The sequence below is a fragment of the Micromonospora sp. WMMD1155 genome, assembly GCF_029581275.1.
Lineage (GTDB): Bacteria > Actinomycetota > Actinomycetes > Mycobacteriales > Micromonosporaceae > Micromonospora.
In genome coordinates this window covers 3,702,746-3,760,416 of record NZ_CP120742.1, presented here as the reverse complement: position 1 = coordinate 3,760,416, position 57,671 = coordinate 3,702,746, and the positions used below count along the sequence as shown (strand labels likewise).

The 57,671-nt window shown below is 72.2% G+C and carries 49 protein-coding genes and 2 tRNA genes (2 of these 51 running past the window's edge); 19 read left to right on the top strand and 32 right to left on the bottom strand.

Going from position 1 to position 57,671, the window contains the following annotated elements:
- On the top strand, positions 1–233 hold the 3' portion of the coding sequence (locus O7617_RS17235; RefSeq protein ID WP_282256810.1) for a DUF5709 domain-containing protein. The gene continues 340 nt to the left of window position 1, outside the view; only the last 233 of its 573 coding nucleotides appear in the window; its start codon lies beyond the left edge, outside the window; its stop codon occupies positions 231–233.
- Between the two features lie 32 nt (positions 234–265).
- Here O7617_RS17235 and O7617_RS17230 read toward each other — a convergent pair whose 3' ends face one another.
- Both O7617_RS17230 and O7617_RS17225 read right to left on the bottom strand, forming a co-directional pair.
- The gene (locus O7617_RS17230) at positions 266–919 is read right to left on the bottom strand and encodes a response regulator transcription factor (RefSeq protein ID WP_282264766.1); all 654 of its coding nucleotides are present in this window, start codon (positions 917–919) and stop codon (positions 266–268) included.
- Between the two features lie 14 nt (positions 920–933).
- Positions 934–2,070, bottom strand: coding sequence for a DUF5931 domain-containing protein (locus O7617_RS17225; protein ID WP_282256809.1), 1,137 nt, complete (start codon positions 2,068–2,070; stop codon positions 934–936).
- A 120-nt stretch (positions 2,071–2,190) separates the two neighbouring features.
- Between O7617_RS17225 and O7617_RS17220 the strand changes: the two genes are divergently transcribed.
- Entirely contained in the window at positions 2,191–2,646 is a 456-nt protein-coding gene (locus O7617_RS17220; protein WP_282256808.1) for an ATP-binding protein, read from the top strand.
- 20 nt (positions 2,647–2,666) lie between these two features.
- On the opposite strand, the gene O7617_RS17215 is transcribed toward O7617_RS17220, so the two are convergent.
- On the bottom strand, positions 2,667–3,605 hold the full coding sequence (locus tag O7617_RS17215) for a ribose-phosphate pyrophosphokinase (protein ID WP_282256807.1): 939 nt from the start codon (positions 3,603–3,605) through the stop codon (positions 2,667–2,669).
- A gap of 102 nt (positions 3,606–3,707) precedes the next feature.
- Here O7617_RS17215 and glpK point away from each other — a divergent pair, with 102 nt between their 5' ends.
- Entirely contained in the window at positions 3,708–5,192 is a 1,485-nt protein-coding gene (glpK, locus tag O7617_RS17210) for a glycerol kinase GlpK (protein WP_282256806.1), read from the top strand.
- A 14-nt stretch (positions 5,193–5,206) separates the two neighbouring features.
- On the opposite strand, the gene O7617_RS17205 is transcribed toward glpK, so the two are convergent.
- The gene (locus O7617_RS17205; protein WP_282256805.1) at positions 5,207–6,040 is read right to left on the bottom strand and encodes a phosphoribosylaminoimidazolesuccinocarboxamide synthase; all 834 of its coding nucleotides are present in this window, start codon (positions 6,038–6,040) and stop codon (positions 5,207–5,209) included.
- 139 nt (positions 6,041–6,179) lie between these two features.
- Here O7617_RS17205 and O7617_RS17200 point away from each other — a divergent pair, with 139 nt between their 5' ends.
- Positions 6,180–7,511, top strand: coding sequence for an extracellular solute-binding protein (locus tag O7617_RS17200; protein ID WP_282256804.1), 1,332 nt, complete (start codon positions 6,180–6,182; stop codon positions 7,509–7,511).
- Between the two features lie 43 nt (positions 7,512–7,554).
- On the opposite strand, the gene O7617_RS17195 is transcribed toward O7617_RS17200, so the two are convergent.
- On the bottom strand, positions 7,555–7,803 hold the full coding sequence (locus O7617_RS17195) for a hypothetical protein (protein WP_282256803.1): 249 nt from the start codon (positions 7,801–7,803) through the stop codon (positions 7,555–7,557).
- A gap of 144 nt (positions 7,804–7,947) precedes the next feature.
- Here O7617_RS17195 and O7617_RS17190 point away from each other — a divergent pair, with 144 nt between their 5' ends.
- Positions 7,948–11,718 (top strand): S8 family serine peptidase, encoded by a 3,771-nt coding sequence (locus O7617_RS17190; RefSeq protein WP_282256802.1) that lies wholly within the window; start codon positions 7,948–7,950, stop codon positions 11,716–11,718.
- Positions 11,719–11,828: 110 nt separating this feature from the next.
- Here the strand turns inward: O7617_RS17190 and O7617_RS17185 are convergent.
- The 6 genes from O7617_RS17185 to O7617_RS17160 form a co-directional block, all read right to left on the bottom strand.
- Positions 11,829–11,902, bottom strand: a tRNA-Met gene (locus O7617_RS17185).
- A gap of 123 nt (positions 11,903–12,025) precedes the next feature.
- Positions 12,026–12,099: transfer RNA gene (locus O7617_RS17180), tRNA-Met, on the bottom strand.
- 86 nt (positions 12,100–12,185) lie between these two features.
- The gene (locus O7617_RS17175) at positions 12,186–13,109 is read right to left on the bottom strand and encodes a hypothetical protein (RefSeq protein ID WP_282256801.1); all 924 of its coding nucleotides are present in this window, start codon (positions 13,107–13,109) and stop codon (positions 12,186–12,188) included.
- A gap of 10 nt (positions 13,110–13,119) precedes the next feature.
- Positions 13,120–13,629 carry a SigE family RNA polymerase sigma factor gene (locus O7617_RS17170; RefSeq protein WP_282256800.1) on the bottom strand — a complete coding sequence of 170 codons (510 nt, stop codon included), beginning with the start codon at positions 13,627–13,629 and terminating at the stop codon, positions 13,120–13,122.
- A gap of 185 nt (positions 13,630–13,814) precedes the next feature.
- On the bottom strand, positions 13,815–16,820 hold the full coding sequence (locus O7617_RS17165; RefSeq protein WP_282256799.1) for a UPF0182 family protein: 3,006 nt from the start codon (positions 16,818–16,820) through the stop codon (positions 13,815–13,817).
- A 96-nt stretch (positions 16,821–16,916) separates the two neighbouring features.
- A complete protein-coding gene (locus O7617_RS17160; RefSeq protein ID WP_282256798.1) occupies positions 16,917–17,930 on the bottom strand; it encodes a PDZ domain-containing protein in 1,014 nt (337 codons plus the stop codon).
- Between the two features lie 184 nt (positions 17,931–18,114).
- On the opposite strand from O7617_RS17160, the gene O7617_RS17155 reads away from it, so the two are divergent.
- Positions 18,115–19,338 (top strand): zinc-dependent metalloprotease, encoded by a 1,224-nt coding sequence (locus O7617_RS17155; RefSeq protein WP_282264765.1) that lies wholly within the window; start codon positions 18,115–18,117, stop codon positions 19,336–19,338.
- 272 nt (positions 19,339–19,610) lie between these two features.
- On the opposite strand, the gene O7617_RS17150 is transcribed toward O7617_RS17155, so the two are convergent.
- Together O7617_RS17150 and O7617_RS17145 are read right to left on the bottom strand one after the other, a co-directional pair.
- The gene (locus O7617_RS17150; protein ID WP_282256797.1) at positions 19,611–20,219 is read right to left on the bottom strand and encodes a hypothetical protein; all 609 of its coding nucleotides are present in this window, start codon (positions 20,217–20,219) and stop codon (positions 19,611–19,613) included.
- Positions 20,220–20,367: 148 nt separating this feature from the next.
- Complete coding sequence (locus tag O7617_RS17145; RefSeq protein WP_282256796.1) at positions 20,368–20,889, bottom strand: M48 family metallopeptidase; 522 nt, start codon at positions 20,887–20,889, stop codon at positions 20,368–20,370.
- Positions 20,890–21,403: 514 nt separating this feature from the next.
- Here O7617_RS17145 and O7617_RS17140 point away from each other — a divergent pair.
- The 3 genes from O7617_RS17140 to O7617_RS17130 all read left to right on the top strand — a co-directional run bounded on the left by O7617_RS17140 (position 21,404) and on the right by O7617_RS17130 (position 24,246).
- On the top strand, positions 21,404–21,574 hold the full coding sequence (locus O7617_RS17140) for a DUF5679 domain-containing protein (protein WP_167457767.1): 171 nt from the start codon (positions 21,404–21,406) through the stop codon (positions 21,572–21,574).
- 207 nt (positions 21,575–21,781) lie between these two features.
- Positions 21,782–22,903 (top strand): TOMM precursor leader peptide-binding protein, encoded by a 1,122-nt coding sequence (locus tag O7617_RS17135; RefSeq protein ID WP_282256795.1) that lies wholly within the window; start codon positions 21,782–21,784, stop codon positions 22,901–22,903.
- Positions 22,900–24,246, top strand: coding sequence for an AarF/ABC1/UbiB kinase family protein (locus tag O7617_RS17130; RefSeq protein WP_282256794.1), 1,347 nt, complete (start codon positions 22,900–22,902; stop codon positions 24,244–24,246). The genes O7617_RS17135 and O7617_RS17130 overlap by 4 nt, the downstream gene beginning before the upstream one ends.
- A gap of 293 nt (positions 24,247–24,539) precedes the next feature.
- Here O7617_RS17130 and O7617_RS17125 read toward each other — a convergent pair whose 3' ends face one another.
- The 3 genes from O7617_RS17125 to O7617_RS17115 form a co-directional block, all read right to left on the bottom strand.
- Entirely contained in the window at positions 24,540–24,905 is a 366-nt protein-coding gene (locus O7617_RS17125) for a WhiB family transcriptional regulator (protein ID WP_145779086.1), read from the bottom strand.
- Between the two features lie 129 nt (positions 24,906–25,034).
- The gene (locus O7617_RS17120) at positions 25,035–25,286 is read right to left on the bottom strand and encodes a hypothetical protein (protein WP_282256793.1); all 252 of its coding nucleotides are present in this window, start codon (positions 25,284–25,286) and stop codon (positions 25,035–25,037) included.
- 122 nt (positions 25,287–25,408) lie between these two features.
- Positions 25,409–27,574, bottom strand: a complete 2,166-nt coding sequence (locus O7617_RS17115; RefSeq protein ID WP_282256792.1) for an ATP-dependent DNA helicase UvrD2 — start codon at positions 27,572–27,574, stop codon at positions 25,409–25,411.
- Between the two features lie 92 nt (positions 27,575–27,666).
- Here O7617_RS17115 and O7617_RS17110 point away from each other — a divergent pair, with 92 nt between their 5' ends.
- Complete coding sequence (locus O7617_RS17110; RefSeq protein ID WP_282256791.1) at positions 27,667–27,909, top strand: mycoredoxin; 243 nt, start codon at positions 27,667–27,669, stop codon at positions 27,907–27,909.
- Between the two features lie 102 nt (positions 27,910–28,011).
- On the opposite strand, the gene O7617_RS17105 is transcribed toward O7617_RS17110, so the two are convergent.
- Positions 28,012–29,298 carry an MFS transporter gene (locus tag O7617_RS17105; protein WP_282256790.1) on the bottom strand — a complete coding sequence of 429 codons (1,287 nt, stop codon included), beginning with the start codon at positions 29,296–29,298 and terminating at the stop codon, positions 28,012–28,014.
- A 216-nt stretch (positions 29,299–29,514) separates the two neighbouring features.
- Between O7617_RS17105 and O7617_RS17100 the strand changes: the two genes are divergently transcribed.
- From O7617_RS17100 to O7617_RS17090, 3 genes are all read left to right on the top strand, one after another.
- Positions 29,515–30,495, top strand: coding sequence for a helix-turn-helix transcriptional regulator (locus O7617_RS17100; RefSeq protein WP_282256789.1), 981 nt, complete (start codon positions 29,515–29,517; stop codon positions 30,493–30,495).
- A gap of 74 nt (positions 30,496–30,569) precedes the next feature.
- Positions 30,570–30,809: a DUF397 domain-containing protein gene (locus O7617_RS17095; RefSeq protein WP_088987752.1), complete on the top strand. Its 240-nt coding sequence runs from the start codon at positions 30,570–30,572 to the stop codon at positions 30,807–30,809.
- Positions 30,810–31,022: 213 nt separating this feature from the next.
- Positions 31,023–31,298, top strand: coding sequence for a hypothetical protein (locus O7617_RS17090; protein WP_282256788.1), 276 nt, complete (start codon positions 31,023–31,025; stop codon positions 31,296–31,298).
- A gap of 125 nt (positions 31,299–31,423) precedes the next feature.
- Here O7617_RS17090 and nudC read toward each other — a convergent pair whose 3' ends face one another.
- The 4 genes from nudC to O7617_RS17070 all read right to left on the bottom strand — a co-directional run bounded on the left by nudC (position 31,424) and on the right by O7617_RS17070 (position 35,420).
- Positions 31,424–32,383: an NAD(+) diphosphatase gene (nudC, locus tag O7617_RS17085; protein WP_282256787.1), complete on the bottom strand. Its 960-nt coding sequence runs from the start codon at positions 32,381–32,383 to the stop codon at positions 31,424–31,426.
- Between the two features lie 76 nt (positions 32,384–32,459).
- The gene (locus tag O7617_RS17080; RefSeq protein ID WP_282256786.1) at positions 32,460–33,800 is read right to left on the bottom strand and encodes a pitrilysin family protein; all 1,341 of its coding nucleotides are present in this window, start codon (positions 33,798–33,800) and stop codon (positions 32,460–32,462) included.
- Positions 33,797–35,104: a pitrilysin family protein gene (locus O7617_RS17075; RefSeq protein WP_282256785.1), complete on the bottom strand. Its 1,308-nt coding sequence runs from the start codon at positions 35,102–35,104 to the stop codon at positions 33,797–33,799. Before O7617_RS17075 ends, O7617_RS17080 begins: the two co-directional genes overlap by 4 nt.
- Positions 35,105–35,114: 10 nt before the next feature.
- Positions 35,115–35,420 carry a hypothetical protein gene (locus O7617_RS17070; protein ID WP_282256784.1) on the bottom strand — a complete coding sequence of 102 codons (306 nt, stop codon included), beginning with the start codon at positions 35,418–35,420 and terminating at the stop codon, positions 35,115–35,117.
- Between the two features lie 125 nt (positions 35,421–35,545).
- Here O7617_RS17070 and O7617_RS17065 point away from each other — a divergent pair, with 125 nt between their 5' ends.
- From O7617_RS17065 to O7617_RS17050, 4 genes are read left to right on the top strand one after another with little or no spacing between them, the layout of a single operon-like run.
- Positions 35,546–36,613 (top strand): ABC transporter substrate-binding protein, encoded by a 1,068-nt coding sequence (locus tag O7617_RS17065; protein WP_282256783.1) that lies wholly within the window; start codon positions 35,546–35,548, stop codon positions 36,611–36,613.
- Positions 36,610–37,389 carry an ABC transporter ATP-binding protein gene (locus O7617_RS17060; RefSeq protein ID WP_282256782.1) on the top strand — a complete coding sequence of 260 codons (780 nt, stop codon included), beginning with the start codon at positions 36,610–36,612 and terminating at the stop codon, positions 37,387–37,389. The genes O7617_RS17065 and O7617_RS17060 overlap by 4 nt, the downstream gene beginning before the upstream one ends.
- Positions 37,379–38,263: an ABC transporter permease gene (locus O7617_RS17055; protein ID WP_282256781.1), complete on the top strand. Its 885-nt coding sequence runs from the start codon at positions 37,379–37,381 to the stop codon at positions 38,261–38,263. Before O7617_RS17060 ends, O7617_RS17055 begins: the two co-directional genes overlap by 11 nt.
- Before the next feature lie 3 nt (positions 38,264–38,266).
- On the top strand, positions 38,267–38,698 hold the full coding sequence (locus O7617_RS17050) for an Rrf2 family transcriptional regulator (protein WP_282256780.1): 432 nt from the start codon (positions 38,267–38,269) through the stop codon (positions 38,696–38,698).
- A gap of 106 nt (positions 38,699–38,804) precedes the next feature.
- Here O7617_RS17050 and O7617_RS17045 read toward each other — a convergent pair whose 3' ends face one another.
- From O7617_RS17045 to dapE, 8 genes are all read right to left on the bottom strand, one after another.
- A complete protein-coding gene (locus O7617_RS17045; RefSeq protein WP_179780875.1) occupies positions 38,805–39,005 on the bottom strand; it encodes a hypothetical protein in 201 nt (66 codons plus the stop codon).
- A gap of 250 nt (positions 39,006–39,255) precedes the next feature.
- Entirely contained in the window at positions 39,256–40,569 is a 1,314-nt protein-coding gene (locus tag O7617_RS17040; protein WP_282256779.1) for a DEAD/DEAH box helicase, read from the bottom strand.
- Positions 40,570–40,794: 225 nt separating this feature from the next.
- Positions 40,795–40,998, bottom strand: coding sequence for a cold-shock protein (locus O7617_RS17035; protein ID WP_067374184.1), 204 nt, complete (start codon positions 40,996–40,998; stop codon positions 40,795–40,797).
- A gap of 226 nt (positions 40,999–41,224) precedes the next feature.
- Entirely contained in the window at positions 41,225–44,689 is a 3,465-nt protein-coding gene (locus O7617_RS17030; RefSeq protein ID WP_282256778.1) for a UvrD-helicase domain-containing protein, read from the bottom strand.
- A 55-nt stretch (positions 44,690–44,744) separates the two neighbouring features.
- Entirely contained in the window at positions 44,745–48,260 is a 3,516-nt protein-coding gene (locus O7617_RS17025; RefSeq protein ID WP_282256777.1) for an ATP-dependent DNA helicase, read from the bottom strand.
- Between the two features lie 154 nt (positions 48,261–48,414).
- Positions 48,415–48,960 carry a TIGR00730 family Rossman fold protein gene (locus tag O7617_RS17020; RefSeq protein WP_282256776.1) on the bottom strand — a complete coding sequence of 182 codons (546 nt, stop codon included), beginning with the start codon at positions 48,958–48,960 and terminating at the stop codon, positions 48,415–48,417.
- The gene (locus O7617_RS17015; RefSeq protein WP_282256775.1) at positions 48,960–49,826 is read right to left on the bottom strand and encodes a TIGR00730 family Rossman fold protein; all 867 of its coding nucleotides are present in this window, start codon (positions 49,824–49,826) and stop codon (positions 48,960–48,962) included. The genes O7617_RS17020 and O7617_RS17015 overlap by 1 nt, the downstream gene beginning before the upstream one ends.
- Positions 49,827–50,189: 363 nt before the next feature.
- On the bottom strand, positions 50,190–51,263 hold the full coding sequence (dapE, locus tag O7617_RS17010) for a succinyl-diaminopimelate desuccinylase (RefSeq protein ID WP_282256774.1): 1,074 nt from the start codon (positions 51,261–51,263) through the stop codon (positions 50,190–50,192).
- A gap of 77 nt (positions 51,264–51,340) precedes the next feature.
- Here dapE and dapD point away from each other — a divergent pair, with 77 nt between their 5' ends.
- Positions 51,341–52,300, top strand: a complete 960-nt coding sequence (gene dapD, locus O7617_RS17005) for a 2,3,4,5-tetrahydropyridine-2,6-dicarboxylate N-succinyltransferase (RefSeq protein WP_282256773.1) — start codon at positions 51,341–51,343, stop codon at positions 52,298–52,300.
- A 51-nt stretch (positions 52,301–52,351) separates the two neighbouring features.
- On the opposite strand, the gene O7617_RS17000 is transcribed toward dapD, so the two are convergent.
- A complete protein-coding gene (locus O7617_RS17000; RefSeq protein ID WP_282256772.1) occupies positions 52,352–55,648 on the bottom strand; it encodes a S8 family serine peptidase in 3,297 nt (1,098 codons plus the stop codon).
- Between the two features lie 161 nt (positions 55,649–55,809).
- On the opposite strand from O7617_RS17000, the gene O7617_RS16995 reads away from it, so the two are divergent.
- On the top strand, positions 55,810–56,367 hold the full coding sequence (locus tag O7617_RS16995; protein WP_282256771.1) for a sugar O-acetyltransferase: 558 nt from the start codon (positions 55,810–55,812) through the stop codon (positions 56,365–56,367).
- A gap of 69 nt (positions 56,368–56,436) precedes the next feature.
- On the opposite strand, the gene O7617_RS16990 is transcribed toward O7617_RS16995, so the two are convergent.
- Both O7617_RS16990 and O7617_RS16985 read right to left on the bottom strand, forming a co-directional pair.
- Positions 56,437–57,084 carry a nucleoside/nucleotide kinase family protein gene (locus O7617_RS16990; RefSeq protein WP_282256770.1) on the bottom strand — a complete coding sequence of 216 codons (648 nt, stop codon included), beginning with the start codon at positions 57,082–57,084 and terminating at the stop codon, positions 56,437–56,439.
- Positions 57,084–57,671 carry the 3' portion of an SIMPL domain-containing protein gene (locus O7617_RS16985; RefSeq protein WP_282256769.1) on the bottom strand. 54 nt of this gene lie beyond the right edge of the window, so the window shows 588 of its 642 coding nt (coding positions 55–642); the start codon falls outside the window, past its right edge — the gene reads right to left on this strand; the stop codon is at positions 57,084–57,086. The genes O7617_RS16990 and O7617_RS16985 overlap by 1 nt, the downstream gene beginning before the upstream one ends.

The window sequence follows — 57,671 nt, the reverse complement described above, 5'->3', positions numbered from 1 at the left end:
ACGTGATCGACCCGGGGCCGACCTCGGACCCGAACTCGCCGGTCTCCCTCTACGACCACGGCCAGCTCGGCACGGTGGCCGACGCCACGGTCGGCCGGCTGGTGGAGCCGGACGAGGGGTCGCACACCGACCAGGAGACCGACTCGGTGGCGTACGACGCGGGCTCGGCCGGTGGCGGGGCGACCGCCGAGGAGTTGGCCATCCACGAGACGGAGCCGCCGCGCTCGGTCTGACGCCACCCGTCGAGCACGGACGCTCGTCCCGGTCAGTCGTCCAGGCCCCGTTCGATGGCGTAGCGGGTCAACTCGACCCGGTTGTGCAGTTGCAGCTTGCCCAGGGTGTTCTGCACGTGGTTCTGCACCGTGCGGTGCGACAGCCCGAGCCGCTGCGCGATCTGCTTGTACGACAACCCCTTCGCCACCAGCCGCAGCACCTCCGTCTCCCGGTCGGTGAGCCGGGGCGCGGCCGGCTGCGCGCCGCCGCTCGGGTCGGCCGCCTGCCCCGGGCCGGCGGCCAGCCGGCGGTACTCGCCGAGGACCAGTCCGGCGAGGCCGGGGGTGAAGACCGTGTCGCCGGCGGCGGTGCGGCGGACCGCGTCGAGGAATTCGGCGGGCGCCGTCGACTTCACCAGGTAGCCGGTGGCCCCCGCCTTGACGGCGTCCAGCACGCTCTGCTGTTCGCCGCTGGCACTGAGCATCAGCACCCGTACGTCGGGCAGGGCCGCCCGCAGACCCAGGATCACCTCCACGCCAGAGATGTCCGGTAGCTGCAGGTCGAGGACGACCACGTCGGGCCGGGCGGCGGCGGCCACCCGGACGGCCTGTCGTCCCTCGCCGCTGGTCGCCACCACCAGGAAGCCCGCCTCGGTGAGGTCGCGGGCGACGCCCTCGCGCCACATCGGATGGTCGTCGACCACCATCACCCGGGTCGGCGTCACCGCTGTGCCCTCGGCACCGTCAACTCGATCTCGGTACCGGCGTCGGGGCCGGACACGATCCGTACCGTCCCGCCCACGTCGGCAACCCGCCCCTGGATCGACTGGGTCACCCCGAGGCGGCCCTGCGCGGCGGCCTCGGCCAGCCGGCCGGCCGGGATACCCGGGCCCTCGTCCCGGATCGACACGGTCACCGTCGCCCCCTCGTCCTCGATCAACACCCAGGCCCGCCCACCGGCGTGCCGCCCCACGTTGTCCAGGGCCGCGCCGGTCGCGGCGGCCAGCTCACCGGCCACCCGCCGAGGCAGCGGCACCGGGGTGGCCGGCGCGGAGAGCGCCACCGCCGTCGAGGCGTACCGGCTGAGCAGGCTCCGCAGGTCCACCGCCGCGACCTCGACGCCGTCGGCGAGCGCGGCGGCCGGGTCGGCGCCGACGATCAGCGCCCGCAACGCGGCCTCCTGCTCCCCCGCCAGCCGGGCCAGTTCGCCGGCCTCGCCCGGCAGGTCCGCGCCCCGCCGCTGGACCAGCGCCAGCACCTGGAGTACCGAGTCGTGGATGTCCCGGGCCAGCCTCTCCCGCTCCCGGGTGGCGGCCTCCAACTCGACAGCGCGTTGCATCCGTTCCTCGGCGTCCGCCGCGAGCCGTGCCACGTGCCCCACCACCACCCCGGCGAGCAGCATCAGGATCACCCCGGTGAACGAGGACTGGCTGACCCGCTCCCGGGTGGCCAGGTCCGCACCGGCCACCAGCAACGCGGCGATCGTGCCCCGCCGACGCCCGCCGGAGACGGCCCAGGCCAGCACCGGGCCGGCCATCCAGGCGACACCCATGGTGGGTACGCCGCCGCCGAGCGCCGCCCGACCGACCACCCACGGGGTGGCCGACACGACGGCCAGTACCACGCCGAGGTCGGCCAGCAGCAGTGGCCAGCGCCGCCAGGCGGGCCGGGCGTACCCGACCGCGGTCACCCCGGTCCACGCCGCCATCAGCAGGATCAGGGCACCGACGGCGTACGGGTGGGCGTACCGGTCGACGTCGCGCACCGCGAGCAGGCAGACGTACGCCAGGGACGCCATCCGGAACACGGTGAGCGCACGCCACAGGGGCACCTCGAATCCACCCGGCGGCGACGGCATGGCGGTCAGGATGCCACAACCGGACCAGCCGCCCGGCGAGCAGCGAGTGCGGTTCGGGAAACCCTGACGTACGGTGGAAATGCCGCGAAGTACTCCGAGATCCGCCGCCGGGACGGGCCCATGACCAACGCAGATCCGCACGCACCGCGTACGGTTGTGCCCATCGAACCTGCCCTCCTGATCGCTGACGCCTTTGACCAGGCCCAGGTGACCGACATTCGACACTCGGTCACCTCCTGCGCGCATGCCTGCGGGCTGACCGGTCAACGGCTGGACGACTTCGTGCTCGCGATCAACGAGTTGATCACCAACGCGGTCCGGCACGGTGGCGGGCGCGGCTGGTTGCGACTCTGGCACGAGGCGGACGCGCTGGTCTGCGAGGTGGCCGACCACGGGCACGGGATCAGCCCGCAGCGGCTGGGCGACCGTAGTCGGCCGGCCCCGGACACCGCCGGTGGCTGGGGTCTGTGGCTGGCCCGCGAGCTGACCGACGCCATGGAGGTGGTCACCGGCACCGCCGGCACCACCGTCCGGGTCACCACGGGTCTGGTCAGCCCCGACCGCACCACGTACTGACCCCCGCGCCGCCGCGCGGCTCAGCCGAAGAGCGCGGAGACGGACTCCCCGTTGTGGATCCGACGCATGGCCTCGGCCAGGGCGGGCGCCACCGACAGGACCTGCAACTCCGGCACCCGCTTGGCGGCCGGAATGGGCACCGTGTTGGTGCAGACGATCTCCAGGACGCCGTCCTGCTCGCTGAGCCGACGCAGGGCGTCGTCGGAGAAGAGGCCGTGCGTGCACGCGAGCCGGATCGACCGGACCTTCAGGCCCCGCAGATGCTCCATCAACTCGATCACCGTGCTGCCCTTGGCGATCTCGTCGTCCAGCACGATCACGTCCCGGTCGGCCACCTCGCCGATCACCGCACTGATCTTGACCAGGTCGTCGCTGAACCGCTGCTTCGCCCCGGCCGCGACCGGCGTGCCGAGCAGCCGGGCGAAGGCCGCCGCCTCTTTGGCGTTGCCCAGGTCCGGTGAGACCACCACGGTGTTGCTCAGGTCGTAGCGCTGGAAGTGGGTGGCCAACTCGCGCAGCGCGTGCAGGTGATCAACGGGCACGCTGAAGAAACCGTGCACCTGCGGCGAGTGCAGGGTCATCGCGAGCACCCGGTCCGCCCCGGCCGACGTGAGCAGATCGGCGACCAGCCGGGCGCCGATCGAGATCCGCGGCGCGTCCTTCTTGTCCGACCGGGCGTACGCGTAGTGCGGCAGGACCACGGTGATCCGGCCGGCGGAGGCACCCCGCGCCGCGTCGATCATCAGCAGCAACTCGACCAGGTTCTCCTGCACCGGCGGCACCAGCGGCTGGATCAGGAAGACGTCCCGCTCGCGGCAGTTGGCCTGCAACTGCACTTCCAGGCAGTCGTTCGCGAACCGGGAGACCCGCACCGGATGCAGCGGCACCCCCAGGTGGGCGCAGATCTCGGCAGCCAGGTCGGGATGGGCGGTTCCACTGAAAACGGCGATGTCGCGCACGTTCGCACATCGTAGGCGACGCGGAGCGCGGCGGACCGCAGCGGGCCGAGACCGGACGTGACGCAGCTCGCACCATGCCGTCGGTCCGGGTACGGTGCTGCGGTGACCCCCCAGTACGTCGCCGCCATCGACCAGGGCACCACCTCCTCCCGGTGCATCGTCTTCGACCAGGCCGGGGAGATCGTCGCCGTGGCCCAGCGCGAACACCGGCAGATCTTCCCCCGGCCCGGCTGGGTGGAGCACGACGCCGAGGAGATCTGGGACAACGTCCAGCAGGTCGTCTCCGAGGCACTGCGTGCCGCCGGCACCGACGCGACCGGCCTGGCTGCCGTCGGCATCACCAACCAGCGGGAGACCACCGTCGTCTGGGACCGCTCCACCGGCCGACCGGTGGCCAACGCCATCGTCTGGCAGGACACCCGCACCGGGCCGCTGCTGCGCGAGCTGGCCTCGGCGTACGACGAGGAGCGTTTCCGGACCCGCACCGGCCTGCCGCCGGCCACCTACTTCGCCGGGCCGAAGCTGCGCTGGCTGCTGGACGAGGTCGACGGTCTGCGCGAGCGCGCCGAACGCGGCGAGGTCCTCTTCGGCACCATGGACAGCTGGCTGATCTGGAAGCTGACCGGCGAACACGTCACCGACGTGACGAACGCCAGCCGGACGATGCTGATGGACCTCGCCACCCTCGACTGGGCGCCGGACCTCCTGGACGCGATGGGCGTCCCGGCGGCGATGCTGCCCGAGATCCGCTGCTCCGCCGAGGTGTACGGCCACGCCACCGGCGTGCTCGCCGGTGTGCCGGTGGCCAGCGCGCTCGGCGACCAGCAGGCCGCGCTGTTCGGGCAGACCTGCTTCCAGCCGGGCGAGGCGAAGTGCACCTACGGCACCGGCAGCTTCCTGCTGCTCAACACGGGGGCCAGCCCGGTCCCATCGACGCACGGCCTGCTCACCACGGTCGCCTACCGGATCAAGGACCAACCACCGGCGTACGCCCTGGAGGGCGCCATCGCGGTCACCGGCTCGCTGGTGCAGTGGCTCCGCGACAACCTCGGGCTGATCTCCACCGCCGCCGAGGTGGAGGACCTGGCCCGCACCGTGGACGACAACGGCGGTTGCTACGTGGTGCCGGCGTTCTCCGGGCTGTTCGCCCCGCACTGGCGCAGCGACGCCCGTGGCGTGATCGCCGGTCTGACCGGCTACATCACCAAGGGGCACCTGGCACGGGCCGTGTTGGAGGCGTCGGCGTGGCAGACCCGCGAGGTGGTCGACGCGATGAACGCCGACTCCGACGTGGCTCTGCGTCGGCTCCGGGTGGACGGCGGGATGACCGCCAACGAGTTGCTCATGCAGTTCCTCGCCGACGTCCTCGACGTGCCGGTGGTCCGGTCCCGGATCACCGAGACCACCTGCCTGGGTGCCGCGTACGCGGCCGGTCTGGCGGTCGGCTTCTGGCCCGACCTGGCCACGCTGCGGGCGCAGTGGCGCTCCGACGCGCAGTGGGAGTCGACGATGACGCCGAAGCTGCGCGAGCAGGAGCTGCGCCAGTGGCGCAAGGCCGTGCAGCGCACCCTCGACTGGGTGGAGTGATCCCGGCCCGGGGTTCACTCCCAGCGGTTGCCGGTGAGCCTCTCGTAGACGTCGACGTAGCGGGCTCGGGTCGCCTCGATGACCTCGTCCGGCACGTCCGGGGCCGGGGGCTGCTTGTCCCAGCCGCTGCCGGTGGCCCAGTCCCGCACGTACTGCTTATCGTAGGAGAACTGCACCCGGCCCGGCTGGTACGACTCGGCCGGCCAGAACCGCGACGAGTCGGAGGTGAGCAGCTCGTCGGCGAGGACCAGGGTTCCGTCCGGCGCCCAGCCCAGCTCGATCTTGGTGTCGGCGATCAGGATGCCCCGGTCGGCGGCCAACTCGGCACCGCGCCGGTAGATGTCGAGGGTGATCTGCCGCAGTCGCTCGGCGGTGGCCTCGCCCACCTTGGCCACCACGTCGTCGTACGTGATCGGCTCGTCGTGCTCACCCGCCGGTGCCTTGCTCGACGGCGTGAAGATCGGCTCGGGCAGGATGGACGCCTCGGCGAGCCCGCGCGGCAGACGTACGCCGGAGACCGCGCCGGTCCGCTCGTACTCCCGCAGACCGCCGCCGGTGAGGTAGCCGCGAGCGACGCACTCGACCGGGACCATGTCCAACCGTCGACAGCGGATCGCCCGTCCGGCGAACTCGGCGGGCACGTCAGTGGTCGAGATGACGTGGTTCGGCACCAGGTCGGCGAGCTGCTCGAACCACCAGAGCGACAGCGCGGTGAGCAGGCGACCCTTGTCCGGGATCGGCGTCGGCAGCGGCACGTCGTAGATCGAGATGCGGTCCGAGGCCACCAGGATCAGGTCGTCACCGTCGGCGTAGACGTCCCGGACCTTGCCCGAGTGCAGAAGTTCCACGCGCCCTAGTACACCACGCGGCGTCGGTCAGCCCGATTCCACCACCCGCGCCACGGGGTGACCGGACGGACGTTGACACCTTCGTGCGCTGCCTGCGTGAATGGTCCGACCGCTGCCCTCGCAGGTCCAGGAGACCCCCGTGCCCGTTGTTCGCCCCCCGATCGACCGCCTCGGCGCCGACCCGGGCCGACGCCGACTGCTCACCGCGCTGCTCCGCGCTCCCCTGCTCGCCTCCGGTGGGCTGGCCGGGTGCAGCGACGGCACCACCACCTCGGCCGAGGACGGGCCGGTCGAGCTGTCGGTCTTCTGGTGGGGCAACGCCAAGCGGGCCGAGATCACCGAGAAGGCGCTGCGGCTCTACTCGGAGCGCAACCCCCGGGTCACCTTCCGGGTGACCTGGCAGGGGGTCGACGGCTACTACGACCGTCTGGCCACCCAGGCGGCGGGTGGGAACGTTCCGGACCTGATCCAGATCGACGACGCGATGCTGACCGAGTACGCCCGACGCCAGATCATCCTCGACCTCACCGACCGGGTCGCCGACAACCACCTGGACCTGCGGGGTCTGCCGGAGGGGCTGATCCGCTACGGCACGGTCGAGGGCCGGACGATGGCGGTGGCCGGCGGGCAGACCCACATGGGCGTGGTCTTCAACCGGGACCTGCTGCGGGAGTTGCGGGTGCCGGAGCCACGCGGCGGGATGACCTGGCCCGAGTACTTCTCCTGGGCGGGGCAGGTCACCGACGCCAGTGACGGCCAGGTGGCCGGCACCATGGACGCGTCCGGCGACTACCGGGCGCTGTGGCTCTGGCTGCGGTCGCAGGGCGGTGAGTTCTACCGGGGCAACCAGATCGGTTTCGGCGCGGACGAGCTGATCTCGTGGTTCGAGCTGTGGCAGCGGGCTCGCACCAAACGGGCCACCCCGGGCGGGGCGCTCGTCGAGCAGGCGGACAGCGGAGAGCCGGGCCGGCAGCCGGTGGTCACCGGGTTGACCGCCGCGTCCTTCGCCTGGTCCCACCAGCTGCCCGAGCTGCAGCGACTCACCGACGCCGAGCTGGGGCTGACCGGCCTGCCGGGGGCACCCGGCGCGCAGTGGGCGCGGGCGTCGATGTACTGGGCCGCCTTCCGCGGCACCCGCCACCCGGACGCCGTCGTCGACGTGATCAATTTCCTGACCACCAACGGCGAGGCCGGCACCGTGCTGGGCCACGAGCGTGGGCTGAACGCCAGCCTCGCCGTACGCAGTTACGCCGAGGGCAGCATCACCGACCCGGCCCAGCGACGGGCCGCCGAGTTCGGTGCCAGCATCGCCGACCTGCTCGGGCCCGCGCCGGCGCCACCACCGCAGGGGCATGCCAAGGTGCGTACCCTGCTGGTCACCGCCGCCGAGCGCATCCGCGTCAGACGAGACGGCACCCGGGAGGCGACCGCGCGTTTCCTGTCCGGGGCCATCGCGGCCCTCGCGGTATGACGCCCGCCCGCCGGGCTGAGCCCGGCGTCGCCTGAGGCGCCGGTCAGCGGGGCGGACCGCCCCGGCGGTTGCGCATGAGACGCAGCACCAGGAACACGACGATCGCGATCACCACCAGGCAGCAGAGCAGCGGGAGGATCCCGAAGCCGCTGCGGCCGCGCCGACGGGCGGCCTCCACCACCAGTTCGCCGGTGCCCGTGGACGCCCAAGCCGCGACGGGCACGAAGACCGCCAGCACGGCCCCACCGAGGACCGCGCTGAGCCGGCCCCACCACCTACCGAATGAAGACATGTGCCCATCCTCGCCGAAGGGCGCAACCTCGGCACGTCGGTCCACGCCGAATCACGGGACCGAGATCGCGGGCAACGTCTCCGCAACGCCGCGGCAACGATGATGATCTTTACACGAATCTCCAGAGGTGATCGGATCTCATCCATGGTCAACTCTGTGAACAGTGCGCGGATCTCTCGCACCCGAAGATCTGCGGCGGCAGCGGTAGGCGTCACCCTCGTCGCCGCTCTCCTCACCCCGACGGCGGCGCACGGCGCCCCACCGCCACCGGCGACACCCGCCGCCACCGGCACCGCGCACCGCGCACCTGTCACGGTCACGCTGATCACCGGCGACCGGGTGACGGTGACCCCGGGCGTCAACGGCGCGACCCCCTCGGTGGACGTCACACGCCCGCCCGGTGCCACCGGCGCCGTGCGGGTCGCCACCGAGGGCGGGGACACCTACGTGTATCCCGACGAGGCGATGCCCTACCTCGCGACCGGCCGACTCGACAAGCAACTCTTCGACGTCACCCAACTGATCGCCCAGGGCTTCGACGACGCGCGGGCCGCCGAACTGCCCCTGATCGTCACCCGCGCCGCGGGCTCGACCACCCGCCGGACCAGCGCCACGCTGCCGGGCGCGCAGACCACGCTGGAGCTTCCCTCGGTCCGCGGCGAGGCGATCCGCACCCGCCGGGCGCAGGCGACCGACTTCTGGTCGGCCCTCACCGACGGTGGACAGTCGACGGCCGACCGCCGCGCCGCCACCTGGGCCCCCTCCTTCACGGCGGGCATCGCGAGGGTGTGGCTCGACGGCAAGGCGAAGGCCGCCCTCGCCGACACCACCGCGCAGGTCGGCGCACCGGCCGCCTGGGCGGCCGGCGGCACCGGCAGCGGGGTACGGGTCGCCGTCCTGGACACCGGCGTGGACACCACCCACCCGGACCTCGTGGACCAGGTGGTGGCGTCCCGCAGCTTCATCCCCGGCCAGGACGTGATCGACCGCAACGGGCACGGCACCCACACCGCCTCCACCGTCGCCGGAACCGGCGCCGCCTCGGACGGCAGGGAACGCGGCGTCGCCCCCGATGCCGACCTGGTGGTGGGCAAGGTCCTCGACGAGAACGGAAGCGGCTCGATCTCGGGGATCATCGCGGGCATGGAGTGGGCGGCGCGGACCGAACGCGCCAAGGTGATCAACATGAGCCTGGGCGTCAGCGCCTGGCACACGCAGGACGACCCGCTGAGCCAGGCCGTGAACCAGCTGACCGCCGAGACGGGCGCGCTCTTCGTCGTCTCCGCCGGCAACAGCGGCCCCGACCCGTACACCCTCGGTGCGCCGGGGACCGCGGACGCCGCGCTCACCATCGGCGCGGTGGACACCTCGGACCACCTGGCCGACTTCTCCAGCGTCGGGCCGCGCGCCAACGACGAGGCACTCAAGCCCGACATGACCGCCCCCGGTGTGGACGTGCTGGCGGCGCGCTCGCAGCACATCCCGTGGGGTGAGGGCTACTACCGGCTGGACAGTGGCACCTCGATGGCCGCGCCGCACGTCGCCGGGGCGGCGGCCCTGCTGGTGCAGAAGCACCCGACCTGGAGCGCGCGGCAGATCAAGGACGCGCTGATGAGCACCAGCGTCCGTACGCCCGACTACACCGCCTACCAGGCCGGGAGTGGTCGACTGAACGTGGCCGCCGCCTACCACCAGGACCAGGTCGTCGCGACCGGCTCGGTGGACGCCGGGCTCGTCCGGTGGGCTCCCGGCAGTTCACCGCAGCCGATCACCCGGAAGATCACCTACACCAACACCACGGCCGCCCCGGTCACCCTGGCTCTCGCCGTGGAGCACGGGGCCTCCTCCGCCTCGACGTTCACGGCGGCGGCCGACAGCGTCACGGTGCCGGCTCACGGCACCTCCACCGTCGACGTCGTGGTGGACCCGGAGGGTCTTGCGCCGGGCCGGTACTCCGCCCAGGTCACGGCCCGCTCCCCGACCGGGGAGGTGCACACGGCCGTCGGGGTCGCCGTCGAGTCCAAGAAGTACGACCTCACCATCCACCTGAAGGACCGCGCCGGTCGACCCGTGAGCGGTGAGGTCGAGGTCGTCAACGCCGAGACGGGCCGCACGTTCATGTGGGTTCCGGACGGAAAGCTCACCAGTCGCCTGGCCCCCGGCTCCTACACCGTCGTCGCCACGCCGGACGTGGAGGGCGTGAACGGGCCCAGTTCCCTGGGCCTCGCGATGCTGACCGCCCCCGAGGTCGACCTGACGACCGACCGGGTCGTGGAACTCGACGCCGCCCGGGCCCGTCAGGTGAAGGTGGCGACACCGCAGCCGACCGCCGTCGTCGACACCAGGATCGACGTCTACCGCTCCTTCACCTCCGCCGAGCCGACGCCGACGGACTGGAGCGCCCTGAAGGAGACCTTCTGGCCCGGTGCCACCTACGACAGCCTGTGGGCGCTCCCGACCAAGGGCAAGGTCAAGAAGGGCAGCTTCGTCCTGACCACCCGGATCCGCGCCGCACAGACGCCGCTGGCGATCAGCTACGAGGGCCGCGGCATCGGCGCCCCCCTCGTGCAGCCCGGCTCGTCCGCACTGCCCGACGGCACATCACGCCTGGACGCCGTCTTCGCGGGCGTCGGCGCTACTGCCGACTACGCCGGTGTGCCCGCCCGGGGCAGGGCCGTCGTCGTACGCGCCACCGACTCGGTGACCCCCACCGACCAGGCAGCGGCGGCGCACGCCGCCGGTGCGGCGATGCTCCTCGTCGTCAACGACCGGGCCGGTCGCCGGAGCGACTGGTACGGCAACCCGGACGGCGTGACGATCGGGCAGATCCCGGTCGCCTCGGTGACCACGGACCAGGGCGAGGCGTTGATCCAGAAGATCACCGCCGACCGCAGACCGGTACGGCTGGCCGTCGTGGCCCACCCGTCGGCGAGGTACCTGTACGACCTGGTCGACTACCACCGTGGCGGCGTACCCGCGGACCCCTCCGCCAAGACCGCTCCCCGCGACCTCGCCCGGATCGATCTCACCTTCTCCCCTCCCCCGGGGAAGCAGTCCAGCGAGAGCCGGGTGGACTTCCCGCCGTACGAGTACGGGGCGGCACGATCGTTCCCGTTCCAGCCGGTGGTCCCGGGGCCGCGTACCGACTGGGTGTCCGCCGGTGACGGTGTGAAGTGGATGCAGTACGCCGACGTCGCCGACTGGGCACGGTCCAACACGGAGGCGATCGCCTACCGGCCGGGCAGTGTGCAGAAGGACCGCTGGTTCGGCCCCATCACCCGGCCCCGCATGCTCAGCACCGAGATCCCGTTCCGGGGCGAGACCGCCATGAGCGCCTACCTCCAGGGGTTCGGCGATGCGGGGGCCGCGCACAGCGGCGGGGCCAGCATGTCGCAGATCGCCACGTTCTATCAGGGTGATAAGCAACTGACCCGATTCGACGGCTGGCCGGAGATCGGAGCGGGTGATCTGTCGCCGGAGAAACTGCCGTACCGGCTGGTCGTCGAGACCACCGGCAAGCCGGAGTTCAGCCCGTACTCGACCGCCACGCACACCGAGTGGCGTTTCCTCTCCGGCGGCGGCACGGAGGTGCAGGCCATCCCGCTGGTGCAACTGGACTACGGGACGGACGTGGACCTCGCGGGCCGGGCGAAGCGCGGCAGCGAGTTCTCGATCACGCCGGTGGTGGTGGGCAGCACCGCGGCCCGCGACGGGGTGTCCTCGCTGCGGCTGGACGTCTCCTACGACGACGGGAAGACCTGGCAGCGGCAGACCCCGAAGGAGAAGGACGGCACCTGGCGGGTGTCGGTGCACGCGCCGCACCGGGCCGAGTTCGTGTCGATCCGGGTGACCGCCGAACAGCGCAACGGTGGCGGCGTCACCCAGACCGTCACGCGGGCCTTCGGCCTTCGGTAGGACGCGCGGGGCCGGTGCCGAGCGGCACCGGCCCCGTCGCGGGTCTGCGTGGCACGCCGACACCAGAAAGCCCGACCCCCCACGAGTGGGGATCGGGCTTTCGTCAGTTGTAGCGGGGACAGGATTTGAACCTGCGACCTCTGGGTTATGAGCCCAGCGAGCTACCGAGCTGCTCCACCCCGCGTCGGCCCGTAAAGCCTAACCCATCCGCGTCGGCGATGATCAGCGGGGTCACCGACCGTTGCCGACGCACCGCCCGGAACGGTGAAAGCCCGCCCCCGGCGAACCGGAGACGGGCTTTCGTTCGTAGCGGGGACAGGATTTGAACCTGCGACCTCTGGGTTATGAGCCCAGCGAGCTACCGAGCTGCTCCACCCCGCGTCGGCTCGATAACCGTAGCGCACCACCCCCGGGCCCCGCAAAACGACGTTCGAATCCGGCGAGGCAGCCTCCCGACCGCACCGACGTCAGCCGAGCCAGGCCCGGATGGCGGCGACCGCGCGGCGACTGTCCGCGTCGACCTGGGCCCGCTGGCTGGAGGTGTTCTCCCAACCCTGCTCCCAGAGAATCGTCACCACGTCGCCGATCCGGATCGCCCGGACCAGCCGCACGTCCTCCACGCCGGTCGGATCGCCGTTCACGTCCTGACCCGGGCTGCGCACCTCGAAAAGCACCGACTCGTCGCCGTACCCGCTGTCGGCGAGCAGCCGCTGCGTGCTCCGCGACGGCGGATCGCCGCCCGGCCGCTTCTGCACCGGGCAGTCGCGCACCGCCTGCCGCAACTCCTTGAGCACGTCGTCGGCGCGCCCGGACCGGTAGATCGTGATGGAGTGCGCGTAGGTGCCGTCCGGGACGTACCCCTCACCCGGGTTCTGCGGCAGCTTGTAGATCAGCAGCCGGGTCCGGCGCTGCACCACCGTCTCGCTGGGGATGCGCGCGCCGCACAGGCCCGGCAGCGCGTCCAGGTCCCGGAACTCCGGCGCGATGCCGGTCCGGTTGGCCGGCGCGAGCGCGAAGAACGCCCGATCCGGGATGCTGGTCGGCGAACGCGGTGGCGCCGCGCTGGTGACCCGCGGCGACGCCGGTGTCGTGCCCGGGGAGCGGCCCGCCGTCGTGGGCGGGGTCGGCGGCGACGGCGACACGGCTGTCGCATCCGGCGTCGGTGACACCGGCGGCGACGGGAACGTCGGCGTGCCGGCCGGCGGGGGCACGGGCTTCGGCGACGGAACGGCGACCACCTGACCACCGATCATCACGCCCCCCACCACCAACGCCACGGCCACCGCGCCACCGGCCGCACGGAGACGGGCCCGACGGTCGGCCTGGTGCCGGAGCACGTCGGGGACGACCAGCTCACGGGTGTCCGCGTCGGTGGCGAGGGACCGATACATCTCAGACAGTTCACGCGACATCGCTGGCCTCCAGTTCCACGACGGCGAGATCGGGCAACAACGCGGCGAGCCGGGAACGGCCCCGGGAGAGCCAGGACTTCACCGTGCCGACGGGTACGCCCACCTCGCGGGCGATCTCGTCGACCGGCATGTCGAACAGGTAGTGCAGAGCCAACGCCTGCCGGTGGGTCGCCGGAACCTGACGCAGGGCCTGGACCAGCAGCACGCTGTCCTCGGTGGGCGGGGGGACCGCCTGCGGGGGTCCGGCCATCCGCAGCGCGCCGCGCAGGGTACGCAGCCGCCGCCAGCGGTCGGTCGCCAACCGGGCCACCACCAGTCGCAGCCACGCCTCCGGCGCCGGATGCTCGGACAGCCGCCCCCACTGCCGCCAGGCCCGGGTGTACGCCTCCTGCACCAGATCCTGCGCCTCGTTGTGGTCACCGGCGACCGCGTAGCCGTACCGCATCATCCGCCGCGCGGTGCCGCGGTAGAAGTCGTCGAAACTCTGCGCATCCCTCACGGCTGCTCCCCCTCGTCCCCACCCCGTTGCAAATGAGGACGGCGGACCGGTGTCCCAGGTTGCGGGCTGCGGCCACCTGTCGGCGAGGCGACAAACGGGTGCATCTCCGGACACGGCGAAGCCCCCGCCGTCCGGACCGATGCGGTCCGACGACGGGGGCTCCGATCCGCCTCCCGGCGGGTGGGTCAGCCTCCGGCGCTCGGGCTGGTACTCGGTGGCGGGGCGCCACCGGTGCCGGCGGCCTGCTGCGCCTGCTGGAACGCCGTCAGCGCCTCGTCCAACGTCTTGAGCGCGCGCCCGTACCGCTCGAAGTCGCCGGACGCCTGCGCGGCCCGCACCTCGGTGATCGCGGTCTGCACCCGGTCCGCGGCGGCGGCCAGGTCACCGGTCGGCGGCGGGGTGCCGGCGCTCGGTGTGGGCGTCGGCGTCGGCGTGGCGGTCCCGGTGGGCGTGGGCGTCGGCGTCGGGCTCGTCGGGTTGCCGCCCGGGGGCGGTGGCGGCGGCGCGCCCTGCCCGGCCTTCTTGCCCTGCTCGACCAACTGCTTGATGCCGTCGTTGATGTTGTCGGCGAGCGCCACGAAGGAGCCACCGTCACCGTAGGAGAGCAGCACCTTCTGCAACAGCGGGTACGCGTCCTGCTGGTTGCTCTTCACGTAGACCGGCTCGACGTAGAGCATGCCGTCGGCGAAGGGCAGCGAGAGCAGGTTGCCGTACTGCACCTGCGCCTGGTTGCTGGAGAGCAGGTTGAGCTGCTGACGGATGTTCGCGTTGTTGGTCATCTGCTGGTGCACCTGCACCGGGCCGGAGATCCGGGTCTGGTCCGGCAACTCCAGCACCTCCAACCGAGGCTTCCCGTCGACGTACGACCCGGAGATCAGCGCGGCGAGGTTCTGCCGGCCGTTCGGGGTGACCGCCGAGGTGAGCTGGAACCGAGGGCTCTCCTGCCCCGGGAACTGGGTGAACAGGTAGTACGGGGGCTGCTTCTGACCGCTGTCCGGGGCGTCCGGCACGTTGGGCACCTGCCAGAAGTCCTGCGCCGAGTAGAAGTCGCCCGGGTTGGTCACGTGGAACTTGGTGAGCAGGTTGCGCTGCACCTTGAACATGTCCGCCGGGTAGCGGAAGTGCTCGTTCAGCTCCACCGGGATGTCCGCCTTCGGCTTGACCAGGTCACCACCGAACGCCTTGTTCCACGCCTTGAGCACCGGGTCGGCGTCGTCGTACTCGTAGAGGGTCACCGTGCCGTCGTACGCGTCGACGGTCGCCTTCACCGAGTTACGCATGTAGTTCACGTTCTCCCGGGCCAGCTGGAACGTGCCCCGGTTGGTCAGCTCGTCGGTCGTCTCGGTCTGCAGGTTGACCCGCTCGGCGTACGGGTAGCTGGCCGCCGTGGTGTAACCGTCGACGATCCACTGCACCCGACCGTCCACCACCGCCGGGTACGGGTCGCCGTCCAGGGTGAGGAACGGCGCGACCTTCTCCACCCGGTCCCGCGGGTTACGCACGTAGAGCAGCTTGGAGTCGTCGTTGACCGCCTCGGAGAGGAGGAAGTTCGACTCCTGCTCCTTGATGGCGTACAGCAGGCGCCGGGCGAAGGAGCCGATCTCCACGCCGCCCTCGCCGGTGTAGGTGTAGGACTCGCCGCCACCCTCACCGACCGGCCTGTCGAACTCGGCCTTCTTGTTCGGGTCGGCCTGCCCGACGATCGCGTAGTCGTCCGCCGCCATCCGCTCGCCGTAGTAGATCCGCGGCTGCTTGGCCGGGATCTGCTCGGTCTGCGAGGAGCACGCCTCCTGCGTCTTCTCGCCGAGGAAGCCGGAGACGAAGAACGGCTGCCCGCCACAGACCACCTGGTTGGCCGGGGCGGCCACCAGCCCGTACCCGTGGGTGTAGACGGTGTGCCTGTTGATCCAGGTGTTCTGCTGGTCGGTCAGCTCGCCGTAGTTGATCTCCCGGACGCCGACCACGTAGTCGGAGACCTTGCCGTTCACCCCGTACCTGTCGATGTCCAGCTTCGGGCCGAAGTCGTAGAAGCCACGCACCTGCTGGAGCTGGGTGTACGTCTCGCTGACCAACTGCGGGTCGAGCAGCCGCACGTTCGGCACCACCGAGGTGTCGGTGGCCAGGCTCGCCGGTGGGGTGAGGTTGTTCGCCGCGTACGGGGTCGTCTCGGTGACCCCCAGCCCGAACGCCGCCCGCGTCGCGTCGATGCTGCGCTGGATGTACGGCGCTTCCTTGTCCTTCGCGCTCGGCTTGACCTCGAAGGTCTGCACCGCCCAGGGATAGATGCCGCCGATGGCCACCGCGGAGACGCCGAGCAGCGCCAGCGAGATGCCCGGCCAGACCAGGTTCCGCATCCAGGCGTTGGAGAAGACGATGATCGCGATCGCCACCACGATCGAGATGTAGGCCAGGATCTCCTTCGCCGGCAGCAGCGCGTTGACGTCGGCGTAACCGGCGCCGTACAGCTTGACGCCCTCGTTGTACTCCAGCAGCATCGCCCGCCGGTCCAGCACGTACGCGACGGCCTTCAACAGCACGAAGATCGCGACCAGACTGCTCAGGTGCGCGCGGGCCGCGTTGCTCATCCGGTCCCCGACGCCCTGCAGGCGGACTCCGCCGAAGAGGTAGTGCACCGCCAGCGCGCCGATCACCGCCAGCACCACAGCGGTGAAGGCGACCCCGAGCAGGTAACGCCAGAACGGCAACTGGAAGACGTAGAAGCCGATGTCCACCCCGAACTCCGGGTCCTTGATCCCGAAGTCACCGCCGTTGCGGAAAAGCATCCACTGGGTCCACCGGTTCTGCGCGGACAGTCCGGCGAAGAGCCCGACCACCGCGGCGGTCAGCGCGATCCAGGTGCCGAGTCGCGGGGTGAGCACCATCCGGTAGCGCTCCAGGGTGGCCTGCTCCACCGAGTGCGGACGCAGCCGCGGACGCAACCGGTGGGCCAGCCACAGGTTGCCGCCGACGATCACCGCCATGCCGAGGCCGACGGCGAGGAACAGCACCAGCCGGGTCAGCAGGACCCCGGTGAAGACCTCGGTGTAACGGACCTCGTCGAACCAGAGCCAGTCGGTCCACGCCTGGACACCCCACCCGAGCAGGGTGAAGAGCACGAAAACCCCGACCAGGACAGCGATGGTGACGCGCCCGCGCCGGCTCATCCTCGGGAGGGGGCTGCTGCTACGCATGACCACTGTTGGCTCCGCACGCTCGATGTGATCGGCTCCGACCAGGCACCCAGAGTACGGGGTGATCCTGAACGTGTCGGGGCGCGGTCACATCGGTCAGCATCGGGTCGGCTGACCGCCCCCGCGCAACGTCTCCAGGGCGGTCAATGCCTCGTCCAACGAACCCACCCGCAACAGGGGCAGATCCGGCTGCGGATTGCGGACCGCCTCGGCGCAGTTGTCCGCCGGAACCAGGAACACCTTCGCCCCGGCACGCTTCGCGCCGACGAGTTTCTGGGCGATCCCGCCGATCGGGCCGACCGCGCCCTCGTCGTCGATGGTGCCGGTGCCGGCGATGACCTGACCCCCGGTGAGATCCGCCGGGGTCAGCTTGTCCACGATCCCCAGCGCGAACATCAGGCCGGCGCTCGGCCCACCGATGTCCTCCAGGTCGATGCCGAGCGTGAACGGGTGCGGCTGCTGCTGGTCGATCTCGACGCCGATCCGGGGACGGCCGTCCTGCTCCCGACTCGTCACCGACACGGTGGCCGGCACGCCGTCGCGGGTGTAACCGATCGTCAACGCCGTGCCGACGGGCTTGGCCCGGACCAGCTCGGTGACCTTCGTGGCCACCGGCACCGGCTGACCGTCGACCGAAGTGATCACGTCGCCGGCCTTGAGCGCGCCGGCGGCGGGGCCGTCCCCGGACACCGTCTTGACGACCACCTGCACCGGGAAGCCCAGCTCCCGCAGCGCGGCGGTCTCCGCGCTGGTCTGCGACGCCTTGAAATCCTCGGCGTTACGCTGCTCGACCTGCTCCGTCGACTCCCCGGGCGGGTAGACCAGCTCCCGTGGCACCACCGCCTCGTCGTCGGAGAACCAACCCGCGATCGCGCCCCGCAGCCGGACCGTGGGCTGCACACCCACCGTGGTCAGCCGCAGTTGCCCGGCGGAGGTCGAGGTCTCCCGCCCGGTGACCTGGATGACCTCCTTGCCGTCGGCTGTGCCGAGGGTGTTGACCGTCGGGCCCGGCCCGAGCACCACGTACGGGATCGGAACCCGGAGCACCCCGATGCTCAGCAGGGCGGTGAACAGGGCACCGAGCAGGACCGTCAGGCCACGACGTCTCATGCCGCAGAGCGTACCGACCGGTCGGGTGCCGCCCGCCGGATGCGCCACGCGACTTCGCCCTCAGCGCAACGCCAGCGGCGGCTACCTGGGGCGCGGCCCGCGTACCGTAGACGTCGTGCCTGATATTCCGTTCGGTTTCGCGCTCCCGGGTGGGCAACCACCAGACCCCAACGATCCCGCGCAGATGCAGCAGTTCATGTCGCAGTTGCAGCACCTGCTCTCCGCGCCGGGCAGCGGGCCGGTCAACTGGGACCTGGCCCGGCAGGTAGCAGCCAGCCAGCTCGCGGCCGCCGGCGACCCGGCGGTGTCACCGTATGAGCGCAACGCGGTCGAGGAGGCGCTGCGCCTGGCCGACCTGTGGTTGGAGCCGGCTTCGGCGTGGCCGTCGGGCATCCAGTCCCCGGTCGCCTGGAACCGCAATGAGTGGATCTTCAAGACGTTGGACGTGTGGCGCAAGCTCTGCGACCCGGTCGCCAGCCGGATGGTCGGCGCGATGGGCGACCTGGTGCCGCCGGAGGCCCGCGCCCAACTCGGTCCGATGCAGTCGATGGTCGCCACCCTCGGTGGCGCCCTCTTCGGCGGCCAACTGGGCCAGGCCCTCGGTTCGCTCGCCGCGGAGGTGCTCTCCGCCGGCGACATCGGGCTGCCGCTCGGCCCGGCCGGCACGGCCGCGCTGATCCCGGCCAACATCCGGGCGTACGGCGAGGGCCTGGAGCTTCCCGAGGACGAGGTCCGCCTCTACGTGGCCCTGCGTGAGGCCGCCCACCAGCGGTTGTTCCAGCACGTCCCGTGGCTGCGCGGGCACGTGCTCAGCGCAGTCGAGATGTACGCCTCGGGCATCCGGGTCAACCGGGAGGCGATCGAGGAGGCGATGGGCCGGGTCGACCCGACCGACCCGGAGTCGATGCAGGCGATCGCGCTGGAGGGGATCTTCACCCCGGAGGACAGCCCCGCCCAGAAGGCGTCGCTGGCCCGACTGGAGACCGCGCTCGCCCTGGTCGAGGGCTGGGTGTGCCACGTCGTGGACAGCGCCGCCGGCGACCGACTGCCCAACGTCGTCCGACTGGGCGAGGCGTTCCGCCGTCGCCGGGCCGCCGGCGGGCCCGCCGAGCAGACCTTCGCGGCACTGGTCGGCCTGGAGCTACGCCCGCGCCGACTCCGCGAGGCGGCGGCACTCTGGGCCGCGCTCACCCAGCACCGGGGCATCGAGGGCCGCGACGCCGTCTGGGGCCACCCGGACCTGCTGCCGTCGGACGACGACTTCGCCGACCCGGTGGCGTTCGCCATGAACGACATGGACCTGAGCGAGCTGGACGACTTCGACTTCACCGCACCCGGTGGGGCCGAGGAGAAGCCCCCCGGCAAGCCCGACGAGACCGACGGCCGGGACGACGACACCAAGGCGTGAGCCTGGGCCCTGACGCCTGAGCGTCGACCCCGGGCGTCCGCGCGTTGTGGCGGGCGCCCGGCGCGCACGTCGCCGTCGAAGTCTGAACGCAGCCAGGGCCGGCGGTGCCCCTCGGTCACCTCCGTCGGGGGGCGGACGGGGTCATGGGCGATATACCTCAGAGTCATATTCATGCCTCTGAGGTATATCGCTCACCAGCACATCGACATGGTGGGCCAGCCCTCGTCCTGGGTGAGGGCCCGGCTTGCCGAGAGCTGGCTGGTCGGCGAGTGTCAGGCGGGGCGGCCCGAGCCGGAGAGCAGGGCGCGGGTCGCCTCCCACCCTTCGAAGGCCGGGTCCAGGGTGGCCAGGTCGGCCGGGCCACGCAGCCGTCGCCAACCTGCGGTGACCGCGACGTCCCCGGGTCGAGGGGCACCGGACCGCACGTCCGCCGGCGTGGCCGTGTCCAGGTCCAGCGGAGGCACCCAGCCCGGCACCGGCAGTCGTACCGCCATTCCGAGCAGTCCCGCGCCGCCGCCATCGACCGGAGCGACCGCGACGGGTCGGGTGGTGAGCGGTCGCAGCAGCTTGCCGACGGTCAGCGCGGGGAGGTCCGGCACGTCGCCGACCAGCACCGCCGCCTGGTCGTAGCCCTCCAGCGCGGCGAACACCGCGTTCGGCGTCGGCTCGGCGACCTCGTACACGGTCGTCCCGGGCCAGACCACCGAGTCGGCCAGAGCCCGGTCGGCCGGGGTGACCGCGACCGCCACCTCCACCTCGTTGAGCGTGGCGAGCAGGTCGATGACGTCCTCCGCGAGAGCCGCCCGCCATTCCGCCGGGTCGACGCCCGGCGGCGACCATCGGACCGGCCCGAGCAACGCCACTACCACCCGTCGTGCCACCTCCCGACCCTAGCGCCCGCCCCTCCGCTCCAGATCCGCGACATGGGGTGTCCGCGACGCCGGATACCCCCAGGTCGGCGATCTGGAGTCGATCAAGGAGGGTCTGACTCCAGCGGGCCGCCGCACGGGGCGGGGCCTACGGGACGGGTCAGGGGGCGCAGGAGGCGGCCGCCACGCCCTCGAGGTAACCGCGGGCGCGTTCCGCCCGGGGATAGCGGCCGACCAGCGCCCAGAACCGGGCGTTGTGGCTGGGCACGATGAGGTGCGCCAACTCGTGCAGCAGCACGTAGTCGATCACCCAGTCGGGCATCTCCTGGACGCGGTGCGAGATCCGGATGCTGCGGTCGGCGGGCGTGCAGGAGCCCCACCGGCCGTTCTGGTTGGTGACCCAGCGGACGCTGGCCGGAACCGCCTTCGACGCGTACTCGGCGAGGTGGAGGTCGATGAGCCGGCCGGCCCGGGCCAGCAGCTCGGCGTCGGAGCGGGCCAGGCGCCCCTCCCGGGCGGCGAGCCGGGCGAGCATCCGGTCGACCCACTCGCTCTCCTCGGCACGGGAGAACTGGTCCGGGATGAGGACGACGACGCGCTCACCGTCACGGTACGCGGACACCGTGCGTCGTCGGCGCTGGCTGCGCCGTACCTCGACGACCGGCTTGCGCGTCCCCGCCATCACTGGCCCGCGCAGCCTCGGCTACGTGTCACGAAGGAAAGCTAATGCCCACTGACCAGGGGTCCGCAAGAGTCAACCGCGCGACACGCGCCCAGAAAGTGGTGATTGGTCGCCAGGAGTCCGGAAAATTTCTTGACAGCGACGCCGTCGAACCATCTCGTCACCCTTCGTGAACGCCGATGGCGGCATGACGCGACGTCCTCTCACCGTAGGTGATCACCGTCTGGGATGCCGCCGCAGGGGCACCCGCACGGGTGGCTGTGAGGGTTTGGTCGGCGTGTCCCCGCCAAACTGACTTATCCGGCCTATTTCGCCATGCACACTCTCGACGTCGACTTGCTCACAGTGTCGATGCACAGCTGACATGGAACTGCCCAGACCTGGGTAGGGTCCGCGGACCAGCGGTCACGAGGGTGGCCGCGGAGTGAGACCCAGCGCCGGCGCCCCGTGTGGCCCGCCGCCGGGCACCCCCGCCGGGACGGCATCGACCGGCGGACGAGACGAGGAGGGCACCGTGGCCGACCAGGCCCAGACGACCTACAACGGTTACTGCGTGAAGTGCAAGGAGAAGCGGGACTTCGAGGGGCACGTCGAGGTCTCGAAGACCGGAATGAACATGGCCAAGGGCAAGTGTCCGGTATGCGGTACAACAGTGAACCGCATTCTGGGCAAGGCCAAGGTCTGACCCGTACGGCTGACGGGGGCGGGGTGGCCGGTGGCCACCCCGCCCCGTTTGCGTCCCGGGCCGTCCACGGAGTGTGTCGGGTGACCGACAGCCGCCTCGGAAGGCTGTGGAAAACCCGGCGAACCCTGTGGACAACCCTGGACACGGGCTCGGGCGCCTGTGGACAACGATCGACCGAACGCGAAGACGCGATCACGATCAGCGACCATGAGACGTACCGCACTGCCCCGCCCCACACTGCTGCCCGGTCTCAACCGGCTCTGGCGGGACCGGCACACCCTGCAGCTCGGCGTCGGGCCGGGGCCCGCCGTGCTGCTGGAGTTGGCCAACCCTCGGGCCGCCCACCTACTCGACCTGATCGACGGCACCCGCAGCGAGCGCACCGTGCTGGCGCACGCGGCCAGCGTCCGGGTCACCGCCGACGAGGCCCGTACGCTGCTCGACGCCCTGCGTACGGCCGGGCTGTTGGTCCCTGCGCACAGCCTGCTCCCCCGTGACCTCGTCGGCCCGGTCCGCGCCCGACTGGCGGCCGAGGCCGGCGCTCTGGCCCTGGCCGCGGCCCGACTGCCCGGCACCCCCGCGCAGGTCCTCCGCCGACGGCGGGCCGCCCGGGTGGCGCTCATCGGCACCGGGGCGTTCGGTGGTTCGTTGACCGTGGCGTTGGCCCAGGCCGGCGTCGGGCAGGTGATCCCCCAGCTCACCGGCCCGGTACGCCCCGTCGACCTGGTCGGTACCGGCATCCCCGCCGCCGAGCTGGGCCACCCGCTGGCACCGGCGGTGCGCGCTGCCGTCAACCGCGTCGCTCCGGGCACCGGCACCCGGTCGGGTCGGGGCGGTCGGGGCGGTCGGGTGGACCTGGTCATCCAGCTCGGCACGGATCGGCCACCGGCGCTGCTCGCCGCCGGCCTCGCCCAGCGGCGGCAGCCACACCTGCTGGTCACCCTTCGCGAGGGCGTACCGGTCGTCGGGCCGCTGGTCCGCCCACCCGCCGGGCCCTGCCTGCACTGCGTCGAGCTGCACCGGGCCGACCGCGACCCGGACTGGCCGCGCCTCGCCGCGCAACTCGCCGCCACCGATCCGGTCGCCGCCGGAGCGACCAGCACGCTGCTCACCGCCATCGGGTACGCGCTGGCCGAGGCGCTGACGCAGCTCGACGGCGGTCAGCCCGAGACGCTGGGCGGGGCGATGGAGATCACCGGTGCCGGTCGTTTCCGTCGTCGAGGATGGCCTCCACACCCGGCGTGTGGGTGCTCCCGGGGGCGGGTGTCCGCACCAGCCCGGCCGCAGACCAGCAGCGGAGCCCTCCGGTCGGTAACAATGACCGGGTGACCGACATCCCGCGCCGCGCCGTGTCCCGCACCGCCAAGCTCGCCGCCCTACCGCTCGGCTTCGCCGGCCGGACGGTTCTCGGCATGGGAAAGCGCGTCACCGGGCTCGCCTCCGACGTGATCTCCGCGGAGATCCAGCAGCGCACCGCCGAGCAGCTGTTCAGCGTGTTGGGCCAGCTCAAGGGCGGGGCGATGAAGTTCGGTCAGGCGCTGTCGGTCTTCGAGGCGGCGCTGCCGGAGGAGATCGCCGCGCCCTACCGCCAGGCGCTCACGAAGCTCCAGGAGGCGGCGCCACCGCTGCCGGCGGCCAGCGTGCACAAGGTGCTGGCCGAACAACTCGGCCCCGACTGGCGGGACTTGTTCGTCGAGTTCAACGACACTCCGGCCGCGGCGGCCAGCATCGGCCAGGTGCACCGGGCCCGGTGGCGGGAGCCGGGGTTCGACGAGTCGGGCGCACCGAACGGCCGCGACGTCGCGGTCAAGATCCAATATCCGGGTGCCGGCGAGGCACTGCTCGCCGACCTCAAGCAGCTCTCCCGCCTGGGGGGCATGTTCCGGGCCATCCAACCCGGCCTGGACGTCAAGCCGCTCCTTGTCGAGTTGCGCGAGCGGATCACCGAGGAGTTGGACTACGAGCTGGAGGCCGAGTCGCAGCGGGCCTTCGCGGCCGCGTACGCCGACGACCCGGAGATCTACATCCCGAAGGTCGTCAACGCGGCGCCCCGGGTGCTGGTCACCGAGTGGGTGACGGGCACCCCGTTGGCCGACATCATCCGCGAGGGCACCGAGGAGCAGCGCGACGAGGCCGGTCGGTTGATGGCCACCCTGCACCTCTCCGCGCCGCAGCGGGCCGGGCTGCTGCACGCCGATCCGCACCCGGGCAACTTCCGGCTGCTGCCCGACGGGCGACTCGGTGTCATCGACTTCGGCGCGGTGGCCCGGATGCCGGAGGGCACGCCGGAGCCGATCGGCCGCATCGCCGCGACAGCCCTGCGCGGCGACGCCGACGAGGTGGTGCAGGGGCTTCGTTCGGAGGGCTTCATCGGCTCCGCCGAGGAGGTCGACGCCGAGGGTGTGCTCGACTTCATCCGTCCGATGCTGGAGCCCATCGCGGCGGACGGGTTCCGCTTCACCCGGGCCTGGCTGCGGGCCGAGGCGGGCCGGCTGGCCAGCCCCCGCTCCCCCACGTACCAGCTGAGCCGGCAGCTCAACCTGCCGCCGTCGTACCTGCTGATCCACCGGGTGACGCTCGGCTCGATCGGGGTGCTGTGCCAACTGGAGGCGAAGGCCCCGTACCGCAGCATCCTGGAGCGCTGGCTGCCCGGCTTCGCGCCGGTCGCCTGACGACGTGACGAAGGGCGGGTGCCGGTCGGCACCCGCCCTTCTGCGTGGGGTGGTACTAGAGAACGCCCAGGTCACGCGCCGCCTGGTTGCGGCTGTTCATGGCGACGGTACGGGCGGATCGGGTTGCCTCAGTGCTCGTGGTGGTACGACCGGCCTGAGGCCGGCGCATTCGAGCCCGGGACAACGCTTCGTTGAGTAGTTGCATCTCGAAGGCTCCACTCGGGGCGTTGAACATCGTCTTCTCTCTCACTGCCGGTGCGACACCGGCGTCGTTGGTACGGATCGGGAACATGTCAGGCTGCCAGCCGGACCGCGCCACGCACCTCGGACAGCCCACTGGCTGCCAGACGCGCCTCGGCCTCGACCCGAAGCTCGGCGTCGCGGGCGACGTCCTCCTTACGCGGACGGCCACGGGGCCGCTTGCGCGGGACGACCGCGCCACGCTCGAAGATCTCGCCGCCCCAGACGCCCCACGGCTCCGCTCGCTCAACGGCTCCGGCCAGGCACTCGACGCGCAGCGGGCAGTCCCCGCAGAGCGACTTGGCCAGCTCGAGCTCGGTGGGCGAGTCGGAGAACCACAGGTCGGGGTCGAACTTCCGGCAGGGCAGGTTCGCCTCCAGCTCGACGCTCATGTCGAGGGGGGCCAACGCCAGACTCATCTCCCGGTCACCTCTCTCTCACTTCGATCTCGTGGATCGCATTCCGACGTACTTACGGCGGGCAAAAAATTGAGGCCGCGGATCCCGGTTACGGGTTCCGCGGCCTCGAGGTGAGCCGGTGTCTGATCGTCAGACCGGTCTACCTCGAGGTGGAACGCCGCGGACATCCATGCGCTTCTTGGCGACCTGGATGCCATTGCCCGTGAAGCCACTGGTCCCCTCGACTCCGGTGGGCGCGACGGCCAGGATCAGCTCGGCCTGAACCTGGTGCACCTGCGGAACCGACGGTCGTGCGGTGACCGTGAGGGCCACCCGGACAGCCGACAGCGGAGCGTGGACAGACGGCATCGCCGTCAGACGCTCATAGGTGAAGATCTTCACGGGTGCCACCTCCCTCACGTTCCTCGACTCGACTGAACCAACCCCCGTGAGCAGCCGGAATGGCGCCGCTCGCGTGGTGTGTCCTGAGGCTATTCCTCGCCCGGGGGCGAGGGCAAACGAATTTACGACGAGATTTCGAAAGTTTTCTCCGGGCAGACGTCGTCCACCCCCGCGCCGCCCACCAGCGCCAGCACCGACTCCCCGTAGAGGCCCAGTTTGCGGGGGCCGATACCGGCGATGGCGATCAACTCCTCGGACCGTCCGGGCCGCCGCTCGGCCAGCGCGATCAGCGTCGCGTCGGTGAAGACCACGTACGCGGGGACCTTCTGCGCCGCGGACACCCGCTGCCGCCACTCCCGCAGCCGTTCGTGCAGCTCGTCGTCGATGTCGGAGGGGCAGGTGGGGCAGCGGCCCAGCTTACGGTCCGGGCCGGCGAGCAGGGTGGCACCGCAGATCCGGCAGGAGACGATCTGGGTCCGACGCCGCTCCGCGCGGCGGGCCGGGCCGGTGCCGCCGGTCGCCCGCTCGGTGCCGCCGGAGCGGTCCAGCTGGGGCAGGAACCGCGACGGCCGCCGGGCCCGACCGCCCGGCGAGCGTGCTGCGGCGTACGACAGCCAGAGCCACTCCCGCGCCCGGGTGATCCCGACGTAGAGCAGCCGACGTTCCTCCTCGACCTGTTCGACGGTCTTGGCGTACGTGGTCGGCATGGTGCCCTCGGCGAGGCCGACCAGGAAGACGGCGTCCCACTCCAGCCCCTTGGCCGAGTGCAGCGAGGCGAGGGTCACCCCGTCCACCGTCGGTACGTGCTGCTGGGCGGCGCGGCGCGCCAACTCCTCGGTGAAGTCGAAGAGGGTGACGGGGCGTTCCACCGACGCGGCCTCGCCGATCGGCACCACAGCGGGGCTGGCCGCGTACTCCTCGGAGAGCTGGACCAGCGCGGACAGCGCCTCCCAGCGCTCGCGGGCGGCCCCACCGGCCGGGGGTGCGTCGGGGGCCCAACCGACCGCGGTGAGCGCCTCGACGACGGCGGCCGGGAGTGGTGTCTCCCCGGGGATGGAGCGGGTGGCGGCGCGCAGCGCGACCATCGCCTGGCGCACCTCGGCCCGCTCGAAGAACCGCTCCGCGCCCTGCACGACGTAGGGCACCGACGCCTCGGTGAGGGCCTTCTCGTACGCCTCGGACTGCGCGTTGACCCGGAACAGGACGGCGATCTCCTTCGCCGGGGTGCCCGCGTCGATCAGCGCCCGGCAGCGGGCGGCCACGGCATTCGCCTCGGCCGGCTCGTCGGTGAAGATCCGCAGGTCCGGCTCGGGGCCGGGTGGGCGCTGTCCGCTCAACTCCAGGCGCAACCGCGCCTCGGTGCCTCGGGCCTGGGAGATCACCGCATTGGCCAACCCGACCACCTGCGGGGTGGAGCGGTAGTCGCGGACCAGCCGCACGACTGTGGCGTTGCGGTGCCGGCGGGGGAAGTCGACCAGGTACGCGGAGGTCGCCCCGGTGAACGAGTAGATCGTCTGGCTGGCGTCCCCGACCACGGTCAGGTCGTCGCGGCCGCCCAGCCAGGCGTCCAGCAGCCGCTGCTGGAGGGGGTTGACGTCCTGGTACTCGTCGACCACGAAGTGCCGGTACTGGCCACGCACCTGCTCGCCGACGTCCGGGTGCTCCTCGATGCCCCACACCGCGGCACGCAACATGTCCTCGAAGTCGATCACGCCGTTCGAGCGTTTGAGCTGCTCGTACGCGGTGAACACGTCGGCCACCTTCGCCGGCTCGTGCGGGGTGTCCCGCAGCGCCCGGGCGGCGGACACCACGTAGTCGGCCGGCTCGACCAACGACGACTTGGCCCACTCGATCTCGCCGGCCAGGTCGCGGGCGGCGGCACGGTCGGCGCGCAGGCCCACCCGCGCCGCGGCGAGGGTGACGAGCCGCACCTTGCTGTCCAGCAGTTCGGGCATGGCGCGGCCGGCCAACAACCGGGGCGCGAAGTACCGCACCTGACGCAACGCGGCGGCGTGGAAGGTCCGGGCCTGCACGCCGCCCACCCCGAGGACGGTGAGCCGGCTTCGCATCTCGGCGGCGGCGCGGGCGGTGAACGTGACCGCGAGGACGTGCCGGGGGGATATCTCACCGCTGAGTGCCCGGTGGGCGATCCGGGAGGTGATCGCCCGGGTCTTGCCGGTGCCCGCGCCGGCCAGGATGCAGACCGGGCCGGCCGGGGCGGTCACCGCGGACCGCTGCTCCGGGTCCAGCCCGGCGAGCACCTGTTCCGACGCTGAGTGAACCACCACAACCAGGAATCATCTCAGCTACCCGCGGCGTTGCAGCGAACAGCCTCGGCTTGATCGGCAAGCTGCGGCCGGAGGAGTTGGAGGATCCGACGATGTTGACGATGTATTCCACCCCCTGGTGCGGCTACTGCCACCGGCTGAAGTCGCAGCTCGACCGGGAGGGCATCGGTTACGAGGTGGTCGACATCGAGCAGGACCCGAAGGCCGCGGAGTTCGTGATGAGCGTCAACGGCGGCAACCAGACGGTGCCGACCCTGCGCTTCGACGACGGCAGCGCCCTGACGAACCCCTCGATCAACCAGGTCAAGCAGCACCTCGCGACCCTCACCGCCTGACCGGCCAGGTCACCGTCGACGAGCGGCCGCCCCAACCGGGGCGGCCGCTCGTCGTGCGTCCGGACGAGTCGGCGGGACCGGCCGGCCACGTCTTCAACCGGGTCAGCGCGCTGAGGGCCGGTGGGCACCGGATCGGCCGGCCGCGTCCTCGGTCGGTTGCCGGGGCGACGGGAGGATCGGGCGGGTCGGCGGCGGGCGGCGGGTGCCGGTCGGGGTGCTGAGGTGCCGGCCCCGCCAGAGGTAGCTGCCGGCGACCAGGGTGGCCACCCCGACCAGCGCGAACAGCAACCGGTAGTCCAGGAACCCGACCAACAGGGCACCGGCGCCGATGGAGAACGCCTGCGGCCCGCTGACCACCGCCTGGGTGGCCGCGGCGACCCGGCCGACGAGCGTGGGTGGGGTCCTGCGCTGGATCAGCGTGTGCAGCCCGACCATCGTCAGCGGTAGCGAGACGCCGGCCAGCAGCACCGCCGCGAACCCGAGGCGGATATCGGGGTACGCGAGCGCCAGCGCGGCCGGGGAGAAGAAGGCCACCCCGGCCGCGAGTGTCCCGACCTCCCCGAGGCGGCGGATCAGCGCCGGTGAGCAGAGCCCGCCGAGCAGCCCGCCCACGCCCTGCACGGTGACCAGCACTCCCACGAACGCGGCGTCCCGGTTCAGCCCGTCGTCGACGTACGCGAAGATGAGCGACTCGCTGAAGCCCATCACCAGCGATCCGAGCCCGTAGCCGAGCAGGGCCCGGCGCAGGGCCGGCTCGTCGGCCAGGTGCCGCAGACCGGCGCCCAACTCGGCCGGCCACCGCAGCCGCACCGTCGGTGGCGCCTGCTGTGGAGCGGGCAGGGCGGTGACCACCGCCGCCGCGGTCAGAAATCCGACGATCCCGATCCCGGCCAACGCCCATCCGCCGAGCGCCGCGTAGAGCGCCGCGCCGGCCAGCGGGCCGATCAACCGCATCCCCTGGCGTACGGTCTGCAACAGGCCGTTCGCCTCGGCCAGCAGCTCGATCGGCACCAACTCGCGGATGAGCCCGCTGAGCGCCGCGCCGAGGGTGATGGACGACAGTCCGTACAGCGCGGCCACCAGGTAGACGATCCAGACGTCGCCCGCGTCGCGGACGGTGAACAGCGGGGTGAGCAGGGCTGCGGTGACCACGTTCGCGGCCACGAAGAACGGCCGACGTGGATACCTGTCGACGAACCAGCCGACCAGCGGTGCCAGCATCATCGGCGCGATGACGGCGAAGATGGTGGCACCGGCCAGCCCGTTCGAGCCGGTCAGATCCTTGACCCAGATGGCCAGCGCGAGCAGCAGGATCGACTCGGCGGTCATGCTGGCCAGCAGACCGCCGAAGAGGAGACGGAAGTCGGGTCGGCGCAGGACGGTGCGCATGGGTCCCTCCGGCGGGATGGCGTGCCCGGTTGGGCGAGGGGTCGACAGGCCGCGACCGCGGGTCCGTCGTCATCTGGCATTCCCGTGGTCCGATTTTCGTAAGACACGCCCCCGCCGGAACCTCCGACGTCGGCCGCGCCGTCCATACTGACCGTGGGGGGCGAATTTCATACAGTTACCGTCGCGTCTGCGGCGGTCGACGGGAAAGAGGACACTGTGCCTCCTGCCGCACCCAGCCCAATCCTGCGTCGTCGCCGGTTGGGCGTCGAGTTGCGCCGCCTGCGGGAAGCCGCGGGCCTCACCGGTGACCAGGTCATCGAGCGTATCGGTTGGGCGTCCGCGTCCAAACTGTCACGACTGGAGAACGGCCGCAGCCGACCGGACCCGCAGGACGTCGGGGACCTGCTGAATCTCTACGGCGCCGACCAGGCATTGCACGACGAGTTGCTGGGCATCACCAGCGAGGCCGGCGACATGCGCGGTTGGTTGAAGAACTTCCCGGTGATGACGCAGCAGCAGCGCAGCTGGGCCGAGTTGGAGGCGGGCTGCGCGGAGATCTCCGAGTACAACCCGACGCTGGTACCCGGCCTGTTGCAGACCCCGGGTTACGCCCAGGTCCGGATCGTCTCGGCCCGACAGGTCGACGAGGACGCGGGCGAACCGCAGCCCGACGACGAGCCGGAGACCGAGGTGCAGGCGAGGCTGGCTCGCCAGTCGCTGCTGACCCGTGAGCCGTACGCGCCCCGTTACACGGCCGTGCTGGAGGAGGCCGCCCTCGGCCGCCGCGCCGGCCCACCCGAGGTGCTGCACGAGCAGTTGGTCCAACTCTGCGAGCTGGCCCTGCTTCCCAACGTCACGCTGCACGTGTTGCTGCGGGACACCCAGATCGGCAACTGGTACCTCCCGCCGACCGCGTTCTCCGTCTACCGGTTCGCCGATCCCCTCGATCCGGAGACGCTCGCCATCGAAGGTGGCTTCACCGATGTCATGTCGACCGAGGCAATCACGCTAAATCGCTATAAAGTGGTGTTCGAGTGGCTATGCACGGCGGCACTAAACGCCTCGGACACCCTCTCCTGGCTGATCGAGGCGACGGGACGGCTGACCGAGGCGGCGCCTCCTTCCACAGTGGCGTTCGGGCCGGCAACGGCGCCGACCCAACGCCGCCGGGAGTCGGGGCGGCTGACGGACCGGTGATCCACGGGGGACCCTCCGTCGGGACGTGCGGCACCACTCGTCCCATCGGATCGCTGCACATCAGGAGCAGAACCATGAACGACATCCACAACACGCCGTCCGTCTCCGCCCACTCGTTGGCGGATGCCCCGTGGCGTACCAGCACGCGCAGCCAGACCTCCAACTGCGTGGAGGTCGCCCCGCTCGGCACCGGCCCGTCGGCCGTGGCCCTGCGGGACAGCAAGGACCGAGGCGGTCCGGTCCTGCTGTTCAACCGCGCGGGATGGCTCGGTTTCATCAGCGGTGCGAAGAAGGGACAGTTCGACCTGAACTGATCCGGTGACCGGTACGGGGCCGTCGGCGGGTTGCCGGCGGCCCCGTCGTCGTACCGGCCCACCGACCCCGCCGAGTGGTGTCCGCCGAAAGGACGACCCTCGGAACCGATAGGCGCGTTTCAGTTGCTGGGACGAACACGGGGCGTAACATGGCCCTCGGGTACGTGGAACTTCCACCGAAGCTCATTCGTCGCGGTTCATCCGGAGACCCTCATGCGGTTCCTGATCGTTCGCACCGACATCCGCGCCGTCGCCGACGGGGACATCGCCGCTGCCTGGGCAGATGGCCACCGCCTTCGCGACGAGACGACCACGCCCGAGCCGCGACGGCAGATCGTGCACGCCGAGGACCGGGACGCCGCGCTCCTGCTGGCCCGCGCCCTCGCCACGGTCGGCGCGGTCCGCGCCGGAAAGCAACGGGTCAAGGTTCTGCCGCTCGGCGAACCCCGAGCGGCATTCCGACGCAGACCGGGGTCCACCGACACCTGATTCGACAAGACGTCCGTCGTGGTGGGCCGGCTCCCCCGCCGTTTCTCACATCCGCCGACCACGACGGCCCGTGTTCCCGGCCCGTGACCGCCGCGGCAACGGCGGCCACGGGTCGGGACCGTGCCTCAGCGCTCGCCGTCCACCCAACCGTCCAACCACCGGTGGATGAGGAACAACGCGATCGACGACGGCGGCGGCAGGATCAACTGCGCGCCGTCACCCACGTCCACCGTCTCTCCGGCCAGCGCCGCCCCGATCTCCCGGCGCGAGAACCACCGGGCGTACGCGATCTCGGACGGGTCGACCCGCACCGGGTCGTCCGGGTCGGCGGTGGCCAGGAAACCCAGCATCAGCGAACCGGGGAACGGCCACGCCTGGCTGCCCACGTACCCGATGCGCTCGATCCCGAGGCCCACCTCCTCGCGGACCTCGCGCAGCACGGCGGCCTCCGCCGACTCGCCCGGCTCGACGTAGCCGGCCAGGCAGGAGTAGCGCCGCCCGCCCGGGGTGCCCGGCCAACCGGCGTTGTTGCCGAGCAGACAACGCCCGTCCGGACCGTCCACGCCGTCGTGCACCAGGACGATCATCGCCGGATCGGTACGCGGCCAGATCCGTCCACCGTTGCGGTCCACCCGGGACCAACCGGCCTCGTCCATCGCGGTCGGCGCCCCGGTGCTCGTCGAGTAGCCGTGCCGGATGTGCCAGTTGAGCAGCGCCAACGCGGTGGTGAAGATGCCCGCATCCCGGTCGGCCAGCAGGTGACCCACCTCGCGCAGATTGACCGCCCGGGTGCCCGGCACCGCCGGCAGCGGCGCGTCGACGGCGAAGACCGGCACCCCGTCCGGCTCGACACCGAGGAACATCGCCGTCGACTCGGACCCGGCCGGCGCGTCGGACGCACCGAACAGCACCAGCGTCGGAGGCGACGTGTCGGTGCGGGCCAACGTCCGACCGTCGTCGGTCGAGTCGAGCAGCAGCACCCGGGCACGCAGCCACGCCTCGGTCAGCCACTGCGCGTCACCCCGCCGGTGTGCCGCCCGATCCAACGTGGACCGCGCCAACGGCGGTGCCGTCTCCCCGCTCACGCCAGCGCTCCGCTTCGCTCCGCGCCGCCGCGAGACGGCCCGCTGCTGAGCCCCATGGCTCGCTCGCTCCGCTCGCTCACGCCAGCGGCTCGGTGTGGACCGTGGTCAGCGCGGCCAGACCCGGTGTCACCCGCTCCGCGTCACCGAGCACCACGACCGCCGCCCGAGCCGGTGCCAGGTAACGGGCACCCACCCGCGCCACGTCGTCGACGCTCGCCTTCGCCAACCTCGCCGCGTACTCGGCGAGGAAGTCCAGGCGTAGCCCGTTGCCCGCGTACGCGCTGGTCAACGCCGCCAACCCGGCCTGGGTGGACATTCCGAGCTGGAGGGTACCCAGGGCGTACTGCCGGGCCTGCTCCAACTCCTCGGGCTTCGGTGGCAGGGACGCCAGCCGACCCAACTCGTACGTCGTCTCCAGCAGGGCCGGACCGGTGACCTCGGTGGCCACCTCGGCGGAGGCGACCAGCACCGACCCGGCGACGGAGTGCTCGATGCCGGAGTGCGGGCCGTACGTGTAGCCCTTGTCCTCGCGGATGTTCTCCACCCAGCGGGAGGAGAAGTAGCCGCCGAAGATCAGGTTGGCCAGTTGCAGCGGCGCGTGGTCCGGGTCGGTGCGGGACACCGCCGGGAGCGCGATCCGCAGCGAGGACTGCACCGAGCCGGGCCGGTCGACGAGCAGCAGCGGCCCCGGCTCCAGCGGTGGGGTGGCCGCCAGCTCGGCGACCCGCCCGGCGCCGGCCCAACCGCCGAGCGCCCGCTCGGCCGCGTCCAGTGCCCTCTCCGGCTGCACGTCGCCGACCAGCACCAACTGCGCGCCGGCCGGATGGACCCGCTCCGCGTGCAGGGTGCGCAGCGCCGCCGGGCGGACGGCCCGGATCTGGCCCGGCTCCGGGGTCTGCGTCGCGTACGGGTGGCGGCCGTAGATCCGCTTCAGCAGCGCCTCCCGGGCGAGGTGCGCCGGCTGACTCTGCGCCACCTGGATCCGGTCGACGAGTCGGTCCCGTTCGGTGGCGACCTCGTCGCTCGGGTAGGTGGCGCTGGTCAGCACCTCGGCCAGCAGCTCCAGCATCCGGTCCAGGCCGGTGACCAGCCCGGCGCCGGAGAGCATCAGCCGGTCCGGGTCGACCCCCGCGGAGAGCCCACCGCCCACCTTCTGCAACTCGGCGGCGAGCTGCACGCTGGTCATGGACTCGGTGCCGGAGAGCATCGTCTGCGAGAGCATCGCGCCCCGGGCCAGGTGGACCCGGCCGAACGGCACCCAGAGTCGCAGCTCGACCAGGGGCACCGCGGGCCGGCGTACGGCGATCACGGTGAGGCCGTTGCGCAGCGTGCGCTCGGCCTGCTTGGGCACCTTGAGCTTGCGGGTCGGCCCCAGCGGGGGCAACGTGCGCGGCGCGGCGGCGATGGCCCCGGTCATCGGGCACCTCCGGCGATGACCTCGATCGCGGCCCGGCGCTCCGGCCGCAGGGTGGCCGCGGCGGCCCGGACCTGCTCCTCGGTGACCTCACCGACCAGCCGGGGCAGCTCGTTGAGCAGACCCGGTTCGCCGCGTTGCTGCTCCAACACGGCCATCCGCAGAGCCCTGCCGAGCACCGCGTCGGTGTCGCGCAGCAGGTGGGTCGCCATGCGGGCCTGGGTGCGGTCCAGCTCGCCGTCGGCCAGCCCGTCGGTGGCCAACCGGTCCAACTCCTCGTCGATGGTGCGCAGCACCTTGTCCACGTCGCCCCCGGGCGGTAGGTGCGCCTGCAACAGCAGCGCGGTGGGGTCACGGACGTCGAACGGGTCGCCCATGAAGCCGAGGTATCCGCCGAGGCTGGTCACCATGCGGTCGCGCTGCACCAGCCGTTCGACCAGCCGCGAGGCGTCGCCGTCGGTGAGCACCTCGGCCAGCACCACGTACGGCAGGTAGCCGGCGAAGTCGCTGATCGGGTCGGGCACCCGCCAGGCGCCGGCCACCGCCGGCAGCGGAGCCAGGGCATCGGTGTACGAGGTGCGCCGCTCCTCGGTCAGGTCGGGCTCGGTGAAGTCGGGTCGCTGCGGCGCCAGCCGGGCCGGCACGTCCCCGAAGTGCCTGGTGACCAGCTGGGTCGCCTCGGTCACGTCGATGTCGCCGCTGACGGCCAGGACCGCGTTGCCGCTGGCGTAGTAGCGGCGGAAGAAGTCCGCGGCGTCGGCGACGGTCGCCGACTCCAGGTCGTCGAAGGAGCCGTAGCCGTCGTGCGCGTTCGGGAACGTGTCGAACATGACCGGCGGGAGGGTCAGCCAGGGGAAGCCGCCGTACGGCCGGTTGAGGACGTTGACCCGGATCTCCTCCTTGACCACGTCGACCTGGTTGCGCAGGTTCTCCTCGGTCAGCCGGGGGCCACGCATCCGGTCCGCCTCCAGGAACAGCGCGCGTTCCAGCGCGTTGCTCGGCAACGTCTCGAAGTAGTCGGTGTAGTCCAGGTGGGTGGAGCCGTTGAAGGTGCCGCCCGCGCCCTGCACGTGCCGAAAGTGGGCCAGCTTCTCCAGGTTCTCCGAGCCCTGGAACATCAGGTGCTCGAAGAGGTGGGCGAAGCCGGTGCGTCCCTCCGGCTCGGAGCGGATGCCGACGTCGTAGACCACCGCCACCCCGATCACCGGGGCACTGCGGTCGGGGGTCAGCACCACCCGCAGGCCGTTGTCGAGGGTGAACCGCTCGACCGGATACTTCGTCGCTGGAATTCTGGATCTCCGCGCCACGAGATCGACCCTAGCGCGTCGGCACCCCCACCACCTGCGACCTACCCGGAGCCGCCGCGACCGGGGCGGTGACCAGAGGCAGGGCCTCGACGCCCACCCGCTCGGCCTCCTCGCGGTGCGGCGGGCGTTGAGAGCGGCCATGCGGGCCTGGCCCACCGAGCCCATCCGGCGGCCGGGCCTGGGCGGCGGCGATCCGTTCCGGGCTCACCCCGGCCGACAGCCGGTCGGCCTCGGCCCACGCCTGGGCGCCGGTGGGTCGGGCGATGACGTGCAGCCGCCGGCCGGTGCTCAGGGCGTGATGCCGGACACCTAGCAAACTGGTAGGAAATACCGACATAACTGAGACCCGAAATCCCGGCATATGGATGGGTCTTGACGCTGGCCGCAGGCTGGCCCAGTCTTCCTACCAACTAAGTAGGAATACTGCGGATTGGATGGACGATGAGACGGTCCCCCCTGCGCCGGGTGGTCACTCTGGCCACCCTCGCCGTCCTCGGCGCGGCGACCCTGGGCAGCACCGCCGCGTGCGGCGACGACGACAGCACGGGCGCGAGCGGGAGTTCCGGCCCGGTGACGCTGCGCCTCGGCTACTTCCCCAACATCACCCACGCGCCGGCGGTCGTCGGCGTGGAGAAGGGCATCTTCGCCGAGAAGCTCGGCGCGAACGTCAAGCTGGATCCGAAGACCTTCAACGCCGGCCCGGCCGCCATCGAGGCCGTCTTCTCCGGCGCGCTGGACGCCACCTACATCGGTCCGAACCCGACGGTGAACGCCTTCTCCAAGTCCAAGGGCGAGGCCGTCCGGGTCGTCTCCGGCGCGGCCTCCGGCGGCGTGGCGCTGGTCGTCAAGCCCGCCATCAGCGGCGTGCAGGACCTGAAGGGCAAGAAGATCGCCACCCCGCAGCTGGGCAACACCCAGGACGTGGCGATCCGCTACTGGCTCAAGCAGCAGGGACTGACCACCACCAAGGAGGGTGGCGGCGACGTCAAGATCGTGCCGCAGGAGAACGCCCAGACGGTCGAGACGTTCAACAGCGGAGCGATCGACGGCGCCTGGGTGCCCGAGCCGTTCGTGTCCCGCCTGGTCAACGCCGGCGGCAAGGTGCTCGTCGACGAGCGGGACCTGTGGCCGGACAAGAAGTTCGTCATCACCAACCTGCTGGTCAGCACGAAGTTCCTCAAGGCGCACCCGGACGTCGTGCAGAAGCTGGTCGACGGCCAGGTGGCCGCGAACGAGTTCGTCAACAGCAAGCCCGAGGAGGCTCAGCAGGCCATCTCCGACGCGATCGGCAAGATCACCGGAAAGCCGCTGGACCTGAAGCTCATCAAGCAGGCGTGGCCGACGTTGGAGTTCACCAACGACCCGATCGCGACATCGCTCAAGGCCGGCCTCGACCACGCCGTCGACGTCAAGCTGACCGAGCCGGTCGACCTCGACGGCCTGTACGACCTGACGTACCTCAACAACGCGCTCAAGGCCGCCGGCGAGCCCGAGGTCGTCCAGCCATGACGTCGACCACGACGACGCCGCAGAGCGCGACCACCGCGGTCGCGCTCTCCGGTGTGACCAAGGTGTACGGGCGCGGAGCGAACGCCGTCCTGGCCCTCGACGGTGTGTCGTTGGACGTCGCACCCGGCGAGTTCGTCTGCCTCGTCGGCGCCTCCGGCTGCGGCAAGAGCACGCTGCTGAACCTGGTCGCCGGGCTGGACCGGCCCAGCGGCGGGCAGATCACCCTGGACGGCGACACCAACCCCGGGCTGATGTTCCAGGAGCCGGCGCTGTTTCCCTGGCTGACCGTCGACGGCAACGTGGAGGTGCCACTGAAGCTGCGCCGGCTGCCCCGGGCCGAGCGACGCGAACGGGTCGCCGACCTGCTGCGTACGGTGCACCTGGCCGACTTCGGGCGCAAGCGCCCCCATGAGCTGTCCGGCGGTATGCGGCAGCGGGTCGCACTGGCCCGCACGCTGGCCCTGGACACCCCGGTGCTGCTCATGGACGAGCCGTTCGGCGCGCTGGACGCGATGACCCGGGACATCCTGCACGACGAGCTGGAACGCATCTGGTCCGAGCGCAGACTGTCGGTGCTCTTCGTGACGCACAACGTCCGCGAGGCCGCCCGGCTGGCCGACCGGATCATCCTGCTCTCCAGCCGTCCCGGCCGGATCATCTACTCCACCGAGGTGGACATCCCGCGCCCCCGACGGATCGACTCCCCCGAGGTCGCCGCCATCGCCGCCGAGGTCACCGAGCGGCTCCGTACGGAGGTGGGCCGTCATGGCCAATGACACCCTGACCAGCGCCGCGCGTACCGACGCGCAGATCTCCGGCCTGGACGCGCTGGAGATCGCCGGGCGGGACACCGAGGTCTCCCGAGGCGCCCGGATCTGGTCGGCCACCTGGCCGAAGCTGGCGGCGCTGGCCATCGCCATCGCGGCCTGGCAGGTGGTGGTCTGGTCGGGCTGGAAACCGCCGTACTCCCTGCCCGGGCCGCTGGAGGTCGGCCGCGAGCTGGTCACCCAGGCCCAGGGTCCGCAGCTCTGGGATGGTCTGCTCACGACCCTGCGGCGGGCCGCCGTCGGCTACGTCTTCTCGGTGGCGGTCGGCCTGTTGCTGGGCCTGGCGGTGGCCCGGTCGAAGGTGCTCCGGGCCGCCATCGGCTCGATGATCACCGCGTTGCAGACCATGCCGTCGATCGCCTGGTTCCCGCTGGCCATCCTGCTCTTCGAGCTGAGCGAGAAGGCGATCTTCTTCGTGGTGGTGCTCGGTGCCGCGCCGTCCATCGCCAACGGGGTGATCTCCGGTGTGGACTACGTGCCGCCGCTGCTGCTGCGCGCCGGCCGCAACCTCGGCGCCCGAGGGCTCAACCTCTACCGGTACGTCATCGCGCCGGCCGCCCTGCCGGCGATCGTCGCCGGGCTCAAGCAGGGGTGGGCGTTCTCCTGGCGCAGCCTGATGGCCGGTGAACTGATCGTGGTCGGGATCTCGCAGACGTCGCTGGGCGCACAACTGACGTACTCCCGCGAGTTGTCCGACGCGCCCTGGTTGCTCTCCACGATGATCGTCATCCTGGTGCTCGGTCTCGGCGTGGACGCCGCCTTCGGCGCGGCCGACAAGGCGATCCGGCGACGCTGGGGCGTGCTCGACCAGGCGGGCAACTGACCCGTGTACGTCTCCGCGCGCAGCGACTACGCGCTCCGGGCGATGCTCGCCGTCGCCGCCGGTGGTGCCGGCGACGGCGAGGACGGCGAGGTGATGAAGGCCGCCAGCCTGGCCGAGGCGCAGGACATCCCGCTCAGCTTCCTCCAGGGCATCCTGCTGGACCTGCGCCGGGCCGGTCTGCTGCACAGCCATCGCGGCGCCGACGGCGGGTACGCGTTGACCCGCCCACCCGACGAGATCACCGTCGGGGACGTGTTACGGGCGGTCGGCGGTTCGCTCACCACGGTGCGCGGCCTCCCGGCCGAGCGCGCCGGCTACCACGGGGTGGCCGCCGGCCTGACCGACGTCTGGCTGGCGGTGCACGGGGCCATCGCCACGGTGGTCGACAGCACCAGCCTGGCCGACCTGCTCACCCACGCTCCCAGGACCTCGTGAACCCCGATGGCGACGTGGTCGGGCCGGTGCCCCGCCGACCCGACCACGTCGCGTACCGATCCTGACCGGGCCTGCCCCTCCGCGGCACCGGTCGGCCGGTCGCTGCTCAACCCACGTGTGCGACCGCCGGGCCGGAGCCCTGGTCACCGGGACCGCGCAGCTCCACCAGACCCGCGGGAGCGTTACCCGCCGGGGTGGCGTGCCAGGGTGCGAAGGCCGCAACCATGGCGAGCAGCAGCCCGGCGAGCGCGACAGCGACCACCAGGATCAGTTCCCGCAGTGCACCCGAGCCGGCTTCGCCCGCCATGGTCACCCCTCCCGTGCCGGGCCCCCCGCCCGACATCCCCCGGTGGTCAGCCTCGACCACCCTCGGCCCGGGCACAGTCGGCCAGCCGACCAAGGCGAGGCTGATTGCCGACTCAGACGAGCGGTCGGACAGCGCGGCCGACCGGCCACCTCGCCACGGCGGTGGACCGGTGTCGCGCGGAATCGGTCGCCCCACCGACGCGACCGACCCGCCCAGCCGAAGCGGAGCGGGTCGGTCGAGGCGCGGTAGATCAGGCGGTACGGGGACGGCGCGGGCGGCGGGACCGGCCCGACGCCCGGTGCGCCGGGCGGGCGCCACCGTCGGCGGCCGAGCCACCGGAGGTGCGGGCCCGCGCGGTCGGCGCCGGCGGGGCGGTGATGGTCACCGGCACGCCGGACGGCTCGCGGGCACCGGTCACCCGAGCCAACGCCTCGCCGTCGGCGCGCACCTGGACCGACTCGGGCCGGATGCCCGCGGTGGCCATCAACCGGGACACGTCCCGGCGCTGCTCGGGCAGGACCAGGGTGACCACGGTGCCGGACTCACCGGCCCGGGCGGTGCGGCCGCCCCGGTGCAGGTAGTCCTTCGCCTCGGTCGGCGGGTCCACGTTGACCACCATGTCGAGGCCGTCGACGTGGATGCCCCGGGCCGCCACGTCGGTGGCGACCAGGGCGGTCACCTGACCGGTGCGGAACTGCTCCAGGATCCGGGTGCGCTGCGGCTGCGACTTACCGCCGTGCAGCGCGGCCGCGCGTACCCCCTTGGACAGCAACTGCCGGGCGAGGCGGTCGGCGCGGTGCTTGGTGCCCATGAACAGGATGGTGCGGCCCTCGCGGGCGGCGATCCGGGTCAACGCGTCGGGCTTGTCCACCGCGTCGACGTGCAGCACGTGGTGGGTCATCGCGGTCACCGTGGCGGTGCCCGGGTCGACCGAGTGGGTGACCGGGTTGCTCAGGAAACGACGGACCAGCCGGTCCACGCCACCGTCCAGGGTGGCCGAGAACAGCATCCGCTGCCCCTGCGGCGCGACCTGCTCCAACAGCTTGGTGACCTGCGGCAGGAAGCCCATGTCGGCCATCTGGTCGGCCTCGTCGAGCACGGTGATCTCAACCTGGTCGAGCCGGGCGTCGCCGCGGTTGATCAGGTCGTGCAGCCGGCCGGGGGTGGCGACGACCACCTCGGCGCCGGCGCGCAGAGTGTCCGCCTGCCGCTGCAACGACAGCCCGCCGACGACGGTGGCGCAGCGCAGCCCGACAGCGCGGGCGTAGGGGGCGAGCGCGGTGGTGACCTGCTGGGCCAACTCGCGGGTCGGCACCAGCACCAGGGCCAGCGGGCGGCCCGGGCGGGCCTTCCGCCCGGCCGTGCGGGACAGCAGCGGGAGCCCGAAGGCGAGGGTCTTACCGGAGCCGGTACGACCCCGGCCCAGCACGTCCCGGCCCGCGAGCGAGTCGGGAAGCGTCGCCGACTGGATCGGGAACGGCTCGGTGATGCCCTGCGCGGTCAACGCGGTGAGCAACGCCGGAGCCAGGCCGGTATGGGCGAAAGAAGGAATAACTGTGGTCATGCGGAAGCCTTCCTCGACGCGGCACGTGTCGAGGGAGGGCGCCGACGTCGGCGCTGTCACCGGCCGCAACAAGGCAGCCGGGACTCACAAGCACGAACCGATTGGAGTACGGGCCGGCCCGCCACCGGGCCGCCGTCTGCGCGCAGGCAGGCGGCGGCGAGGCGGGCCGGTCCCGTCGCCGTCGCACCCGGAGGGTGCGACAGGTGATGCTGACCGATCCGAAGATCAGAGCGGGCGGATGTTCTCCGCCTGCGGGCCCTTCTGGCCCTGGGTCACCTCGAACTCGACCCGCTGGTTCTCGTCCAGGCTCCGGTAGCCGGAGGTCTGGATCGCCGAGAAGTGGGCGAAGACGTCAGCGCCGCCGCCGTCCGGGGTGATGAAGCCGAAGCCCTTGTCAGCGTTGAACCACTTCACGGTGCCAATTGCCATGTGTTTCGTCTCCTTGACGGAACGTCGGGCACGCACGTGTTGCGTGCCCGAAGAGGAGCGCTCCGCGCGGGGATGCGCGAATCGCCTGTCGCTTCTGGTCGCCCCGCCCGGAGAACTCCGGACACAACAAAGAGCGCCTGGGGCCACAATCCCGCCAGGCGCACACAGAGTCTCTGGTAACCAAAACTGCAACCCGGCCAACCTACCACGGATCTTCCCGTCCCGGTCAATGGTTGGCGGAATCTTCGGGCAACTGGGTGATCATGGCCGTGAGCCCCGCCACGTCCAGCAGATCGGTGGGCCGGACCGTCACGCCGTGTCGGACGTAGTGGAACGCGGCGCCCACCCGGTCGACCGGCACACCGGCCAACTCCGCCCAGGCCAACCGGTAGACGGCCAACTGCACGGCGGCCACCTCCGCCGCCGGCCCGGTCGGCTGCGCGCCGGTCTTCCAGTCGACCACGTCGAACCGCCCGCCCGGCCGGGCGAAGACCGCGTCCATCCGCCCTCGCACCACGACACCGGCGATCACCGTGGCGAACGGCACCTCCACCTCCACCGGTGAGCGATCGGCCCACTCGCTGGACAGGAACCGCTCCTGAAGCTCGACGAGCGCCTCGTCGGGCGCGGCATCGGCGTCGGCCGCACCGGGCAGCTCGTCCAGATCCAGCAGGCGGTCGGCGCCGAAGCGCTGCTCCAACCAGGCGTGGAAGGCGGTACCCCGACGGGCGTACGGGTTGGGCTCGGTCGGCACCGGTCGGCGCAGCGTACGGGCCAGCCCTGCCGGGTCACGCCGCAACGCCACCAGTTGGGTCACGCTCAGCTGCCCGGGCAGGGGCACCTCGACCGCACCGGAGAGCCTGGTCAGTTCGGCCCGTTCGGCAAGCAGCAGATCCGCCTCGCGTTGCCAGCGCGCCACTTCCGGGTCCGCCTCCGGGTCCGCCTCCGGCTCGACCCTCGCCACCGACCTGGCGGGCACCGATCCCACCGGCCCGGCGGGCACCGCCCCGACCGGCCCAGCGGGCACCGGTCCCACCGGCCCGACGACCACCGCGCTCGGACCGCCGGTCATCAACCGGCGCACCAGCCCGGCCGCCTCCGCGAGCGCCGGCCGGCGGCCACCCAGCGGGTCGGCCGGCCACTCCGCACGCAGCACCACCTCGGCCGTGGGATTCGTCGCGTCCGGGGTCGGCTCCGGGGCCCACACGTCGATCAGGTGCCCCGGCCCGCCGTCGAGGCAGGCGTCGTACACCTCGCGGAGGAAGACCGACGGACCTCGCGGTCGCTTGGTGCCCTCCCCCCACCAGTAGCCGGAGCAGAGCAACAGGCGGCGCGGCCGGGTCACCGCCACGTACGTCAGCCGGCGCTCCTCCCGCTCGTCGTGGGCCCGCCACGCGTCGGTGAAGTCGGTCACCGCCCGAGCAACCGCCCGCTGGTCGGCCGCCTCGTCGAGCGCCAACTCGGGCAACCCGTCGGCGTCACCGCGCAGCGGGAACGGCAGCACACCGAGCCCACCCAGCCAGTGATCGGAGTTGCGGACCGGGCCCGGCCACACCCCACGGCTCAGCCCGGCCACCGCCACCACATCCCACTCCAGTCCCTTGGCGGCGTGCGCGGTGACCACCTGCACCGCGCCCTCCACCACCTCGACCTCGCCCGGCGCCAGACCGCGCTCCTCGTCCTCGGCGGCGGCCAGGTAGGACAGGAAGCCGGCGAGCGTCGCGCCAGGAGTCTCCCCGCTGAAGCGCGCCGCCACGTCCCCCAGCGCGTCCAGGTGACCCCGGGCCAGGCCCGCGTCACCGGCACCGTCCCGACCGGCCCGCACCGCCACCTCCACGTCCAGGCCGATGGTCCGCTCGATGTCGGCGATCAGGTCCGGCAGGGCCTGGTCCAGCCGGTAGCGCAGCAGGGCCAACTCCAGCCCGTACGCGCGCAGCCGCGCGAAACCCTCCGCCGAGTACGCCTGCGCCGGGCCCAGATCGGCCAGGGCCTCCACCAGAGTCGCCTCGTCCAGCAGGTCCGGGCTGATGTCCGACGCCTCGTCGGCGGCGACCTGCCGCCGGGCGTTCGCGATCGCCCGAGCCCTCCGGTGCAGCGCCACCAGGTCCCGGGGGCCGATCCGCCACCGGGCGCCGGTGAGCAACCGCAACAACGCGGCACCGTCGGTCGGGTCGGCCAGCACCCGCAACGTGCACACCACGTCGCGAACCTCGGGAGTGTCCAGCAGACCGCCCAGCCCGACCACCTCCACCGGGAGACCGCGCTCACGCAGCGCCGACTCGATCGCCGGGATCTGGCTGCGGACCCGGACCAGCACGGCCGTCGTCGGGCGCTGCGCCACCGGGATGTGCTCGGCCGCCGCGCCCGGCATCCGGGCCGCCCCACGCCAGGCGGCGAGCACGCTGTCGGCGATCCAGTCCGCCTCGTCGGCGTACGTCGACAGCATCGCGCAGTGCACCGTGCCCCCGGCCGCACCGCTCGGGCTGCGGTGCGGGATCGGGTCCCGGACGGTCAGCGCGGAACGCAGCTCCGGCACCCGGGCCCCGGCCGCGCGCAGCGGAGTGGAGAGCGCGTTCGCCACCCGGAGGATCTCCGGGCGGTTACGCCAACTCGTGGTGAGACCGAGCGCCTGGGCGGGCTGACCGTCGGTGCGGGCGAACTCGGTGGGAAACCGGTCCAGGGTGCCGGCGCTGGCTCCGCGCCAGCCGTAGATGGACTGGCACGGGTCGCCCACGGCGGTCACCGGGTGACCGCCGCCGAACAGCGCGTTGAGCAGCACCACCTGGGCGTGGCTGGTGTCCTGGTACTCGTCGAGCAACACCACCCGGAAACGATCCCGCTCGATCTGACCGACCGCCGGGTGGTCCCGGGCCACCCGGGCCGCCCGGGCGAGCTGGTCGGCGAAGTCCATCGCCTCGAAGTCCTCCTTGCGCCGGGCGTACGCCCGCACCAGCGGCAGCAGGCGCAGCCGGGTCTGCTGCAGGGTGAGCGCCTTGCGCACGTCGGCGTACACCCGACCCGGCCGGGACTGCACCTCGGCGAAGAACCGACCGGTCCACGCCGCCAGTTCGTCCGGTGCCACCAGGTGCTCGTCCAACTCACCGGCGAGCGCCAGCACCGCGTCGGTGATGGTGCTCGGCATCCGGTCCACCTCGGACATGTCGCCGTCGTAGTTACGCACCAGCAGGTCGACCAACTGCCACCGCGACGCCTCGGTCAGCAGCCGGGTGGACGGCTCGTAGCCGGCCCGGAGCCCGTGCTCGGTGACGATCCGCCCGGCGTAGGAGTGGTAGGTGGAGACCGTGGGTTCACCGGCGAGCGGATCGTCCAGCGGATCCCGGCCCTGCCGACCGACCCGGCGGATCAGCTGGTCGAGCCGGGTACGGACCCGGTGGGCCAGCTCCCCGGCCGCCTTCCGGGTGAAGGTCAACCCGAGGATCTGCTCCGGACGCACGTACGAGTTGGCCACCAACCAGACCACCCGAGCGGCCATCGTCTCGGTCTTGCCCGACCCGGCGCCCGCGACCACCAGCAGCGGCTCCACCGGCGCGGCGATGATCGCGGCCTGCTCCCGGGTGGGTGCCGGCAACCGCAGCAGCTTGGCCAGCTCGGTCGGGGTGTACCGAGGTCCGGAGTCGGCCAGCCGGGGCGTCGGCGCGGGGCCGGCACCGAACAGGGTGGGCTGGGTCACTGTGTCATCTCAGTTCGGGACTGCGGGGCTCGCAACACCGGCTCACTCCTCGCCCTCACGGATTCTCCGGGGGACGGACGGTGGGCGGCTCGACCACCTGGCGTCCCTGCCCGGAGACCGGGCAGCTGGTCCGCACCGGGCAGACCCGGCACTTCGAGTTGGCCACCGCGGCGAACGTGGCGGCCGCCATCGTATCGGCGGTCCGCCGGACCAGTGCCGTCGCCCAGCCGGCCGCCGGTCCCTCGCCGACCGCCGGCTGGTTCTGCTCCCGTGCGTCCTTGGCGGAGGTGCCGAGCTGGACCAGCGCGGCGCCGCCCGACTCGTCCCCGAACTCGGCGAACGCCCCCGCCTCCACGGCCGCCTGGTAGGCGCCGAGCTGCGGGTGTTCGGCCAACTCGGCGCCGGTGACTGCGGTGGACTTGCCGGTCTTCAGGTCGATCACCACGAGCCGCCCGGCCTCGTCGACCTCCAACCTGTCGACCCGACCGGCCAGCTCCACCGGTCGGTTCGGGTCGTCCAGGCGGACGGCGAACTCGTGCTCGATGGCGAGCAGCCGCCGCGGGTTGGTGGCCAACCAGCGCAGCAGCTTGTCGACCATCGCCTCGGCGCGCTCGCGCTCCGGCCCGGCCATCCACCTGGCGGCCAGCTCGATGGCGTCGAACCGGGCGGCCACGTAGTCGAGCAGAGCGCCCCGGTCGGCGCTGGCGTCCTCGGCGAGCATCGCGGCGGCGTGGACCAGGTTGCCCACCCCCTGCGCCGTGCTGGTCGGACCGCTGCCGCCGTGCCGCTCCAGCAACCAGCGCAGGCTGCACCGCAGTGCGCTCTCCATCGCCGACGGGGTGACCCGCACCGGCTCGCCCTCGTCGACGAGCGGCCGGTCGTCGGAGAGCGCGCGCAACCCCCACCAGTCGTCCGGGTGCGCGCCGGGCACCCCGGCGGCGGCGAGCCGGGCCAGCTCGGCCGCCGCGGCGCGCCGTCGGCCCGCCGGAGCGGCCGGGTCGATGATTGCGGTACGCAGCTCCGCGACCAGCGCCGGCAGCGTGAGCGCCCGAGGTGGACGGGTCACCGGCAGCGCCCCGGGACGGTCCGCTGCACCGTCGTCCATGTCGCCGCCGCCGGGCCCGCCGTCATCGGTCCCGCGCGGACCGGGCGGCCCGGTCGGGTCGGCCGGCCCAGCGCCGTTCGGCGGTCGGGGCGGCGTGCTGGGGACCAGCTCGTGCAGGAACCGGCTCGGTTGTTCCTCGTGGTCGTCACCGCCGACGGCGGCCGATGCGACGGCGCTGACCAGCAGCCGGTGTCGGGCCCGGCTGATGGCGACGTGGAAGAGCCGGCGCTCCTCGTCCAGCAACGCGGAGGTCTGACCCACCACGTTGGCCGCCGTCGCTCCGTCGACGGACCGACCGGCCAACACGTCGACCAGCCGCTCGGAGCCGAGCAGGCTGCCGCGCAGTCGCAGGTCCGGCCAGATGCCCTCCTGCACGCCGGCCACCGCGACCAGGTCCCACTCCAGGCCCTTCGCGGCGTGCGCGGTGAGCAGCCGCACCGCCTCGCCCCGGTCGGCGGTCGGCGCGATGGTGTCCGCCGGCAGGTCCTGGGCCAGCACGTGGTCGAGGAAGACCTCGGTGCGGGCACCGGGCAGGCGGTCGGTGAACCGGGCCGCCGCGTCGAAGAGCACCAGCACGGCGTCTAGGTCGCGGTCGGCCGCCTCGGCCCGGCGCCGCCGGGCGAGATCACCCTCACCGGCCGCCGGTCGCCCCTGGATGATCGCGCCCGCCCAGCGCTCGGCGAGGTTGCTGGCGTGCCAGACCGCCCAGAGCACGTCCTCCGCCGTCGACCCGGGTCGAGCGGCGGCGTCCCGCGCGCAGGCCAGCAGCCCGGCCACCGCCTGCGCCGGCTCGGCCCAGCGCCGGTCGATGTCGGCCAGCTCCGCCGGATCCCGCAGCGCCTCGACGATCAGCTCCCCGGACGGGCGTCGGTCACCCCCGGCCAGCGCGAGCGCGCGCAGGCCCTGCCGCAGCCGCCGCTCGGCCAGCGGGTCGGCGCCGCCCAGCGGCGAGTGCAGCAGCGCGACCGCCGCCTCCTCGTCCAGCCGGTCCGGTTCGAGCGCGCACCGCAACAGCAGCAGCAGAGGTGCGACCGCCGGTTGCAGGTGCAGGGGCAGATCCTCACCGTGCACCACTGTGGGTACGCCGGCCGCGTGCAGCGCCCGTCGCAGGGTGGGCAGCTGCAACGCGGTGGACCGCACCAGCACCGCCATCCGCGACCAGGGCACGCCGTCGAGCAGGTGCGCCGAGCGCAACGAGTGGGCCAGCCAGGCGGCCTCGCTGGTCGCCGAGCGGAACGTGTGCACCTCGACCGCCCCGGGTGGCGCGTCCGGCAGCGGGTGCAGCCGGCGGTGCGCCGCCGGACCGCGCAGCCGGCGGCCCAGCCGGGCGACGGCCGCGAGCAGATCCGGCCCGGCCCGGTACGACGTGGTCAGCAGCACCTGCGCGGCGGGTGCCCCGGAGGCGGTGCGGAAGCGGTGCGGGAACGTGGTCACCCCGGCCGGGTCGGCACCGCGGAAGGCGTACGTGGAGGAGTCCGGGTCGGCGAACGCGACGAGTGAGGTGCCTCCCCCGGCGATCACCGACAGCAGCTCCATTTGGGCGGGGTCGGTGTCGGCCAGCTCGTCGAGGTACACGTGGGCGAGTCGGCGGCGCTCGGCGGCCAGCAGTTCCTCGTCGTCGCGCAGCAGCCCGGTGGCCGCCCGGACCAGCTCGGCCGGGTCGTACGCGATGGAGCCCCGGTTGCTGACATCGCGCAGCGCGAGCACCGACACGTACTCCCGCAGGAAGCGGGCGGCGGCCGGCCAGTCGTCGCGGCCGAGCTTCTCGCCCAGCCGGGCCAGGTCGACCGGGCCCACGCCCCGCTCGGCGGCACGCATGAGCAGGTCGCGTAGCTGACCGGCGAACGCCCGGGTCCGCAGCGCGGGGCGCAGGTCGCTCGGCCAACCGACCGGGTCGTCCTCGGGCTCCTCGCCCACCACGTCCAACAGCTCGCGGATGATCAAATCCTGCTCGGGGCCGGTGAGCAGCCGGGGCGACGGCTCACCCCGCTCGGCGGCGGCCCGGCGGAGCAACCCGAAGGCGTACGCCGGGAAGGTGCGCACCAGCGGCTCGCGCAACACGCGGTGGCCGTCCTGCGCGATGCGGGCCTCGATGCGCTGACGCAGCGCGGTGGCGCCGCGCCGGCCGAAGGTCAGCACCAGGATGCGTTCGGGGTCGACGCCCTCGGCCACCCGGGCGGCGACCGCCTCGACCAGGGTGCTGGTCTTGCCGGTGCCCGGGCCGCCGAGCACGAGCATCGGCCCGTCGGTGTGCCCGACCACCTCGGCCTGCACCGGATCGACCCGTCGGCCCGGCGGTGCGCCCATCGCGCCGCCCGCCCGGTCGGTCGACCCGCTGCCACCGGCAGCCGGGATGCCGTGGTCGGAGTGCGCGGCGTCGCCGGCGGCCACGGTGCCGCCGCCAGGCACGCCGTCGCCCTCCCGCGCCGGCCCACCGGACCGCCGCACCAACCGGTACGCCTGCATCAGCTCATCCCATCAAACCCGTACGACACCCACCCGCCCCGGCCCGGCCCGGCCCCACCCCACCATCCAGCTCCGTCGATCATGAGGTTAGCGGCGCGACACGCCGACAGCGGCACCGCTAACTTCATGATCAACCAGAGGGGGCGGGGCGGGATCAGGTCAGGTGGGACTCCAGGGCGTCCAGGGCCTCGGGGACGGTGGTGGCCACCATGAGGAGGTCGCGGCCGGGGGTCTTCAGGAAGTGCTGGTCGGTCAGGCTGTCGAGCCAGTCCAGCAGGGGTCGGAAGAAGCCGTCGGTGTCGATCAGCACCATCGGCTTGGCGTGCAGGGCGAGGGTCGCGGTGGTCCAGACCTCGAACAGCTCGTCCAGGGTGCCCAGCCCGCCCGGCAGGGTGAGGAAGGCGTCCGACTTCTCGATCATCAGGGTCTTGCGGCTGGCCATCGAATCGGTGACCAGCAGTTCGTCCGAGGCCAGGTCGGCGACCTCCAGATCGACGAGCGACTGCGGGATCACCCCGAGGGTCCGCCCACCGGCGGAACGCGCGCCGTCCGCCAGGGTTCCCATCATGCCGACGCAGCCACCGCCGCTGACCAGCGTGTGCCCGCGCCGGGCCACCTCGGCGCCGGTCTCGGCGGCCAGGTCCAACCAGCGCTGGTCCAGGGTGCGGGACGAGGCGCAGAAGACGCAGATCGCCGCCATCAGTTGTCCCGCGGCTGCTCGGCGGCGGCCTGTTCGGCGGCGGCCTGCTGGTCCGCCCCGGTCCGGGCGACGACCTCGTCGCGGATCGCCTCCTGCTCGGCGGAGAGTGCCGCCTCCGCCTCGACGATGTGCCGGACCGCCGCGTTGACGTCGTCGGTGAGGCAGATCAGCTCCAGGTCCACCGGGCCGATCTTGCCGTCGGCGGCCATGGTGTCGCGCAGCCAGTCCAACAGCCCCTGCCAGTACGCGGTCCCCATCAGCACCACCGGGAACCGGGTGACCTTGCCGGTCTGCACCAGGGTGAGCGCCTCGAACAGCTCGTCCATGGTGCCGAACCCGCCGGGCAGCACCACGAACGCCTGGGCGTACTTGACGAACATCGTCTTGCGGGCGAAGAAGTAGCGGAAGTCGATGGCCAGGTCGACCCACTCGTTGATGCCCTGCTCGAACGGCAGCTCGATGCCGAGCCCGACGGAGAGCCCGCCCGCCTCGCTGGCACCACGGTTGGCGGCCTCCATCACACCGGGCCCACCCCCGGTGATCACCGCGTAGCCGGCTCGGGCGAGCGCACCGCCCAGCTGCTCGGCGAGCTGGCACTCGGCGCTGTCCGGCCCGCTGCGGGCGGAGCCGAAGACGCTGACGGCCGGCGGCAGGTCGGCCAGGGTGTCGAAGCCCTCGACGAACTCGGAGAGGATGCGCAGCGCGCGCCAGGCGTCCTTGGTCTTCCAGTCGCTGCGGCCCCGCGAATCCAGCAACCGCTGGTCGGCGGTGCTGCTCGGAATCGCCCCTCTGCGCAGGGTGACCGCGCCCCGGTGCCGCTCCTGTCCGGGACCGCGACCGGCCTCCCGCCCGTTGCTCTGGCTCATGGAGCAACCGTAGTGGAGCAGCACCCGTCGGGTGCGCGGGGCGGAGACGCCGAGAAATAGTTCGCGATCAAGGGCAACTATTCGGCTCTCCCGTACGTCTTACTATTCACATACCGGGTATGCCCGGGCGCGCGCCTTCGGGGGAGGAGACAGCGTGATCAGTAACAGCGAGATGATCCGGATCCGTCGCCAGATGCAGCGACGGATCCGAGACGTGGTGGCCGAACGCCGCCGCACCCGAGACCTGAGCCTCTCCCCCGCAGCCCCCGCGTCGACCGGATCCGATCAAGAGGTTTGCGTCGCCGACAACGGGCCAGGCTGACGCAAACCTCTTGATCACCGGGGCGAAGGCCCCGCGCCCGGTCAGACCGGGGCCAGCCAGCGGTGCAGGGTCGCCGCGCCGTCGCGGATCTTGCTGATCTCGACGTGCTCGTCGGGGTGGTGGGCGAGGTTCGGGTCACCGGGGCCGAAGTTCAGCGCGGGGATGCCCATGGCCGCGAAGCGCGCCACGTCCGTCCAGCCCAGCTTGCCGATCGGCGCGGCACCCACCGCCGCCAGGAACTCCTTCGCCGGAGCCGCCTCCAGCCCGGGGGCTGCGCCCGGCGCGATGTCGGTCACCTTCACCTCGAAACCGGCGAACACCTCCCGCAGGTGCGCCTCCGCCTCGGCGGGGCTGCGATCCGGGGCGAACCGGTAGTTGACCTCGACCTCACAGTGGTCGGGGACCACGTTGCCGGCCACTCCACCGCCGATCCGCACCGCGTTCATGCCCTCGCGGTAGTCGCAGCCGTCGATGGTGACCCGACGCGCCTCGTACGTCTGGAGGCGTCGCAACACCTCACCGGCGGCGTGGATGGCGTTCACCCCGTGCCAGGAGCGCGCCGAGTGCGCGCGTACCCCGGTCGTGGTGACCACCGAACGCATGGTGCCCTGGCAGCCCGCCTCGACGATGCCGTACGTCGGCTCCAGCAGCACCGCGAAATCCGCCTCGAGCCACTCCGGGTACGCCTGGGCGACCAGGTTCAGCCCGTTGTACCGGGACTCGATCTCCTCGGCCTCGTAGAAGAAGTAGGTCACGTCGTACCGCGGGTCGGGCAGGGTCACCGCGAGGTGCAGCGCGTACGCGGTGCCGGACTTCATGTCGGAGGTGCCACAGCCGTACATCAGGTCGCCGCGCATCGTCGACGGGAAGTTGTTGTTCAGCGGCACGGTGTCCAGGTGCCCGGCCAGCACGACGCGCTGCGACCGACCGAGGTCGGTGCGCGCCATCACGGTGTTGCCGTGCCGGTGGGTGCTCAGGTGCGGCACACCGCGCAGGACCTCTTCGACGCAGTCGGCGATCGCCTTCTCGTTGAGGGACACGGACTCTATGTCGACCAGAGCGCGGGTCAGCTGCACCGGATCGGCGAGGACCTCGGGGGTCAGCGGGTTCTCCATGAATCGCACGGTACCTTCAGGGCTGTCAGCGTGAGCAGTGAGCTGAGGCCAGCCGGCCGCTACCGAGAGGTGTAACAGTGACGTCCGCAGATTCGGCCTGGGGCATCGGCCTGGCCACGGTCACCGCAGACGAGCAGGTGCTCGACACCTGGTACCCCACCGGCAAGCTGGGCCTGGGTGAGCTGCCGCTGGTCTCCGGCGAGGACAAGGCGGACGTGCTCGACCTGCCGCCGGCCGCGCTCGGCGACCGGTCGCTGCCCGGTCTGCGTACCGTGCAGGTGGTCACCGTGATCGGCTCGCTGGACGACCCGATCAAGGACGCGTCCGACGCGTACCTCCGTCTGCACCTGCTCTCGCACCGCCTGGTGCTGCCCAACCAGCTCAACCTGGACGGCATCTTCGGCAAGCTGGCCAACGTGGCCTGGACGTCCGCCGGGCCGTGCCCACCGGAGCGAGTGGACGAGCTGCGGGTGATCGAGCGTGCGGCGGGCCGGCACCTGTCGGTGTACGGGGTGGACAAGTTCCCCCGGATGACCGACTACGTGGTCCCCTCCGGCGTGCGGATCGCCGACGCCGACCGGGTCCGCCTCGGCGCCCACCTGGCCGCCGGCACCACGGTGATGCACGAGGGCTTCGTGAACTTCAACGCCGGCACCGTCGGCACCTCGATGGTCGAGGGGCGGATCGTGCAGGGCGTGCTCGTCGGCGACGGCTCCGACATCGGCGGTGGCGCCTCGATCATGGGCACCCTATCCGGAGGCGGCACCGAGAAGATCAGCATCGGTGAGCGGAGCCTGGTCGGCGCGAACGCCGGGGTCGGCATCACGCTCGGCGACGACTGCGTGGTCGAGGCCGGCTGCTACATCACCGCCGCGTCGAAGGTCACCCTCCCGGACGGCCGGGTGGTCAAGGCCCGCGAGCTGTCCGGTGTCGACGGGCTGTTGTTCTGGCGCAACTCGGTGACCGGCGCGCTGGAGGCGAAGCCGCGCACCGGCCGGGGCATCGAGCTGAACGCCGCCCTGCACGCCAACGACTGACGTCCCCGCCGGGTCCGCGGCGCTCGGCCGCGGACCCGTCGGGGGTACGCCTCAGCGCAACCGGTACGCCTGGATGATCTTTTCGGTCACCGTGTTGCCGGCGGCGTCCTTCGCGGTTGCCCGCAGGGACGCGTAGCCGGGCCCGGCGGGATGCCGGACAGTCGCCGTCCAGCCCTGCCCGCCGTGCCGGACCCGGGCGGACTGCCAGGTCTTGCCTCCGTCGTAGGAGACGTCCACGGTCAGCTTGGTCACCCGCGACGCGGCAGCGCCGGGCTGACGCTGCACCTGCACCGGGATGATCAGACTCCGTCCGGCGGGAGCCGAGTTGTCCACGCTCAGCGGTGGCCTGAACCGGATGGCCGACACCGGCAGTTGACGGTGGTCGTCCCCGCCGACGTGCCGGGAGCGGAACGTCCACGTGGTGCTGACCTCGGTGCTCAGGTCGGTGAAGCTCCGCTTGGCCGACACCTCCAACCGGTAACGGGCGTTATCGGGCGGCACGGTGAACTGCCCGAATCCCGGCTCCGCCGACTCACCGACCAGTTTGCCGTCGCGGTAGAGGGCGGTCCGGCCTTCGTCGGTGACCGAGAATCCGGCGTGCCCGTCGGCGTCGCCGTACACCGGCACTCCCACCTGGATCTCGTCACCGAGTCGACTGATGCTCTGACCAGGCCAGCGCGGCGCCGGGAAGGACGGCCCGTACGGCGCGCTGTTCCAGCTCTCCCGGGTGTGCCGCCCGGGCTGGTACGCCCTCGGGTCGGCGGCCAGATTCGCCTTCAGGTCGATCCAACCCTCCTCGGTGACGACCCCGAACATCAGCTCCGGGGACCACCGCACCGCGTTGGTGCTGTAGTGCTCGACCCGCTGCCCCGGCATCGTGGTGGGCAGGCCGATCGCCCAGCCACCCGAGTCGGGTTCGAGGTGGGGGAAGACCACCCGCTCGGCGACCAGGCCCGGATAGCCACCCCGGAACTGGTGGGTGACGCTCGCCAGGTCCCTGCTCCGGTAGGTCTTGTCGAAGCCCGTCGGCATCCGGCCGGGAATCGTCTCGGCGAGCGCGTACAGGTAGGGGCTGTCCGCCAGCTCGGCTGTCGCCCACTGACTGCTGATCGTCGAGACGAACCGTTCGGCGGACGCCGCCCGGCCGAGGTGCCCGGTGGCCAATCCGGTGAAGTCGAACGCGAGCAGGCCGAACCCGAATCCGTTGTCGCCCTCCAGGAACAGCGCCGTGATGTCCACGAGCGCCGGCACGGCCGTGGGCTCCGGGACCGCCGTACGCACCGGCCGGGCCTTCCGGTCGTCGACGGTCACCGCGGTGTCGCTGTCCAGGAGCAGCTCCGGTTGGGCGAACTGGGTGGCACCGTCCGCGAAGAAGAGGATGCTGGCGAGCCCGTAACGGCCCTTGGGCAACCGCACGTCGACGGTGCCGTCCGGGTCGTACACGTCGTAGGTCCGGAAGGTCTCCAGGTCGATCAACGTGGTGACGTGGTCGGTCGCGGGCGCTCCGGTGGAATCCAGGTGGCGCACCGTGAGCTGGTAGCTCTCCACCTCCCGGTGCACGGCGATCGGGGTGACCGCGACGGTCTCCCCGGAGCGGGCCACGATCCGCCCGGTCCAGTAGCCGTCGGTCCCGATCCGGGTGTCCGCGGTGACCGTGGTGCCGGCGGTGCCGCCCCCGGGCACGGTGACCTGGGTCGCCGCCAGGGTGAACAGGCCCGCCGGTGCCGGCTGGCCCTCCGGCCCGGTCACCTCGAGGGTGAGGTCCAGGGTGATCGGGTTCGGCCCGTCGTTGCGCCAGTCGACAGTGCGGGTGACCGGGACGTCGTCGTCGTGCGGCCAGGCCGGTTGCCCGAAGCCGACGCTGACCGGGTCGCTGACCACCCGCTGGGAGATCGCCCGGGCCACGTCGACCCGGCCGGCGCCCTGCTGGAACGAGGTCTGCTCCGGGTGCGGCTTCGCCGACGCCATCAGTGTCGCCTTGAGCTGGGCCGCAGCCCAGTCGCTGTGCTGCTGGGCGATCAGCGCCACCGCGCCGGTGACGTGCGGTGCGGCCATCGAGGTGCCGGAGATGGTGACGTAGGAGTCACCCACCGGATCGCCGAGCAGCGTCCCCTCGCCCCGGGCGGCGACGATGTCGACGCCGGGAGCGGTCAGGTCCGGCTTCAGCCCGCCGTCGCCCGCCCGGGGGCCTCGGCTGGAGAAGTCGGCCAGGGCGTCGTCCCGGTCCACCGCGCCCACCGACAGCGCGGCCTCGGCCGTGCTCGGCGAGCTGACCGAGCCGTCGGTGCCGTCGTTGCCGGAGGAGATCACGAAGAGCGCGCCGGTCTGCGCGGTCAACGACTCGACGGCCGCCTCCAGCGGGTCGACCTCGGGCGTGTCGGTGCCGCCCAGACTCATGTTGATCACGTCGGCGTTCTGGTCGACGGCGGCCCACTGCATGCCGGCCAGGATCGCCGAGTCCGGGCAGCCGAAGTCCTCGCAGACCTTGCCGTTGAGCAGCGTGGCGTCCGGCGCGACGCCCCGGTATCTCCCGCCCGAGGCAGCGCCACTGCCGGCGATGATCGAGGCGACGTGGGTGCCGTGGCCCACCGTGTCACCGGCGTCGGTGGCCTCGGTGAAGTTGTGCGACTCGGCGACCCGGCCCGCCAGGTCGGGGTGGTCGGCGTCGATGCCGGTGTCCAGCACCGCCACGCGTACGCCCTGGCCGGTGAAGCCCGCCTGATGCGCGGCCGGCGCGCCGATCTGCGGCACGCTGTGGTCCAGTGTGACGTGTCGGCGGCCGTCGAGCCAGATCCGGTCGGCGCCCCCCGCCGTGCCGACCCGGGCGTTCGCGCCGGTGAGCGCTGCCCAGACCGTCGCGACCTGCTTCTTGTCCGCCGTCGCGGCGACCCCGCCGATCGCGGGCAACTGCGCGGTGACGGTCAACCCGGCGGGTGCGGCGGTCCGCTGCCGAGCGGCCGCGTCGCCCGCGACGAGCACCGGCAGATCGTCCCGCCGGGCGTCGTCGTAACCGGCGCTGATCAGCCCGGTCACGTTGAACAGTCGCCGGTCGACCCGACCGGAGCGAACCAGCGGCACGGCGTCCTGCGGCAGCACGGTGAGCTGACCGCGGTCACGGGTGGTGACGAACCGCAGATGATCCCGGCCCGGCCCGGGCCGGACCGCAGCGGACCCGGACGCGGTGACGGTGACCCGGTCACCGGTGAGCAGGGTGACGGTCTTCGTGGTGGGGACGCCGGCCGCGGCACGCGGGGTGGCGTCGGGTGCGGTGCTGGTGGGTGGGCTGGCCACGGCGAGCGCTGGAGTGCCCAGGACGAGGGCTGCTACCGCGGCGGTGGCTGTGCTCATTCTGCTGCGTCGATGCAACGGATCCTCCTCGGTGGAGCGTCGATACCGATGACGGGGTTCCATAGACCGAAGTCAGTATTGCATACTCGGTATGCAGAAAAGGGGTCGAAAATATGACGGACCTGCCAACCCCGAGCAGGATGGCAGGCATCATCGACCGGATGACCTCCATGAAGGACCGCATGCTCGCCGGTGAGCCGTACCTCGCCGACGATCCCGAGATCATCGCCGATCTGGACCGCGCCGCCCGGCTGATGGAACGTTTCAACACCAGCGCCGCCACCGATCCACAAGCACGTCTCGCGGCGCTCCGTGACCTCCTCGGCGACCTGGGCGACGGCACCTGGATCCGCCCACCGTTCTACTGCGACTACGGATGGCAGATCCGGATCGGACCGCGCAGCTTCGTCAACTACAACGCCGTCTTCCTCGACGTCGCGGCGATCACCATCGGCGCCGACGTCCAGATCGGACCGAACGTCCAACTCCTGACCCCGACGCACCCGGTGGAGCCCGGTCCGCGCCGCGACAAGTGGGAGGCCGCCAGGCCGATCACCATCGAGGACAATGTGTGGCTCGGCGGCGGCGCCATCGTCCTCGCCGGCGTGACGATCGGTGCGAACACAGTGGTCGGCGCCGGCGCGGTGGTCACCCGGGACCTGCCACCCGACGTGGTCGCCGTCGGCAACCCCGCCCGGCCCGTCCGGGAGTTGGACTGACGGCCGCCACCCTCGACGGCCCGGTCAGGCCGCCGGTGGCAGCGCCGCTCGCCGCCCTCAACGGGCCGGTCAGGCCGCCGGTGGCTCGGGGAGGCGGACCACCAGGTCGGCTCGCTCAGCGGTGGGGGTGATCAGAGCCGCGTTGGCCTCGTCACTGCCGAGCGCCCACTCCCGGGCCTGCTCCGGCGACCGCCCGAACGCCTCGTGCCGGGCGGTCAACCGCCGGTGCCGAATCTCCGCGTCCAGGTCCAGGAACCACGTCTCGTGCAGCAGCGGCGGGATCTCCCACCACGGGTCGTCGGGCAGCAGCAGGTAGTTACCCTCGGTCACCACGAGTCGTACCGACGGCTGCACCTCGATCGCCCCGGCGATCGGCTCCTCCAGCTCCCGCCGGAACTCCGGAGCGTAGACCGAGGTCTGCTCCAGGCGGCGCAACCGACGCAGCATCGATACGTACCCGTTCGCGTCGAAGGTGTCCGCCGCGCCCTTGCGGTCCGCGCGACCCAGCCGGACCAACTGCGACTGGGCCAGGTGAAAACCGTCCATCGGCACCAGCCGGGCGGTCGGCCCCACCTCGGCGACGATCAACTCGGCCAGCGTGGACTTCCCGGCGCCGGGCGCACCGGCGATGCCGAGTAGTTGACGCGGCCCGGCCTCGGCCAACACCAACGCCCGCTCCACCAGCTCGTCGACGGACAGCACCTGGGCCGGCGGCATCAGTCGAGGACCGGTTCGCTGATCGTGAACCGAGCCTGCACCGCCGCCTGCACGGTCTGCGGCTGGGGATCCAACTCGAGCTCCGGCGCGCCCCCACCGGCCCCGGCGAACGCCGCCCGGGCGAACATCGGCCGGTCGGCCGGGCCGGCGTCGGCCAACTCGATCAGTGCGGTGACCCGGGCGCCGAGCGCCTCCGCGTACTCCCGGGCGCGCAGCAGCGCGTCACCGATCGCGGCGTGCCGGGCCTCCCGGTACGCGGGGCTGTCCGGCCGAAGCTCCCACCAGGGCCCGGCCACCTCGACCTGGTCCTGGTCGGCCAGCCGCAGCATCAGCTCGCCGAGAGCGGTGAAGTCGGTGACGGTGACGGTGGTGGTCACGCTGCCGTGCCAGGCGACCACCCGCTCGCCCGACCGCCGGGTCTCCGGCCGCACCCGCAGGTCGCCGGTCTCCCGCCGGGCCACCGTCGGCTCCGAGCCGTCGAGCAGCACCCGGACGGCGGCGGCCCGCTCGGCCAACCGGGTCAACGTCGCCTCCCGATCCCGGTCGCGCGCCGTCGCGGTGACCGTGAACCGGGCCAGCTCGGGCGG

Bases quoted from the DNA above. Each gene is read 5' to 3' on its own strand.
- O7617_RS17020 (WP_282256776.1), bottom strand. From the start codon at position 48,960: ATGGCGGCGATCTGCGTCTTCTGCGCCTCGTCCCGCACCCTGGACCAG.
- O7617_RS17220 (WP_282256808.1), top strand. From the start codon at position 2,191: ATGACCAACGCAGATCCGCACGCACCGCGTACGGTTGTGCCCATCGAA.
- O7617_RS17045 (WP_179780875.1), bottom strand. From the start codon at position 39,005: ATGGCGGGCGAAGCCGGCTCGGGTGCACTGCGGGAACTGATCCTGGTG.
- O7617_RS16990 (WP_282256770.1), bottom strand. From the start codon at position 57,084: ATGCCGCCGGCCCAGGTGCTGTCCGTCGACGAGCTGGTGGAGCGGGCG.
- O7617_RS17060 (WP_282256782.1), top strand. From the start codon at position 36,610: ATGACGTCGACCACGACGACGCCGCAGAGCGCGACCACCGCGGTCGCG.
- O7617_RS17090 (WP_282256788.1), top strand. From the start codon at position 31,023: ATGCGGTTCCTGATCGTTCGCACCGACATCCGCGCCGTCGCCGACGGG.
- O7617_RS17110 (WP_282256791.1), top strand. From the start codon at position 27,667: ATGTTGACGATGTATTCCACCCCCTGGTGCGGCTACTGCCACCGGCTG.
- O7617_RS16995 (WP_282256771.1), top strand. From the start codon at position 55,810: ATGACCTCCATGAAGGACCGCATGCTCGCCGGTGAGCCGTACCTCGCC.
- O7617_RS17065 (WP_282256783.1), top strand. From the start codon at position 35,546: ATGAGACGGTCCCCCCTGCGCCGGGTGGTCACTCTGGCCACCCTCGCC.
- O7617_RS17175 (WP_282256801.1), bottom strand. From the start codon at position 13,109: ATGTATCGGTCCCTCGCCACCGACGCGGACACCCGTGAGCTGGTCGTC.
- O7617_RS17105 (WP_282256790.1), bottom strand. From the start codon at position 29,298: ATGCGCACCGTCCTGCGCCGACCCGACTTCCGTCTCCTCTTCGGCGGT.
- O7617_RS17160 (WP_282256798.1), bottom strand. From the start codon at position 17,930: ATGAGACGTCGTGGCCTGACGGTCCTGCTCGGTGCCCTGTTCACCGCC.
- O7617_RS17165 (WP_282256799.1), bottom strand. From the start codon at position 16,820: ATGCGTAGCAGCAGCCCCCTCCCGAGGATGAGCCGGCGCGGGCGCGTC.
- O7617_RS17000 (WP_282256772.1), bottom strand. From the start codon at position 55,648: ATGAGCACAGCCACCGCCGCGGTAGCAGCCCTCGTCCTGGGCACTCCA.
- O7617_RS17230 (WP_282264766.1), bottom strand. From the start codon at position 919: ATGGTGGTCGACGACCATCCGATGTGGCGCGAGGGCGTCGCCCGCGAC.
- O7617_RS17225 (WP_282256809.1), bottom strand. From the start codon at position 2,070: ATGCCGTCGCCGCCGGGTGGATTCGAGGTGCCCCTGTGGCGTGCGCTC.
- O7617_RS17025 (WP_282256777.1), bottom strand. From the start codon at position 48,260: ATGCAGGCGTACCGGTTGGTGCGGCGGTCCGGTGGGCCGGCGCGGGAG.
- O7617_RS17195 (WP_282256803.1), bottom strand. From the start codon at position 7,803: ATGTCTTCATTCGGTAGGTGGTGGGGCCGGCTCAGCGCGGTCCTCGGT.
- O7617_RS17040 (WP_282256779.1), bottom strand. From the start codon at position 40,569: ATGACCACAGTTATTCCTTCTTTCGCCCATACCGGCCTGGCTCCGGCG.
- O7617_RS17135 (WP_282256795.1), top strand. From the start codon at position 21,782: ATGAGACGTACCGCACTGCCCCGCCCCACACTGCTGCCCGGTCTCAAC.
- O7617_RS17095 (WP_088987752.1), top strand. From the start codon at position 30,570: ATGAACGACATCCACAACACGCCGTCCGTCTCCGCCCACTCGTTGGCG.
- O7617_RS17035 (WP_067374184.1), bottom strand. From the start codon at position 40,998: ATGGCAATTGGCACCGTGAAGTGGTTCAACGCTGACAAGGGCTTCGGC.
- O7617_RS17055 (WP_282256781.1), top strand. From the start codon at position 37,379: ATGGCCAATGACACCCTGACCAGCGCCGCGCGTACCGACGCGCAGATC.
- O7617_RS17015 (WP_282256775.1), bottom strand. From the start codon at position 49,826: ATGAGCCAGAGCAACGGGCGGGAGGCCGGTCGCGGTCCCGGACAGGAG.
- O7617_RS17125 (WP_145779086.1), bottom strand. From the start codon at position 24,905: ATGAGTCTGGCGTTGGCCCCCCTCGACATGAGCGTCGAGCTGGAGGCG.
- O7617_RS17190 (WP_282256802.1), top strand. From the start codon at position 7,948: ATGGTCAACTCTGTGAACAGTGCGCGGATCTCTCGCACCCGAAGATCT.
- O7617_RS17155 (WP_282264765.1), top strand. From the start codon at position 18,115: ATGCAGCAGTTCATGTCGCAGTTGCAGCACCTGCTCTCCGCGCCGGGC.
- O7617_RS17080 (WP_282256786.1), bottom strand. From the start codon at position 33,800: ATGACCGGGGCCATCGCCGCCGCGCCGCGCACGTTGCCCCCGCTGGGG.
- O7617_RS17145 (WP_282256796.1), bottom strand. From the start codon at position 20,889: ATGGCGGGGACGCGCAAGCCGGTCGTCGAGGTACGGCGCAGCCAGCGC.
- dapE (WP_282256774.1), bottom strand. From the start codon at position 51,263: ATGGAGAACCCGCTGACCCCCGAGGTCCTCGCCGATCCGGTGCAGCTG.